General features: G+C 35.5%; 44 protein-coding genes and 2 pseudogenes. 18 read left to right on the top strand and 28 right to left on the bottom strand.

The features are described from left to right. Together HMPREF2937_RS09185 and HMPREF2937_RS09180 are read right to left on the bottom strand one after the other, a co-directional pair. Nucleotides 1–2,761, bottom strand: a 2,761-nt coding sequence (locus HMPREF2937_RS09185) for a YSIRK-type signal peptide-containing protein (RefSeq protein ID WP_142351432.1), incomplete at its 3' end; no start/stop codon positions are given. A gap of 398 nt (nt 2,762–3,159) precedes the next feature. Then, nucleotides 3,160–4,419, bottom strand: a complete 1,260-nt coding sequence (locus tag HMPREF2937_RS09180) for a putative glycoside hydrolase (protein ID WP_373879039.1) — start codon at nt 4,417–4,419, stop codon at nt 3,160–3,162. Between the two features lie 237 nt (nt 4,420–4,656). Here HMPREF2937_RS09180 and HMPREF2937_RS09175 point away from each other — a divergent pair, with 237 nt between their 5' ends. Continuing rightward, nucleotides 4,657–5,685 carry a DNA-3-methyladenine glycosylase family protein gene (locus tag HMPREF2937_RS09175; RefSeq protein WP_070864443.1) on the top strand — a complete coding sequence of 343 codons (1,029 nt, stop codon included), beginning with the start codon at nt 4,657–4,659 and terminating at the stop codon, nt 5,683–5,685. A gap of 62 nt (nt 5,686–5,747) precedes the next feature. Here the strand turns inward: HMPREF2937_RS09175 and HMPREF2937_RS09170 are convergent, their stop codons facing one another. Together HMPREF2937_RS09170 and HMPREF2937_RS09165 are read right to left on the bottom strand one after the other, a co-directional pair. Further along, on the bottom strand, nt 5,748–7,007 hold the full coding sequence (locus HMPREF2937_RS09170) for an anaerobic C4-dicarboxylate transporter family protein (RefSeq protein WP_373879074.1): 1,260 nt from the start codon (nt 7,005–7,007) through the stop codon (nt 5,748–5,750). Between the two features lie 241 nt (nt 7,008–7,248). Next, nucleotides 7,249–9,182 (bottom strand): annotated as a pseudogene (locus HMPREF2937_RS09165) (catalase). A gap of 251 nt (nt 9,183–9,433) precedes the next feature. Here HMPREF2937_RS09165 and HMPREF2937_RS09160 point away from each other — a divergent pair. After that, the gene (locus tag HMPREF2937_RS09160) at nt 9,434–10,972 is read left to right on the top strand and encodes a hypothetical protein (protein ID WP_070864441.1); all 1,539 of its coding nucleotides are present in this window, start codon (nt 9,434–9,436) and stop codon (nt 10,970–10,972) included. A gap of 127 nt (nt 10,973–11,099) precedes the next feature. Here the strand turns inward: HMPREF2937_RS09160 and HMPREF2937_RS09155 are convergent, their stop codons facing one another. The 8 genes from HMPREF2937_RS09155 to HMPREF2937_RS09125 all read right to left on the bottom strand — a co-directional run bounded on the left by HMPREF2937_RS09155 (nt 11,100) and on the right by HMPREF2937_RS09125 (nt 18,511). After that, nucleotides 11,100–12,422: an APC family permease gene (locus HMPREF2937_RS09155; RefSeq protein WP_070864440.1), complete on the bottom strand. Its 1,323-nt coding sequence runs from the start codon at nt 12,420–12,422 to the stop codon at nt 11,100–11,102. Between the two features lie 30 nt (nt 12,423–12,452). Next, nucleotides 12,453–13,493: a bifunctional threonine ammonia-lyase/L-serine ammonia-lyase TdcB gene (gene tdcB / locus HMPREF2937_RS09150; RefSeq protein WP_002480046.1), complete on the bottom strand. Its 1,041-nt coding sequence runs from the start codon at nt 13,491–13,493 to the stop codon at nt 12,453–12,455. A 42-nt stretch (nt 13,494–13,535) separates the two neighbouring features. Continuing rightward, complete coding sequence (gene ald / locus HMPREF2937_RS09145; RefSeq protein ID WP_070864439.1) at nt 13,536–14,654, bottom strand: alanine dehydrogenase; 1,119 nt, start codon at nt 14,652–14,654, stop codon at nt 13,536–13,538. A gap of 321 nt (nt 14,655–14,975) precedes the next feature. Beyond that, complete coding sequence (locus HMPREF2937_RS14050; RefSeq protein ID WP_325167824.1) at nt 14,976–15,116, bottom strand: DUF4411 family protein; 141 nt, start codon at nt 15,114–15,116, stop codon at nt 14,976–14,978. 149 nt (nt 15,117–15,265) lie between these two features. Beyond that, complete coding sequence (locus tag HMPREF2937_RS14045) at nt 15,266–15,484, bottom strand: DUF4411 family protein (protein WP_257245380.1); 219 nt, start codon at nt 15,482–15,484, stop codon at nt 15,266–15,268. 1 nt (nt 15,485) lies between these two features. After that, on the bottom strand, nt 15,486–15,782 hold the full coding sequence (locus HMPREF2937_RS09135) for a hypothetical protein (protein ID WP_070864438.1): 297 nt from the start codon (nt 15,780–15,782) through the stop codon (nt 15,486–15,488). An 85-nt stretch (nt 15,783–15,867) separates the two neighbouring features. Then, nucleotides 15,868–16,656 carry a putative hydro-lyase gene (locus HMPREF2937_RS09130; protein ID WP_070864437.1) on the bottom strand — a complete coding sequence of 263 codons (789 nt, stop codon included), beginning with the start codon at nt 16,654–16,656 and terminating at the stop codon, nt 15,868–15,870. 256 nt (nt 16,657–16,912) lie between these two features. Continuing rightward, nucleotides 16,913–18,511 (bottom strand): FMN-binding glutamate synthase family protein, encoded by a 1,599-nt coding sequence (locus HMPREF2937_RS09125; protein WP_070864436.1) that lies wholly within the window; start codon nt 18,509–18,511, stop codon nt 16,913–16,915. A 334-nt stretch (nt 18,512–18,845) separates the two neighbouring features. Between HMPREF2937_RS09125 and HMPREF2937_RS09120 the strand changes: the two genes are divergently transcribed. Beyond that, nucleotides 18,846–19,550 (top strand): SDR family oxidoreductase, encoded by a 705-nt coding sequence (locus HMPREF2937_RS09120; protein WP_002480053.1) that lies wholly within the window; start codon nt 18,846–18,848, stop codon nt 19,548–19,550. Between the two features lie 103 nt (nt 19,551–19,653). Here HMPREF2937_RS09120 and HMPREF2937_RS09115 read toward each other — a convergent pair whose 3' ends face one another. Then, a complete protein-coding gene (locus tag HMPREF2937_RS09115; RefSeq protein WP_002480054.1) occupies nt 19,654–19,845 on the bottom strand; it encodes a hypothetical protein in 192 nt (63 codons plus the stop codon). Between the two features lie 175 nt (nt 19,846–20,020). Between HMPREF2937_RS09115 and HMPREF2937_RS09110 the strand changes: the two genes are divergently transcribed. Then, the gene (locus HMPREF2937_RS09110) at nt 20,021–21,145 is read left to right on the top strand and encodes a hypothetical protein (protein WP_070864435.1); all 1,125 of its coding nucleotides are present in this window, start codon (nt 20,021–20,023) and stop codon (nt 21,143–21,145) included. Nucleotides 21,146–21,364: 219 nt separating this feature from the next. Beyond that, nucleotides 21,365–21,565: a hypothetical protein gene (locus HMPREF2937_RS09105; RefSeq protein WP_002480056.1), complete on the top strand. Its 201-nt coding sequence runs from the start codon at nt 21,365–21,367 to the stop codon at nt 21,563–21,565. A gap of 67 nt (nt 21,566–21,632) precedes the next feature. Here the strand turns inward: HMPREF2937_RS09105 and HMPREF2937_RS13510 are convergent, their stop codons facing one another. The 4 genes from HMPREF2937_RS13510 to HMPREF2937_RS09085 all read right to left on the bottom strand — a co-directional run bounded on the left by HMPREF2937_RS13510 (nt 21,633) and on the right by HMPREF2937_RS09085 (nt 24,589). Then, nucleotides 21,633–22,493, bottom strand: coding sequence for a hypothetical protein (locus tag HMPREF2937_RS13510; protein WP_142351431.1), 861 nt, complete (start codon nt 22,491–22,493; stop codon nt 21,633–21,635). A 155-nt stretch (nt 22,494–22,648) separates the two neighbouring features. Continuing rightward, nucleotides 22,649–23,389, bottom strand: coding sequence for an acetoacetate decarboxylase (locus tag HMPREF2937_RS09095; RefSeq protein ID WP_070864434.1), 741 nt, complete (start codon nt 23,387–23,389; stop codon nt 22,649–22,651). Nucleotides 23,390–23,456: 67 nt separating this feature from the next. Next, entirely contained in the window at nt 23,457–24,140 is a 684-nt protein-coding gene (tenA, locus tag HMPREF2937_RS09090; RefSeq protein ID WP_002480059.1) for a thiaminase II, read from the bottom strand. A 215-nt stretch (nt 24,141–24,355) separates the two neighbouring features. Continuing rightward, on the bottom strand, nt 24,356–24,589 hold the full coding sequence (locus HMPREF2937_RS09085; RefSeq protein WP_070864433.1) for a hypothetical protein: 234 nt from the start codon (nt 24,587–24,589) through the stop codon (nt 24,356–24,358). A gap of 243 nt (nt 24,590–24,832) precedes the next feature. On the opposite strand from HMPREF2937_RS09085, the gene HMPREF2937_RS09080 reads away from it, so the two are divergent. Then, the gene (locus HMPREF2937_RS09080) at nt 24,833–26,422 is read left to right on the top strand and encodes a BCCT family transporter (RefSeq protein ID WP_070864432.1); all 1,590 of its coding nucleotides are present in this window, start codon (nt 24,833–24,835) and stop codon (nt 26,420–26,422) included. A 249-nt stretch (nt 26,423–26,671) separates the two neighbouring features. Here HMPREF2937_RS09080 and HMPREF2937_RS09075 read toward each other — a convergent pair whose 3' ends face one another. Next, a complete protein-coding gene (locus HMPREF2937_RS09075; RefSeq protein ID WP_070864431.1) occupies nt 26,672–27,595 on the bottom strand; it encodes an osmoprotectant ABC transporter substrate-binding protein in 924 nt (307 codons plus the stop codon). Nucleotides 27,596–27,892: 297 nt separating this feature from the next. On the opposite strand from HMPREF2937_RS09075, the gene HMPREF2937_RS09070 reads away from it, so the two are divergent. Continuing rightward, entirely contained in the window at nt 27,893–28,462 is a 570-nt protein-coding gene (locus tag HMPREF2937_RS09070; RefSeq protein WP_070864430.1) for a hypothetical protein, read from the top strand. Nucleotides 28,463–28,688: 226 nt separating this feature from the next. Next, nucleotides 28,689–29,543 (top strand): membrane protein insertase YidC, encoded by an 855-nt coding sequence (yidC, locus tag HMPREF2937_RS09065; RefSeq protein WP_023016216.1) that lies wholly within the window; start codon nt 28,689–28,691, stop codon nt 29,541–29,543. Between the two features lie 98 nt (nt 29,544–29,641). On the opposite strand, the gene HMPREF2937_RS09060 is transcribed toward yidC, so the two are convergent. The 4 genes from HMPREF2937_RS09060 to HMPREF2937_RS09045 all read right to left on the bottom strand — a co-directional run bounded on the left by HMPREF2937_RS09060 (nt 29,642) and on the right by HMPREF2937_RS09045 (nt 32,543). Beyond that, complete coding sequence (locus HMPREF2937_RS09060; RefSeq protein WP_070864429.1) at nt 29,642–30,568, bottom strand: DMT family transporter; 927 nt, start codon at nt 30,566–30,568, stop codon at nt 29,642–29,644. A gap of 140 nt (nt 30,569–30,708) precedes the next feature. Then, nucleotides 30,709–30,870: a hypothetical protein gene (locus HMPREF2937_RS13745; RefSeq protein WP_002480067.1), complete on the bottom strand. Its 162-nt coding sequence runs from the start codon at nt 30,868–30,870 to the stop codon at nt 30,709–30,711. A 1,079-nt stretch (nt 30,871–31,949) separates the two neighbouring features. Then, complete coding sequence (locus HMPREF2937_RS09050) at nt 31,950–32,150, bottom strand: hypothetical protein (protein WP_023016213.1); 201 nt, start codon at nt 32,148–32,150, stop codon at nt 31,950–31,952. A gap of 138 nt (nt 32,151–32,288) precedes the next feature. Further along, on the bottom strand, nt 32,289–32,543 hold the full coding sequence (locus HMPREF2937_RS09045) for a hypothetical protein (RefSeq protein ID WP_070864428.1): 255 nt from the start codon (nt 32,541–32,543) through the stop codon (nt 32,289–32,291). A gap of 265 nt (nt 32,544–32,808) precedes the next feature. Here HMPREF2937_RS09045 and HMPREF2937_RS13505 point away from each other — a divergent pair, with 265 nt between their 5' ends. Continuing rightward, entirely contained in the window at nt 32,809–32,985 is a 177-nt protein-coding gene (locus HMPREF2937_RS13505) for a DUF2992 family protein (RefSeq protein ID WP_306807043.1), read from the top strand. Nucleotides 32,986–33,269: 284 nt separating this feature from the next. On the opposite strand, the pseudogene HMPREF2937_RS09040 reads toward HMPREF2937_RS13505, so the two are convergent. The 4 genes and pseudogenes from HMPREF2937_RS09040 to HMPREF2937_RS09025 all read right to left on the bottom strand — a co-directional run. Next, nucleotides 33,270–33,670 (bottom strand): annotated as a pseudogene (locus tag HMPREF2937_RS09040) (protein rep); the annotation flags it as partial. Nucleotides 33,671–33,673: 3 nt separating this feature from the next. Beyond that, nucleotides 33,674–34,024 (bottom strand): DUF4064 domain-containing protein, encoded by a 351-nt coding sequence (locus tag HMPREF2937_RS09035; protein WP_023016211.1) that lies wholly within the window; start codon nt 34,022–34,024, stop codon nt 33,674–33,676. A 38-nt stretch (nt 34,025–34,062) separates the two neighbouring features. Further along, nucleotides 34,063–35,100 (bottom strand): DUF4352 domain-containing protein, encoded by a 1,038-nt coding sequence (locus HMPREF2937_RS09030; protein WP_057510292.1) that lies wholly within the window; start codon nt 35,098–35,100, stop codon nt 34,063–34,065. 228 nt (nt 35,101–35,328) lie between these two features. Continuing rightward, nucleotides 35,329–36,354 carry a DUF4352 domain-containing protein gene (locus HMPREF2937_RS09025; protein WP_070864426.1) on the bottom strand — a complete coding sequence of 342 codons (1,026 nt, stop codon included), beginning with the start codon at nt 36,352–36,354 and terminating at the stop codon, nt 35,329–35,331. Between the two features lie 469 nt (nt 36,355–36,823). Here HMPREF2937_RS09025 and argF point away from each other — a divergent pair, with 469 nt between their 5' ends. The 4 genes from argF to HMPREF2937_RS09005 all read left to right on the top strand — a co-directional run bounded on the left by argF (nt 36,824) and on the right by HMPREF2937_RS09005 (nt 44,300). Continuing rightward, on the top strand, nt 36,824–37,828 hold the full coding sequence (gene argF, locus HMPREF2937_RS09020) for an ornithine carbamoyltransferase (RefSeq protein ID WP_070864425.1): 1,005 nt from the start codon (nt 36,824–36,826) through the stop codon (nt 37,826–37,828). A gap of 14 nt (nt 37,829–37,842) precedes the next feature. Continuing rightward, nucleotides 37,843–38,775 (top strand): carbamate kinase, encoded by a 933-nt coding sequence (arcC, locus tag HMPREF2937_RS09015; protein WP_002480072.1) that lies wholly within the window; start codon nt 37,843–37,845, stop codon nt 38,773–38,775. Nucleotides 38,776–39,265: 490 nt separating this feature from the next. Continuing rightward, nucleotides 39,266–40,834, top strand: coding sequence for a YfcC family protein (locus HMPREF2937_RS09010; protein ID WP_031262850.1), 1,569 nt, complete (start codon nt 39,266–39,268; stop codon nt 40,832–40,834). 2,236 nt (nt 40,835–43,070) lie between these two features. Next, nucleotides 43,071–44,300: a transposase gene (locus tag HMPREF2937_RS09005; RefSeq protein ID WP_070864424.1), complete on the top strand. Its 1,230-nt coding sequence runs from the start codon at nt 43,071–43,073 to the stop codon at nt 44,298–44,300. 35 nt (nt 44,301–44,335) lie between these two features. Here the strand turns inward: HMPREF2937_RS09005 and HMPREF2937_RS09000 are convergent, their stop codons facing one another. Together HMPREF2937_RS09000 and HMPREF2937_RS08995 are read right to left on the bottom strand one after the other, a co-directional pair. Next, nucleotides 44,336–44,674, bottom strand: a complete 339-nt coding sequence (locus HMPREF2937_RS09000; protein ID WP_070864423.1) for a nucleotide pyrophosphohydrolase — start codon at nt 44,672–44,674, stop codon at nt 44,336–44,338. Beyond that, a complete protein-coding gene (locus tag HMPREF2937_RS08995; RefSeq protein WP_070864422.1) occupies nt 44,667–46,415 on the bottom strand; it encodes a DUF2075 domain-containing protein in 1,749 nt (582 codons plus the stop codon). The genes HMPREF2937_RS09000 and HMPREF2937_RS08995 overlap by 8 nt, the downstream gene beginning before the upstream one ends. Nucleotides 46,416–46,846: 431 nt before the next feature. Here HMPREF2937_RS08995 and lpdA point away from each other — a divergent pair, with 431 nt between their 5' ends. The 5 genes from lpdA (at nt 46,847) to HMPREF2937_RS08970 (ending at nt 53,053) form a co-directional block, all read left to right on the top strand. Further along, nucleotides 46,847–48,199 carry a dihydrolipoyl dehydrogenase gene (gene lpdA / locus HMPREF2937_RS08990; RefSeq protein ID WP_070864421.1) on the top strand — a complete coding sequence of 451 codons (1,353 nt, stop codon included), beginning with the start codon at nt 46,847–46,849 and terminating at the stop codon, nt 48,197–48,199. Between the two features lie 23 nt (nt 48,200–48,222). Next, the gene (locus HMPREF2937_RS08985; protein WP_002480079.1) at nt 48,223–49,170 is read left to right on the top strand and encodes a thiamine pyrophosphate-dependent dehydrogenase E1 component subunit alpha; all 948 of its coding nucleotides are present in this window, start codon (nt 48,223–48,225) and stop codon (nt 49,168–49,170) included. 20 nt (nt 49,171–49,190) lie between these two features. Next, a complete protein-coding gene (locus tag HMPREF2937_RS08980) occupies nt 49,191–50,231 on the top strand; it encodes an alpha-ketoacid dehydrogenase subunit beta (RefSeq protein ID WP_070864420.1) in 1,041 nt (346 codons plus the stop codon). Nucleotides 50,232–50,249: 18 nt separating this feature from the next. Then, nucleotides 50,250–51,503, top strand: a complete 1,254-nt coding sequence (locus HMPREF2937_RS08975; protein ID WP_070864419.1) for a dihydrolipoamide acetyltransferase family protein — start codon at nt 50,250–50,252, stop codon at nt 51,501–51,503. Nucleotides 51,504–51,862: 359 nt separating this feature from the next. Next, nucleotides 51,863–53,053: a restriction endonuclease gene (locus HMPREF2937_RS08970; protein WP_070864418.1), complete on the top strand. Its 1,191-nt coding sequence runs from the start codon at nt 51,863–51,865 to the stop codon at nt 53,051–53,053. Nucleotides 53,054–53,091: the final 38 nt, after the last annotated feature.

Genomic DNA, 53,091 nt, shown 5'->3' with positions numbered 1-53,091 from the left:
TGTTACCAGCAGCGTCTTTTGTTTCATTGACAACAGTTAACGGCGCTGCATCTTCTCCTTTATCTCCCTTAGCACCTTTTGGTACTACGATGGATTTACCGTCACTGAAGTTGACTTTGATATCGCCGTTCGCTTGCGGTTCTGTTGATGTGATTGTGATAGATTTGCCATCTTCACCTTTCGCACCTTGTGCTCCAGTTGCACCTGTGGCACCCGTATCTCCTTTTGGCCCAGATGGAATTAGTGCTTCAAATCCATCACTAAACTTAACAATGGTTCCTTCAGGAGTTATTGTATAACTGTTTACTCTTAATGAATCACCTTTATCGCCTTTATCTCCCTTATCACCTTTTGGAAGAATAATAGATTTTCCATCGCTGAAAATGACTTCTTTAGTACCATCTGGTAATGTATTAATTTTGTCTATAGTTATACTAGTGCCTGGATCACCTTTTTCACCTTTTTCACCTTTTGGAATAGTTACTACTCTTCCATCACTAAAAGTAATAACTGTATCCCCGTTTGGATTTTGCACTGCCGTCCTAATATATACAGATTTTCCATCTTGACCATTTCTACCATCTAAACCATCTCTACCGTCTAATCCATCTAATCCTGGTTGACCCTGAAGACCTTTATCACCTTTGGCTCCTTTGTCCCCCTTGTCACCTTTGTCGCCTTTCTCACCTTTCGCACCATCTGGAACAAAGAATTCACCAAGTTTTTCACCAGTTGCTTTATTAGTAATTGTTACTAAAGTACCTGGTTGACCATTTTGTTCTGTTTTCAAGCTAGAATAAGCAAGTTCTGGTGTACGTCCATCTCTAGGAACGATGGTTTTCCCTGGTAAACTTGTTTTACCGTTTAATGTAGCAGTCGCTGAAATAACTTCTCCCTCTTTTAACGGTACATTTAATGTTTGTGTAAACTTACCGTTGCCATCAGCAGTTGTTTGATATTGAGTCAAACCAACTGTAATAGTTACATTAGCATTTGGTGTAGTTTCACCTGTTACTTGATTTGTACCTGACAATTTAGGATCTAAAATTGGTGGTAAAACCGTTGCATTTTGATTTGCATTCGGATCGAAAACCCCTAATCCTACAATTTCATCTACGGGTAGGCTTGCAATTCGAGTACCTGTGATATTAGTACCTAATTCAATATTTTTATACATCCAAGTTGTTTGAGTCTGCTCTTCTACACCTTTAATCCCTCTTTTAAGTGTAACTTTCTCTCCAAGCGGCACATCTTTAGTTAATACATATGTCGTACCGTAAGGTATAGAGGTCTCAATTGTTTGAACTTTTTGTTTGATGTTAAAGTCGATATTACCATCTAAAACAACTTCCATATTTTTATTAAAATAGTTTTGTGTTGAATATGGGTTTGGTGTTGAGTTGTAACTGCCCCCACTTGGATACATCATAAGATAACCGTTAATACTTAAGTCGCCGTTCCAGTTTTTTACTGGCAAACTAAATTTAATTTGGCCATATCCATTTTTTGCAAATACGTCACTATTAATCGATGGTCTGCCTTCTAAAGCGTAACCCGCTGGATAACCAGGTTTAATTGTCCCAAATTTTATTTCGGCTTTATTATTTAATGGTACCGTAGTGCCTACTACTGCCCACGTACCTATGATAGGTGCTTGATTTGCTGGTAATTGGAAACCTTCTCCAAAAGTAAAACCACCTAAATCAAATGTATGATATGGTCCAGTACCGACTGAATCTGTGAAGTATTTAACCTCAAAGTTCATTAAATTGTTTGCTCTATCTGGTTTAGCAATGAATTCATAGTGTGCATCTTTTTGACCAATATAAGTTTTACCGTAACCTGTAATGATGATTCCTCTATTTGGATCAATTGAAGCACTGGCTTTCAATGCACCAATTGCTTCAGGTGTTGAAGCATTTTTTGGAATATCTAAGTTTGATGTCGTATCTGGATCATTCACTGTGTCATCTGTAGAATCAAGTGCTGCACGTACTGCATACACTGTATATTTAGATGTTTGTTCATTGGCATACTCAATGCCTGCACGTAGGATATCTTGGAATAAATCTTCTGCTGATACTGCATTATAATCAACATTTAACTTACTTAAGATGCCTTCTACATCTTGTGCCTTATATGTTTCAGATAATAGATTACGGACTAATCCTTCTTTATCTGATGAGTGTAAATATTGTTCTACAAATTCAACAGGTGCTTTTGCGCCATCGTTTAAGCTTGAGTAATCTACTGTACTTTCAGGAACAGTGTTTACTTGTGCTGTTTCTGTAGTTTTTACTTCATTAGATGGTGCTGTTTCTTTTGTCGTTGTGTCAGCTTTAGGCGTCGATTCAGTTTGTGAAGTTGCCTCAGCTTTTTCTACTTTTTCTACTTGAACACTTTCTTTATTTGTAGGTGCTACTTGTGCTGTATTATCTGAAGGTTTTGCTTCTGATGTTGCAGCTGCTTGATTTGATTCGTTTGCTGGCTGTGCTGTTGAAACTTCTGGTGTTGTTTGTTGCGTTTGAGTTTCTTGGTTTACAACAGGTGCCTCAGCTGGAGCTGCTTGATCTGCTCCGTGTTCGGCAGGTTCCTCTGCTTGTTGTGCATCAGTTTCTGCTGCTTCTGCGTCACGGCTTGCGCCGAACAATAAAGTAGTTCCAAGTAAAATAGAAGCTGTACCGACTGTAAACTTACGAATTGAATATTTATTATGAATATTCGGTAAGAAGTCTAAACGCTTGTTGCCTGATTTTTTCATGATGTCCTCCGTTTAGTACTTTTGTACATAAAATAATAATGTTTCAAAATGTTTGTTTTTCTCTCACATTCGACTCATTATAGCAAAGTTTTGTACCATTTAGTATAGCAAAACTTAATTTTTAGTGAATTTGTTCGTGTTTGCACATCTAATTTCACTCAAATTTCTAATTAATCCATTTCCAGCCTCAATTTTTGACAATATTTTGTATCACAAATTAATATGTTCTTAAAATTTCTCTTTAATTCGTGTATACTATCTCGAAATAATCTATATGACTTTTCTACGCACATCTCATAGTTATTAATTTTATGTATAAGAAATATTCATCATCAGTTTCTTAAATTAGCTTAAAAAGAACTGAATCTTCCATTAAAAGAAAGTCCAGTTCTTTAATTTTATTGATGATCTTTTTTGTCTTGATTATCTTCTTTCTCTTGCTTATCTTCATTTTCTTTTTCTTTAGCTTTTTCACTTTTATCCGGTGAATAGTTCACACCTTGAGTATATTCATTTGAAGCATCCCAAAGTAAGAATTCATTGATACCGTGGTCACGTAATGCTTGAATTTGATCAGACACCGCTTCTGCATCATAACTCTTATAATTCCCTGCACCTAAATAACTCGCAGTAAAATCTTGCAGCCAAGGACGTGTTTTCGGTTTATGGTCTGCTTTCTTCAATACATCTGATTCTTTCTCTAAGTACTTGTCTACTGTGTTATAAGGTTCTAAGTCAGGATGCTCAATCCCAAAGTCACCAGGGCTCCAATGTGATGGATATATCATAGAAGAAATCACATCTACATTCTCCGCAATTTTAGGGAAACTTTGACCAATACCCGGTGCTTCTTCTACTGTCGCAGAGTAACCAAAGACGTCTGCAGAAATTTGCGCATCTAAAGGATGAATTTCTTTACGCGCTGATTTTAGGAACTGCGTAATACTATCAACACGTTGTTGTGTATTATCCATATCATCGCCTTTATATTTACCATTAGAATATACTAAATCTTTGTCCATATTTTCAAAGCCTTCTGGGAAGCGTACATAGTCGAATTGTACTTCTCTAAATCCAGCCTTTGCTGCTGCTTTTGCGACATCAATATTATAATCTCTGACTTCTTTTTTGAATGGATTTAAGAATTTATCACCGCCATCACTTTCCCAAACTTCGCCATTCTTCTCTTTAAATGACCAATCTGGATGTGCTTCTGCTGCACGTGCATCTTTAAACGTTACAACTCTGGCAATCGGATAGACATTATTCTTCTCTAACGTCTTCATTAATTTTTTAAGATTGACCATTTCCGTTGTATTCTTTTGAATCAGTTTATTATCTGAATTCAAGTCCATGGTAATATTACCTGTATCGTCTTTAACATCAATCACCATAGCGTTCAAATCTGTATCGTTAATCATTTTGATTAATTCATCAAAACGTTCACCTTGAAGGGTCCCAGGTGTCACATAAATTCCTTTAACCCCTTCTTTAGGGTATTTAATTTTATTTTTATTATCGTTATGCTTCTCTGATTGTTGATGTTCTGCGGACTTGTTGTCATTCTTTGAAGTTGAATCATTATTACCGCATGCTGTAAGGATCAAAGTACTCGCTGCAGCTATAGTCAGCACGCGTTTCATCAATTTTATCGTCATCCCTTCATCATAAATCAACAGTTATAATTATTTTATACATTTTATGAATAAAAATAATAAACTATCATCACTATTCTAGCTTAACGAAATCGTTGATAGTTGGCAATGAAATTCCTGTTTCTATTTAAAATCTAGTAAAAATTGATTTCATCACGCATTTATTGACGAAACAAAACACCTTTAACTCACTTGTTTATATGGGTATAGAAGAATAATACGTTATTTAGGAGAATGAGAATGCGACTAAAATTGACTACACTCACACATTTCTATTATCAATTACCAGAATATAATCTGACAGAAGTCGATGACAGTTGGTATCGTCAAACCTTACACCTTCACCTTTATTACCAGCCACCCTATGCATTTGAAACACTACTTCAATTCTTAGATCGACGGGCAATTCCAGGTGTGGAGTCTGTATGTGATGATACGTATTACCGTACAGCACTACTTCGATCTGCATCAGATACATTTAAAGGTTGGATTGCGGTTACACAAGATGATAAACAAAATGCTTTAGCACTCACCTTCAGTGCGAGCCTCTATCCTGTGTTATCTCAAATCATTACACGCATACGTCACCTCTTTGACATAGATTACCCACCTGAAGCATCAAGAGAAGTATTGAAGGCTTCATGGATGGATTCAAGTACCAGAATGCCAGGTGGCTTTGATGGTTTTGAGGTCAGTGTACGTACAGTATTAGGACAACAAATTACGGTACAAGCTGCGACGACGCTAGCCGGTCGTTTAGTTCATGCCTTAGGAACTCCCTTTGTCTTAGATTTACCTGGTTTATCTGCTTTCTTCCCACCTGCAGAGACACTCATTGCGGCAGGTAAAGCTAATAGTCTAGAAGGCGGTAAAGGTATCAGTGATGTTTTAGGACCACTTGGTATTACAGGCAGACGTGCTTCAACCATTGAAGCCATTGCTCGTGCATTAGTTAATGGAGAAATTCAACTCAAACCTTACCCAATATGGAAAGATAAACAGATAGATACAGAAATCATGACTCAAATTGAAGTTGAAATGAAACGTTTATTAGCTATCAAAGGAATCGGCCCTTGGACTGCACATGCGATTGGTATGCGTGCTTTAGGATATCCTGATGCTTTCTTAGAATCTGACATTGGTGTCATCAAAGCTATGAAAGCTTTATATCCTGAGTCAGAAGAAGCCGAAACTTCAAAAGGCCGGTTAGCTCTCGCTGAAGCTTGGCGTCCAATGCGCAGTTATGCGGTTATGAATTTATGGAAATAAATGATACAAAAACGTCCTCCACTTTGAAAAATACTCAAATTGGAGGACGTTTCTTTTATGAATTAATAACCAAGCAATGCTTTAATACTAAATCCGACAATCACAGAAACTGTAATCGCAAAGAAGCCAGGTAATATAAAGCTGGTTGGTTTCGTTTGTTTCGTTTCATCTAAATCTACCGCAAATAATAACGTTGGTTGTGCTGGAATGACGAAGTTAACATTTAAAGTTTGCGCCATCGCAATAAAGTACATCGGCGGCACACCCATACTCATCAGAATCGGCAACATAATAGATGCTGTCGCTGATTGTGAGATCACCACAATCGTAACGAGTGAGACTAATATAATCACAAGCCAAGGCACTTGTTGAATCACACCGCCGATTTGTTCTGTCATAATTTTTTTATTGCCTGGGGCTGTGAAAATCGTCGCACCAAGCCAACCAGGTCCAAGTACTGCGAATAATGCCCCAATCGCAGATTGTGTAATATGACTATCCAAAATATCTCTCGTATTTAATTTAACTAAGACTAAGTTGATTGCGGCACTCATATACATAAAGAACTGCACAATTTCAGTCGTTTCAAGTTTAACTGTTTCTCCATTGACTTTAAATGTCGGTACTAAATCTGAGAAAATACCGAACATTAAAATTAATCCAACTCCTAATAAGAAGACCAAAACACCTAATTTCACATGAGGTGAAAATTTCGTTTGTAGCGGCTGTGCTTCAATATCTTCCATAATATCTGTCGCAAATTGGCTAGGATTCATCTTACGACGTCTTCCGACTACTGTACAATAAACACTCAGTGCTAACATACTAATAATCGCTGTCGGCATAACGATAGATAGGTATTTGCCCATCGTGACACCTGTCACTGCCAATGTCGCAATAATATAAGCCGTCGCAGAAGCTGCTGGACTACATAATAATGCCAAGTTAGCCGTTAACACCGATGCTGTTAATGGACGTTTCGGTTGAATCCCCGCACGTGTCGCAGTTTTAGCGATAATCGGTTCTAGTGATAAGGCAATATTTGTTGTCCCGATACCGAAGACAAAGATAAAGACAATCATGGGTGCGATAAAGATGATAGATTTCGGATAGCGCTCAATCACTTTAGAAGCAAGGTAAACTAAGTAATCAATACCACCTGTGGCTTGTAAGGTTCCACCCGCAATCCCAATGGATAAAATAATCAATACCGCTGTAACAGGTGCTGAACCTGGCGGCAGACCAAAGATAAAAATCATGATCAGCTGTGCCACAATTGCGAAGATACCGCAACCCAGTGCACCTGCCAGCCGTAACCCCATCAGTATGGCCAGAATCATGATAATAATTTCTGTGATAAATAGAAACATTTTAACTCCTCACTTTAGTATCTCTATATTGTGAAAAAGATAACATAGTCCAGTTTATCACGATTGCGTCACAATTTGGTAAGTCAAAATTACTAAAATATGAAAGTTTAGTGAATACAATTTTCTAAAATAACAACTTATAAATATGTATAAAAAAGCCCTGGCACGTAGCCAAGGCTTTAAATATTGAATACTATGCTCTATCCCAATAACGTACTTGATCAAATGCTTTCACAATTGTTTGTGGATCATCTGATACAAAGATACCAGGCGCATCTAATTTCACTTTACCATCTTGTAAGTCTTTAGAAGCCGCTTCATTAAAGATAATTGGTTTCTTATGCTTATAAGATAACGCCGCAAACTCTTCAGCATCTGGAATTAAACCATTACCATCTGACAAGATGACTAAGCTGTCGAATAATGTCGCATGTGCTGTATCATACGTTTCATTGATTGAGATATCATCAGACAAGTCTTTTTGTTGCTTGCCGACAAACGCATAGTTTAAACCATGCTCTGCGAATGTTTTCGCATAATTTTTCAATGTTTCTGCGTCAATATCACCGTTCACTAATACTGCCACTGAATGACCTGGTAATGGACGGTCATATTTTTCCATAGTCAATTGACTGTCTTTCTTATCTGATTTTACTTCTTCATTTTCTTCTGGTACTTGTACACCCACATTGTCAGCGACACGTTCAGCTAATTCACGATCAATTTTATTTAATTGATTCACTGCACGTTGACGCACATCCATGCTTTTACATTTACCGATTTCAAATGAGAAGCCATCCACTGTATGGTCAAATTCAGGTTTTGTTAAACTGTTCAGATATAGTTTCGCTTGTGAATAGTAATCTTTGAAACTGTCACTGCGTTTACGGATTTTGTGTCCTTCTACTTTTTCAGGATAGTGTACATAACCGCCTTCTGCTTTTGAACTTGTGAATGGGCAGTTGCCTTCTAATGCATTCTTATGATAAGACGTTTGACCTTCATGAATGTTCATTTGATGCATCGCATCACGTTGGTTGTTACGCACTTTGTTCACAGGACGGTTGATTGGAATTTGGTTGAAGTTTGGTCCGCCTAAACGTGAGATTTGTGTATCTGTGTAAGAGAATAGACGTCCTTGTAGTAATGGGTCATTTGAGAAGTCGATACCTGGTACGACATGACCTGGGTGGAATGCGACTTGTTCGATTTCATCAAAGACATTATCTACATTTCGGTTCAATGTCATTTTACCAACGACTTTAACTGGCACTTCATCTTCTGGCCAAATTTTTGTCGGATCTAATAAGTCGAAATCAAAGTCGAATTCTTGGTCTTCTCTTAAGATTTGTAAACCAAGTTCCCAAGCTGGATAGTCACCTTTTCAATAGATTCATGTAAATCTTTACGGTGGAAGTCGATATCTTTACCTTGTAAGATTTGCGCTTCATCCCATACAAGAGATTCTAATCCGTGAACTGGTCTCCAATGGAATTTCACGAAGAATGCTTCGCCTTGTGCATTGACTAAACGGTACGTATGTACACCGAAGCCTTCGATTTGTCTAATATTCTTAGGAATACCACGGTCACTCATTGCCCATACTGCAGTATGTGAAGTTTCTGGATTTTCTGCGAAGAAGTCCCAGAATGTATCGTGTGCTGTACCACCTTGTGGTGTTTCTGTATCGGGTTCAGGTTTAACCGCATGAATTAAATCTGGGAATTTGATTGCGTCTTGAATAAAGAATACAGGAATATCGTTACCGACTAAGTCAAAGATACCTTCATCTGTATAGAATTTTGTCGCAAAGCCACGTACGTCTCTGACTGTATCTGGTGAACCTTTTGAACCTTGTACCGTTGAAATACGTACAAAGACAGGTGTCACTTTGTCAGGGTTTGTGAGGAAGTCTGCTGAAGTATACTCAGATAAATCTTCATAAACTTGGAATTCACCATGTGCACCAAAACCACGTGCGTGAACGACACGTTCAGGAATACGTTCATGGTCAAAATGCATAATTTTCTCACGGAAATGGAAATCTTCTAATAGACTCGGTCCTCTTTCACCTGCTGTGAGTGTTAATTCATCTTCACTGACTTTTGTTCCATTATTCGTCGTCATCGGCTCGCCTTCATGACTTTTTCTGAATTGGTCTAATTGTTCTTGCTTTTTGTTTTTAGCCACACAAATAACCTCCTATATATTAAATCCTAATTATGAGTTTCCCGTTTCATTTCAAACAAAACACTTTTTGTTTTTGGAGATAATTTTAATACAAAGTTTATGAAAATCTACAATCAAACAATTCTGTTCATCTCGGGTTGTTTTCAGTAAAATGAAACTATGCATAATTAATAGAAAAGGTGGAAGCTATGTCACTCCCAACTCATTTACGTATTGAAGGTTCGCTTTCAGAAATTATAGAAGTATTAATGAAGTATGAAGATGCTTCAACGTTATCTCATGATAACTTATTTAAAACCAAAAATGTTGAAGCGATGTTATATCAACTATTTGTTAAACATATGAGTCAAAAAGAACGTCAAATCATAGAACGCTCAATAAAAACGTCTGAATATATGACTTTTATTGAGGAAAAAGATGCGCAACATATGCAGCTTTTAGCACAAACACATTATTTATTGCCAATACAAAAAAACTTAAATTATATCGATAATGAATTTCTGAACAACTACAATTACTATATTTTAAATGGTTCTCCAACAAAATTCCCTGAGTTAGCACAAACAGCCAAAGATCAAAATAGTATTAAATACTGGGTGGAATCTGGCAGACGTGCAAAAGATAATATGACACTCTCAGAATTCTTAGATGTAAACTTTACAGTTAATCAATTAAAAGAGATTTGTCGTACTCATAAAATCAAAGGATTTTCTAAAGGACCGAAAAAGCATATCATTCATTTAGTAGAACAAGCGTTTTTTGAGTCGCCTGACAATTTTATTGTCGGGTATTCAAAAGAAGCTTATCAGCTGCTTGCTTATTTCATATTAGAAAATCGTAATAGTATTCCAAAAAGCATAGCCGAAGATTTAAATACTGATTTCTGGCTGATTGATACTGATCGCTTAAATACAATTTACTTTATTCCTGCAGATACAATGAAACAAATCAAGGATTTCTTTAACACTCATAAGATGAATCCTTTAGATTATGTTCGTCCTGAAGACCAAGTGTTATACCAAGATTCAACAAAGAGAACTGTAAAAGAAACAACTGAAGTGGATACATCACATTATACTGCCACAGATGAAGACGAAGCGATAAATTTAGAAGCGAAGCTAGAGCGATTACTTGCTCAAGAAGAACAGCTTTCACCTGAATGTGAATTTTTCGCGGTGTTATTAAACCTTTATGGCGTTGTGCCTTACCAATTTGCGACCACTTTATTCAACCGCTTCTTCAACGAAGCTAAAAGTGAAACAGAAATCAAAATAATGGCAGCAGATCATTTAAAAGATATTTTAGTCAGTGACAACGATTACTATATCCATCCTTTAATTGAAGAAGAATATCCAGATATCCTTGCACACTTTGAAGATATCAGTTATTTCGTTCCGACTAGCTATGAAGCACTGTTAACAGCTGGAGAACTTGATACATTAAACACAAATAAAAATATTCGTAACGCTCTCAAGTTCTTTTTAAAGCTTTTTAAAGATGATGACATGAAAGAATTTTTAATGGACATTATCGTTTTGCAACCGTTAAAAAGACACACAGACATAACACAACTGGATCAAATTATAGAGGAACTAGCACTAGAACCTGAAGTTCGCAGATTCAACAATTTAGAAGTCAAACGTCATTTGAAAAAGCTTGCATATTATTTACCGCTATGGAAGTTACGTGGTCATAGCCAAGCAGAACTTGATGCCACTGCACGATAGAACTCTTAAACAAAAACTCATATTAAACCAAAAAAGGAAGTCACTTCATGACGCTGACCATGAAAGACTTCCTTCTTTAATTTGAAAGGTATAAATATAGAGGGTGAATGAATTTTAGAATACTAACTTATAACTTTACTTGTGCTTTCTTATAATAATAAATTGGAATTCCTGCTAAGGTAACGACAATCCCGATGATTGCCAGTACAGGTTGTGTAATTAATGTATTAATTAATACGAATATACCTGCCGCTAAGGCAATGATTGGAATCACTGGGTACAACGGCACACGGTAAGGTCGTTGTAATTCAGGTTCTCGTTTACGTAAAAGTATGACCGCTAGGAAAGCCATACAATAGAATGTCCAAATAACGAAAATCAACATGTTTGTAATCGTATCAAACGCACCTAACAACATCATTATTGTAGCGATAACCAATTGAATGACACCGCCTAACCAAGGTGTATCTGATGGCGTTAAGCTTAAGAATGCGCGTTTAAATGGTAATTGATCGATTTGTGCCATCGCATAAGGAATTCTCATGCCTGTCATCGTATAACCGTTCATGGTACCGTACACAGAAATCAAAATACCGATAGTGATAATCTTGCCGCCGCTTGCGCCAAATAGAATAGATGAAGCATCACTTGCGGCATTTAAGTTACCTACGATATGTTCAATCGGCAAGGTCATTAAGAACGTTGCGTTGATTAATAAATACACAACCATAATCAAACCAATACCTAAAGCAATCGCGCCAGGTAAATCTTTCTTAGGATTTTTCATTTCCCCGGCAATATTACCGACATGAATCCATCCGTCGTATGCGAACATTGTCGCAAGCAAGCCGCTTCCAATCGCTTCAAACCAACCAGAACTTGTACCATTCACCACTGGGAATAAAGAGAATGATACTTCGCTGCTTTGGAAGAAGCCGAATAATACAATCATCGCAATTGGGATTAATTTAATTACCAACGTAATAGATTGGAGTAATCCGCCTGCCTTTGATCCTAATAAGTTGATTAATAACAATGTTAATGCACTAATAACAGCGATTGGCACTAAATAAATAATGTTAAGATGAAACAAGTTGATAATTTGCGTACCGAATATAATCGCCAGTGCGGCTACGTTTGCGGGAAAATAGATGAACCCTTGTGCCCATCCAGATAAGAATCCCCAGAAGTTGCCATACGTATATTCGATATATTTTGTCAGACCACCTGTTTCAGGAATGGCAGCTGCTAACTCAGCACCTGTCAAACCTGCACAAATGGTAATCAGTCCTCCAAGGAACCAAACTAACATTGCCATACTCGTTGAGCCGGTCACTTCAGTGACACTGGAAACTTTGAAGAAGACGCCAGCACCGATTACCGAACCCATAACGAGAGAAAGTGCAGCAAAGAAACCTATATTTTTCTTTAAGGCTTTATCACTACTCATCAGGTTTACCTCCGTTCTGTCTTATTTCGGTTAACCTACTACACCTTCACTAGTATCGGCAGGTTCGAGTAATGTATCAATAATATGTGACACGCGTGTTAAATCGACGTTTCCACCAGACACGAGTGCAACTGTTGTTTTGTTTTTCAACCATTTCGGGTCAATTTTACCGCTTAGAATTGCTGCTGTCGGTAACGCACCGGCTCCTTCTGTGATAATTTTTGCGCGTTGCATTAAGTGACGCATCGCATTCGAAATCTCATCTTCAGTCACTAAGATAAATTCATCAACCAACTTATCTGCGACCTCATACGTTTTTTCACCCGGAATTGCGACTTCTGTACCGTCCGCAATGGTATGTGCAGTAAATTGTGACGTAATCTTACCTTGTTTCACAGATTCTGCCATACCATGCACATTCTCTGCTTGTACACCAATGACATGGATAGACGGGTTGAATGATTTTAATGCGGTCGCAACACCTGAAATCAAACCGCCACCCCCAACAGGTACGATCACTGTGTTGACGTTCCAAATACTGTCTAAAATTTCAAGTCCGATTGTGCCTTGTCCAGCCATTACTTCATTGTCATCGTAAGGATGAACAATCGTTTTGCCCGTTTCTTTCGCAAGCTGCTCCATATAGAGGCGAGAATCATTGAATGTCTCTCCTTTCAATATGACTTCTGCACCATAACCTCTGGTAGCTTCTTGTTTAGCGATAGGTGCTTCTTCTGGCATAATCACAGTCGCTTTGATACCTAATAACTTACCGGTCAGCGCAAGTCCTTGTGCATGGTTCCCAGCTGACGCGGTAATGATACCTTTTTCTTTTTGTTCTTCTGTCAGATGTAAAATTTTATTCAAGGCACCACGATATTTGAATGAACCCGTGAACTGCATGTTTTCTAATTTCAAATAAACATCTCCGCCAGTGATATCATTACTTAAGAACATGGATTGGATTAGCGGTGTTTTGCGCACGTAATCACGAATCATCATTTTCGCTTCTTTAATGTCTTGAATATTACAATATTTCTCCGTTTGCATTACTGTACTGTTTACTGTCATTTCGCTCTCTCCATTTCTCTTTATATAGGGTAATTATTTCGCTTAATTCATTAATTTATTTAACTCCTCGTAGGATAAGTCATGAGATTGTGCAAGTCCTTCATTCGTCACATGACCTTTATAAATATTGACACCTGTCGCAAGTACAGGATTATCTTTAATCGCTTGTTCGATGCCTTTATTGCTGATTTCTTGTAAGTATTCGATATTGCCTAAAGCAAGTGCCATAGTAGAAGTACGTGGTACAGCACCGGGTTGGTTTGGTACTGCATAGAAGACAACACCGTCTTCAACATAAACTGGATTGTCAATCGTAGTTGGACGGATACCTTCAACTGTACCGCCTTGGTCAATCGCAATATCTACAACGACTGAACCTTCTTTCATAGATTGAATCATGTTACGTGTAACGAGTTTTGGTGGTTTAGAACCGGGGATAAGAATTGTTGAAATAAAGACATCCGCTGTCTTAATTTCTTTTGCGAGGTTTTCTTCATTAGATTTAATAACTGTAACGTCTTGACCTTTGAAGTGATCATTAAGCCATGCGATACGGTCATCATTTAATTCGATAATTGAAACTGATGCTTGTAAGCCTAGGCCAATTGTAGCCGCATTGACCGCAGCTGATCCGCCGCCGAAGATAACGACTTTACCAGAAGGAATACCGTCAATCGCATCAATACCTGAAATTAATATACCTTCACCTTGATGTTGCTTTTCTAAATAATATGCGCCCATCAACATAGAACGTCGTCCTGCAATGGCACTCATCGGCGCAAGTAAGGGTGCTTGTCCATCTTTCACAATCGTTTCGCCGCCGATTGCGGTAACACCCGCTTCTTGCATTGCCTCTACGGTTTCTTTAGATGATGCTAAATGTTGGAAGCCCCAGATGACTTGTCCTGGTTTGAAGAATTGGAATTCTTTCGCGTCCGGTTCTTTTACTTTGACAATCAAATTCGCTTGCCATGCTTCTTCATGATTCACAATAAAGCCGCCTGCTTTCTCATATTGTGCGTCATCAAATCCAGAGCCTGCACCTGCATTATGTTCAACAAGGACACGGTGCCCATCTAATACAAGTTTCTTCACATTTTCTGGGGTGCAAGCCACACGTCCTTCACCTGGTTTAAGTTCTTTAATGATACCGATTTCCATGTTCATCTCTCCTTGTGAATATTTTCACATTTAATTTAACACTTATATACAATAAAGGCAAACTAATTATTAGACGTTTTATAAATAATTCTATTTTTAAACATAATCAGAATATTTTAGTAATTTGCCATCCTTTTATAGTAAACGCTTACATATCATTTGTGACAAACATAATCTATAATGTTAAACCTAAAATGTCACAATTTGTATAATCACTTTTATATAGTAAAATAATTCTATTATTTTAAAATTTACTATGAGGGAAGCATGAAGTGAGTGTTAATGCAGGCATAAAAAAACCCTGGCTTTCGCCAAGGTAATTTATATACTCAAACTAATTTCTTTAAAAAATTGATTCATATCGATACATTCAATATTCAAGTCATCACATATATCTGGAATTTTTAGTGCTTTACTAGGTTGAGAAGTGGATAAGTTAACATTTCTATTTTCGTTAGTCACTATAGTATAGCCTTCTCTTTTAGCGATTGCGATTAACCAAGGGTCGGCAATACTTACATTTCCCCATCCTTTTCCATTCCAGAAATTGCGTCGTTTTTATAAAAGTCACTCTCTTGTATATGCGTTAAAATGAATTGCCGATCGTCAAATCAATCACTATGATTTAAAGTTTCACAACTATAATTGTTAGTTAGCCACTTTTTAAACCAAGGATCTTGATAGTTTTCTTTTAAAACAATATTAGGAATAATCACTTGTTTATTTAGGATTGAAGGTGAATTTTTCCAAAAGCTTGGAAAATAATCATACTTATAATAGCGGTCATAAAAGTTAATATAAATATTGGAGTCAAGAATATATTTTTTCATTTTATCTCTTGAATGGTTGCTTTAAGTTCTTCACTTTTAGCCCTATATCATTAGAGCTGATTACCCGAAATTCTAACTTCTCTTTTGGAAGGCTTATTTTTTCATTTAGCACTAATAAACCTGCTGGAACGTGAATTGTTTTTGCAATTGTAACGAGTTGGTTAAAAGTTGATTGTACCTCTCCGCACATGATGTTTTCTATCTTTTCAACTTTCTTTTGAATTGCAGAGAGAGGGACGCTAGATTCATTGATATAGGCGTTCAAAACTTTTGTATTTATTGAAACACGTTTAACCATCAGCGTTGCCTCCTCTATTAGATTTAATTATTTATATCACGTCTTTTTTAAATGAAGTTAACGTTTAGTGTGCAAAAATCACACCTCAATCACTTAGTTCACTATCCTTAACATCTGTAATAAACATATGTCCAGGCGCATGTGTGATGATCAATTCAGGCTTAGCGTCTAAAGCTACAGATTGCGGTGTCACACCACATCCCCAAAAGACCGGGACTTCATTTTCTTTTATTTGTACCGGCTCCCCAAAGTCTGTTTGATTTAAATCTTTGATACCGATTGCTGAAGGGTCTCCGATATGGATAGGCGTGCCGTGAACATTTTTAAAGTGTGTCGTAATCTCTGTCGCACGAATCGCATCTTTCATAGTCATCGGACGCATACTTACAGTAATATTTCCGTCAAAACGACCCGCAGGTTCAGCAGGTATATTTGTAATATACATCGGTACGTTATGTCCTTCTTCTAGATGACGTAATGGAATACCCGCTTCTAACAACGCATGTTCAAACGTAAAACTACATCCAATTAAAAAGCTGACCATATCGTCATTAAATCGATGCTTGATATCAGACGGTGTCTCTATTAATTCACCATTTTCATATACACGATAAGCCCCGACTTCTGTCGTAATATCCGCATTTTTACCATACTTTGAAAAGTTAACTTCCCCTACTTCAGATACATCTAATAGCGGACACGTTTTTGGGTTTTTAAAACAGAATTTCAAGAAATCATAAGCATATTTTGAAGGTAGAATAACCACATTCGCTTGAATGTACCCCTTAGCCATTCCACTTGTATGCCCCGTTACTTCTTTATTACGTATCATTTGTCTTAATGCTTCTGGTTCCACATTTTGTAAATTTGCCATGTATAAACATCCCCTTTGTTTAAAAAATGGTATTTTTACTAGTTTATCAAAAATACTTAATCATGTGTTAAATAACATTCAATTGTACACCTGTTACCCTCACTATCTTGACCATGTTTTTCAGCTGTTTTAAAAGAATTCAACAAAGTATAGATTTTTAACAACTGATTTTTAGTTTGTAAAAATTGGAAAGAGCGAAAGAAATTTAAAAACATAAAAAAGCTCTCACGCATCAAAGTGAGAGCTTGAATAACATTTATACAGATACTTTTTGATTTGTATCGACTAATTTTAACTTATAATCATAAATCGACTGTAAATTGCCGTTCGGATTTTTAAGGATTAAATGATCTTGTGTAATTTCTGTCGGACTTTCGACACCGACAGCCGCTGCTAAGTTGAATAGTCCTTCATGTAAACTTGTGATGTAGTTTGTGACACGATAGTTCTTTTCGTTCACAAACAAGCCACGTTCTAACTTAGGATTTGTCGTCGCCACACCGACTGGACATGTGTTTAAGTGACATTGTTGACTCATAATACAGCCGACACTGATCATCATACCACGTGCGACATTGACTAAGTCTGCACCGAGACCGAGCGCAATCGCAATTTTATCAGGTGTCACCAATTTACCTGATGCGAAGATTTTCATTTTATCGCGAATACCATACTTCTCTAACATGCCTGTCACAATTGGTAAGGCTGTGAATAATGGTAAGCCGACGCCATCTTGTAATTCTTGATACGTTGCACCTGTACCCCCTTCACCACCATCAATTGTGATGAAGCTTGGATATTGTTGACGTTGTTTCATCGTTCTGACTAAGGCTTCAATTTCATCGACATGACTCACCACAATCTTGAAGCCTACTGGTTTTTGTGCCGCTTCTTTCAAATCCATAATCCAATCTAATAAATCATCGTAATTATGAATGAATTCAAAGCGATTCGGTGAATTAATCGTTTTACCAGGTTCAACACTTCTGATTTTCGCAATTTCTTCTGTTACCTTCGCACCTTCCATATGACCGCCACGTGTTTTAGCCCCTTGCGCTAACTTCACTTCAAAGGCTTTCACTTGGTCGATAGCTGCCTTTTGTTTAAATTTCTCTAAGTCAAACTCACCATTGGCTTTACGTACACCGAATAAACCGGGTCCGATTTGGAAGATAATATCGCCGCCGCCTTTACGATGGTGGTCAGATAAGCCGCCTTCACCGGTATTCATCCATGTACCTGCACGTCCTAATCCCATAGATAATGCGGTAATCGCATTTTTACCTAGCGCACCGTAACTCATACCAGATTGTCCGACTAAACGTTTCACTTTATATGGATATTTTAAATCTTCTCCTAAAACAATCGCATCCTCATCTGACAGATAATAAGGGTCAACCTTTTCAGGGTCTCGATGTTCTTCTCGATCAAATAAGCGTTCGTTATCAACCTTATAGACAAACGTTGAAATTAATGTCGATTGATCAATACGCATTTCCGTTGCTTGTTTTGGAAACATCGTGTTTTGAATAAAGAAGCCTGTTTCATAATCTGTCTGTGTTCCGAAACTCGTCATGCGTGATTTGTATTTACCAGCTTTCACGATGTCTGTATATTGACTACGTGAAAATGGTTTCCCTTTCGTGTCCTCTGAGAATAAATATTGACGCAACTCTGGTCCGATCTTTTCGAAGAAATAACGTACACGCGCCAACACAGGATAGTTACGCAACACACTGTGTTGTTGTTGCCGTTTATCTCTAAATAACAATACTAATCCAGTCACCAACAGTCCTATTACGACAAGCGCAATTAAGATGTTGATAATGAATTGAAGAATCGTAAGCAATAACATTATAGTTCCCCTCTCTCTATTTCTCTGCTTATCATGTATTACTTCAATTCCCAGCAGCCCACTCTGCTGAAATTGCACTAAATTTTAAATGTAATCCCATTGTATACCAAATTCCGTCGTGTTTCATCAGTCATTTAGAAAACGTTTACATTTTTGATGCAATATTGCTGAAAGGATGAGAAAAGCCGTTAATATTCTATCATTTTGCTTCAATTTTCGCATTCATAAGTCGCCTTGTATATACTGAAGATGTCGGCTATTATCTTTACCTTAAGTAGAAAAAGGGAATAAAACAATATAAGTGTAAATAAGAGAGAGAAAGGCGGATTTACTTATGACAGAATTGAATAAGAAAGTGGCAGTCATTACAGGCGCAAGCAGCGGTATCGGGAAAGGCATTGCCTTAAAGCTTTCAAATGAAGGCGCAACTGTAGTGCTTGTTGCTCGTGATGAAAAGAAACTAGACCAAGTTTCAACTGAATTGCGTAAAGCAGGCGCAAAAAACTATGAAATTATCAGCGCTGATGTCACAAACCGTGAAGATATTGATCGTGCAGTACAACAAGCTGTAGAAGAATTCGGGAAAGTCGATATTTTAGTCAACAGCGCAGGTCAAATGAAATCGTCTGCGATTACAGAAGGTGAAGTACAAGCTTGGGACGATATGATTGATGTAAACCTTAAAGGTACATTATACGCAATCAATGCGGTCATGCCGCACTTCCAACAACAACAAAGCGGTCATATCGTTAACATCGCTTCAATTTCGGGCTTTGAAGTGACAAAATCAAGCGCGTTATACAGCGCCACAAAAGCAGCTGTACATGCGATTACACAAGGTTTAGAAAAAGAACTCGCAAAAACAGGCATTCGTTCTACCAGCATTTCACCAGGTATGGTCGACACAGCTATGACTAGTGATACAGATTGGGGTTCACGTAAAATGTTAGAACCTAAAGATATCGCAAATGCGGTAGTCTATGCGTTAACACAACCTAGTCATGTCAATGTGAATGAAATTACAGTACGCCCTGTTTAATATACAACTAAACAGCTTTAAACAATGAAAGTCAGGCAACATGCCTGACTTTTTACATATATAAACATATAAGTTGGATCTGTATTCAACGCATACCTTTACTTTAAATTTCCGGTTTGAACAAGATAAAATAAATACTAAATAAGACCAGATATACACCCATGAAAATACCGACACGTTTCAACAAGTATAAACCTGTATTGGAACGGTTTTTAATGAAGCGATTCGAAATCATGTTTGTGACGATAAAGCTGATAAAAATAATAATGACATAAATCAAAGCTGTCGTATCCATTGCGGTACTCCTTCACATTGTTATTTAGTTTAATGTATCACAACTTGGTGTTGAATCCTATGTAGAATTTCTATAATTAAAGATCAATCCATTTAATCTTTAAAATATTCGTTTTAAGGGAAAGATTGGTATAGAATAGATATAATACAATCTTACAATGCACGGGGTGACGCACATGAATTACTTGGAAGAGCAAAAACATAAATATATCGAATTAGCCGAAGCCATCGAATTCCATAATGCTGATTATAAAATAGATGATGCAGAAAAAATGTCTGTTCAAGAAATCTGTACGGATTATGGAAAGTATACGACGTTAAAAGAAAGACAAGTCTTAGAATCTATCTTGAAGTATCATCCTGAAGTCACAATCATTTCAGAAGACAAAGCCGATGAATTAAAAATATTAAGAAGAACAGATTTCGTTTATGAAATTGAGAAAAACTCTTATTTTGTAGAAACTGAGTTTTTAAACAACTTCAATAGCCACGTACTCAACCATAAATATGACTCTATTCCACCATTAGATGATGATGAAGAAGAAGCCATTCATGAAATGCGTGAAATAACACAAGCACGTAGAGATTATGAAGATTTCCAACTTGCTGACTTACTAGAGAGATACAATACTGAAGAATTAAAACAAATCTGTCGTGAATTTAAAATTACCGGCTTTTCTAAAGGAAGCAAAAGTGACATCGTTGATTTAATTCAAGATAAATTTACAAACAAAACTTCATTAATGTTCAAACGTCTCACGCAAAAAGAATTGAATTTAATTGCGTACTTCATCGCTGAAGAAAGCAACGTTATTCCTTACACGCATCTTGATGCCTTAAGTGTGAAAACTTTCTTCATTCAAGTGCAAGATGACTATGAAATACTTTATATGCCAATGGATATCTTTGAAGATTTAGAAGATTACTTCGAAGAGAATGACTTGAATCCATTAGACTTCCTTGATGAAGCAGATCGTGAGTTATTAGAAGAAATTGAAAAGTATCAAAAATTGAATAGCCTGCCGATTAATGAAGATGAAGATATCGATACTGCGATTTCTGCGTTTGTGGAAGCGGGCAAAGATGAAGACATGCGTGAAATGTTTAAAGAAATGTTCGACTTAAATCAAGATAGTGACGATGCGAAAGTTATGAATGCGATTATAGATGGTAAAGTCACATCTCAAGAAGAGTTGGATCAGCTCTTAGAAGAACTGCACAGTAAACCTCAAACAAAAACACAAGAACAAAATCATAAATCTTCTGGTAATGTCATTGATTTCAATCAATACCGAAGATAAAGCGATATAAGATAACACAATCATAAATACCTTATAAAGCCAATACTGAAAAGTACAAGCTTTATAAGGTATTTTTCAACTCAAACCTTAAACTTTATTCAACCTTTTACTTTATAATTTCAATTGGATAACGCATTATATCGTGATACACTGTCAGTGAAGTAAGTAGAATTACACTTACATTCAAAGCGCGACACAAAAAATAAAAGGAGCTTAACTATGACAGTCATCAAACAAATTAAAGAAGATATTGAAAAATTATTTGAAGCTGAAAGCGGCTATAAAATCTCAAAAGCTTCAGGTGTTCCCTATCAAACTGTTCAAGATTTAAGAAATAAGAAAACAAAGCTCGAAGATGCGAAATTCAAAACAATTATTAAACTTTATGACTATGCATCAAATAAACAAAGTGAAGCATAATATTAACGATAAAAGAACTTGATTCAACACATGAAAGCTGTCGAATCAAGTTCTTTTTCAATGTATCTTAAACTTCGTCGCCATGTTCATCATATTTTGTCACATCACCGTCTGAATCAATGATATATGAACCGACTAAATTACCTTGTTTGTCTAAAATTGAGAAGCCCCAACCCCCATCATCACGACGTTCTGGTTCTTTGAAAGTATAACGGCTTGTATCTAATTGATGACCTTCATATTCTTCAACTTTATCAATCACATTTTCACGTGTCACCGTTTCTTCTGACTCTTCATCATCCTCATCAATTCCAGGTGGTGTCGCACCAATATAACTTTCAACTAGACGCACCGCTTCTTCATTCCCATCATACAACGGTACCACTTCTCCGCTATTCATAATACGTTGAGATTCCTCGCGACTATAATCTTCTTCTTGCCAACGATGATCTTGGAAATGACTCGGTACGGGATAAATCGTAATCGTACCATCTCCGTTATTTTTATAAACAACATGCCCTGCCGCAGTGGGAGAACCTGATAGACTTTGAATACCTTGGCCAAATCTGATTGAGCCTGGTCCATACATAATCTTTCCTGACAAATCAATATGGCTAATAGAGATATCTGCTGGGTTTGCGCTTCGATAGCTTGGTAATGCGGCTAACCATACACGCGCAAGATATTCATCACTATTCGGATTCAAGTGACTAAATGCATTGTGTTTAGATTCAGATGCTTTTGAACCTAAATGTTTCTCGTTGTTTTCTTCACTTTTTTGATGATCATCATGTGTAGATTGTTCTTCTGATTGATGTTCTGTCTTTTCTTGGTCAGATGATGTTTGTTTTTCTTCTTTTTGCCCACAAGCAGTTAATAATAACGACACTGCTAAGAGTCCAGTACCTAAATATTTAATTTTGTTCATTATGTCCCTACTCTCTCTTTATAATGACTTTCATACTTAATATTTAGTATACCTGAGTGGAATACAACTGTATTCATTCTTTACAAAAAGACATATTCTGTCTATTTGTTTAAAAAAAGAGAAACAAACATCAAAGCTTGTTTCTCCTAAAATACTTATGATTCTTTTAAATAGTCATGAATGACTTCTGGTCGGCCGAGTCTTAAATCTGCCAAGATATGTTGTGCATCGACAATTTCTTTGACCGGGAAATCTGCCAGCGGCGCATTCACATGTTCAAATAATTGTAGACGTGCGTCACCACGGAATGCTTCTTTAATTTGAATATCTGTAATTTGAGAACGTGTCATTTCAAGTATTCTTGGTGTCCCATCGTAATTTGGTAATTGTTTCAACATGAAGCTTGGTTTCGTAATAAGTTGTTTCGCTTCTTCTGTTTCAATCGGATGGTATTTATAGGTCATTGTTGCTTGTGCGACGCGTAATGAATGATAATCTAATGTACCTACTAATGTATCGTTATCGACATATAATCTTGGTTCTCCGTATTTCTTAGGAAATGTTGAAAGCTCTCTGCCTAACGCAATCGCAGGTTGATTGTTTAAATACATGGATAAGTAGAACTCGCCTTCTTCTCCATTGTATTCTACTGGAATCACTTGTCCGCATTCTGTATATGAACCAAGGCCTGTACTATCAGGCATATCAATGACTTCAAATTTGATTAAGTCACTTGTCACTTTTAGCGGTTCAGGTACGATTTTCTTTAGTTTCTCAATATCCGTGCGATACACAATGTTTAAAAATTCTCTATTTCTGAAATGAACATCCACTCTTGAATATGTCGGTGCATTCACAGGTGTTGAAGCTAAGTTCATGAGTTCTTTTTTATTCAATTCTTTGCCTCCTCAATATACTTTGCTTACCTAAGCTTAAAGGCAACAACTTGAATCTTCAATCATTCTATTTTACCGGCACATCCCAAGTACTTAAATTTTCTGCCATATCCCAGAATTTATATTCATAATAACTTGTGCGTACGACAATATCTTCTAGTCGTTTTAAGTCCGCTTCTGAGCGTCCTTCTGTCACTTTATTCATCAGTTCAACACAGTCTTTCTTAAATTGCGTAAACTCCTCAGATGAATACATATCTACCCATTTTCGATATAATGGATGGTCTTTCGCAGCATCTTGTTCTGCCAATTTCAAACCAATATAGTTGTAACTCCATGTACAAGTTAAAATTGCGGCAATCACATTTTCTACGCCGCCGATTTGCGCCATATTCAACATATAACTTGTATAAGCGGTTGTCGTTTCTGCAGGTTCAGTAGCTTCTAATTCCGCTTCACTAATACCAAATTCCTTCGCATAACCACGATGCAAGTTCATTTCTGTATTCATTGTGCCATCTAATAATTGCGCATACGTCGACATCATATCTAAATCAATGGCTTTCGCGGCACCAATCGCAAATAAACGAGAATACTCAATTAAATAAATGTAATCTTGTTTCAACCAATGTTTGAATTTCTCTTCATCCAAAGAGCCGTCAGCCAACCCTTTAATAAATGGATGTTCCATGTAAGATGCCCAAATTGGCTCAACGCGTTCATATAAACGATCTGTAAATAATTGTGTCACTACAAGTTCCTCCTAATTAGATTTGATTCAATATTTTTACTGCTTATCTTTAATCTAACCTATATCGACACAATATACAAAAATACGCCGGCTTGTTTCTAAACACAAGTCGACGCATTCAATTATCACACTGAATAAAGCATGACTATTTAACATCTTGTTTGCCGCCTGAAATAAATTGCGCAATCATTTGTTTAACCAATGCAACCACAACATCAAACATCACTATCACCTCCATTGTGTGATAGTTTTAATATTTTATTTAAATTTAAAAGAACACCTTCCATTTTATGTGCTAAAGCTTTGCTCATACAAATAAACAATGAATAGCTTACAGTCTGACATTGTTTTTGGTCTCTAATGGGATGAATTTCAATATTTGTTAAAAAAGTTGTAAATGCTTCTTGTCGATTTTGATATTCATTTTCTAAATTTTGTTCCCCAAGCATGTAAAATATTTTTTCAAATTTTTATAATACACCTTCACCCTTTTTTTCTTATATATCAGTTTTTTTATTTTACCCCACCCTAAGTTGGATATAAATTCAAAAAATACCCCTTTTTTGAATTTACAATGATTTTTTCACTTTTTAAGCTACGATTTTCAAGAAGTTGAATTATTTCCTAGGTATGATAGCATAAATACCGTCTTTGCTTTTTTCAATACTCAAATCAGAAAGGATGTTGCAGTTTTGAAGACGACTCATAAAGAGACAAACAAAACGTTTTCACCCGTATTTACTTATGCGTCTATACTTGTAGGTTTATTAGTATTAATCGGCGCAATTTTCCCTAACCAATTCGGAAAGGTTTCTGGTGCACTTGGGGCGTGGATTACAGAAACTTTCGGTTGGTATTATATGCTCGTCTTTTCTTTCATATTGGTTTTCTGTATTTTCTTAGTTTTTAGTCCAATCGGCAAATTAAAGCTAGGTAAACCTACAGACAAACCTGAGTTCCACACTATCTCTTGGCTGACAATGTTATTTAGTGCTGGTATGGGGATTGGCTTAGTATTCTATGGGGCTTCTGAGCCTGTATCACATTATTTAACTCCTCCTACAGCTTCTGCAGAAACGAAAGCAGCACTTGCAGATTCGTTACGTGCGAGTTTCTTACACTATGGCTTTCACCCTTGGGCTGTTTACGGCATCGTAGCGTTATCACTCGCTTATTTCCAATTCAGAAAAGGCGAAGTCGGTCTTATTTCTAAAACATTACGACCACTTTTAGGTAAACGTGTGGATGGTTTACCAGGTACCATTGTCGATGTTTTAGCAGTATTTGCGACAATTATCGGTGTAGCGGTATCACTTGGTGTTGGCGCGATGCAGATCAATGGTGGCTTGAATTATTTATTTGGTATTCCAAATAATAAGTTAGTTCAAGGTATTATTATCGCAGTCGTAACTGTACTTTTCTTATACAGTGCATGGAGTGGTTTAAGCAAAGGAATTCAATATTTAAGTAACTTGAATATGATTTTAGCTGCAATTCTCTTTGCGATTTTATTACTCGTTGGTCCAACTCTACTCATCTTAGATATGATGACTTCTGCAACTGGTGATTACTTAAACACTTTAATCTTTAACAGTTTAGACACCGCACCATTAAACCAACAAAAACATGACTGGATGCAGACATGGACAGTTTATTATTGGGGCTGGTGGATGAGTTGGAGTCCGTTCGTCGGTATCTTTATCGCCCGTATCTCTAAAGGACGCTCTATCAGGGAATTCGTTATGGCAGTCTTACTAGTGCCGACAATCGTCAGTATTTTCTGGTTCAGCGTATTCGGTTTAACAGGTATCAGTGTTGGACAAGAACATACTGAAATCTTTAAAATGCCACCTGAAACACAATTATTCGGTATCTTTAATGAATTGCCGATAGGCAGTGTCTTATCCATTATCGCACTCGCATTAATTGGATCATTCTTTATTACTTCTGCCGATTCAGCAACATTCGTTTTAGGTATGCAGACGGCATTTGGTACATTACGTCCAGCAGGATTCGTAAAAATTGTATGGGGACTTGCGCTTTCTGCGATTGCGTATGTATTACTGCTTGCCGGAGGCGAAACAGGATTAGACGCCCTACAATCTGCGGCGATTATCTCAGCCTTACCATTCAGTGTGGTCGTTATCTTAATGACGCTTTCATTCTATAAAGATGCGAATAGAGAGCGTAAAGCGTTAGGATTAACACTCTCACCTAATGAAGAACATACTAAGATTTTACATGCCGCATCTAAGAGACACTCATCAGAAGATCGCACATAAATTTAACTACATGCGTATCCCTACGCTTCAATTTAAGGATAAACAAAAGCAGCACCTTCTCTTCTAATTTGAGAAAGTGCTGCTTCTTTATATTAATAACGTTTATTATTTCTAGAACGCATGATCTGACGTACAATACGTGTGACTAAACGCACAATTTGTCTCACTTGTCTTTGGTTAATTTTAGCCATAATCTACCTCCAATTTTTTGTAAGTATAACATGGTCCTAACACAAGACAAATTGATAACTATTTATTTTCGAAATAGTTGTGTTTTTTGAGGAACCTTTCTGCGACTACGGCCGGCTCTTGTTGTTTGCCGTCTGATTGATAATTTAACTCTTGCATTGTTTTCGTAGAGACCTTGCCTTGAAGTTTTTCTAATGAATGTTTAATTTTAGGGTTCTTTCTTAAGAAATCATTCGTCGCAAGTGGACTTGCGTCATATGGTGGGAAGAATTTACGGTCATCTTTTAATACTTTCAAGTTATAAGCTGAAATACGACCATCTGTAGTATAACCTAGAGCCACATCTAATTTATTGTTTTTTAAAGCATCATATACTAAGCCGATTTGCATAGGTCGGATACTTTTAAATTTGAATCCATAGGCTTTAGTGAAAGCCGGGTAACCATCGCCAGCACGTTTAATCCAAGTAGAATCTGTACCTAAACGCAACTCGTCTTTATGTTTCTTTAAATCCGAAACTGTTTCAAGATGATACTTGTCAGCCACTTCTTGTGTGACCATGAATGCGAATGTATTTTCAAAACCATACGTATCAAAGAACGTTTGATCATATTGCTTTGTAAAGCCTTTTTGAACAATGTCCATAGCCTTCTTAGTATCAGTAATAGGCTGTTGATTTAACGCCCCTACTAAATCTGTACCTGTATAACGCGTAGAAGAAATTTGCGCATCTCCATTCAATAAGGCGTTATGTTTAATAGTAGCTGAGCCTAAGTTGTTAATAATGGTTGGTTTTACTTTCCCTTTCGTATCGTGTTCAATTTGCAGGCGAATCATATGTGCCATAATTTGCGATTCACTTGTTGCGAGTGCAGTAATCTTAACGTTTTTACCTGGACCGCCATCTAAGCCAGGTAACCCACATCCAGCAAGTATAAGGACACTTGTTAAAACTATCCCCATTAAATATTTAAACTTTTTCATTACAACCCCCACATTAATTTCTTTTATAATCATTTTATTTTCACAATTAACCACTACACATTATAACACATACATTTTTTGTGCATGGCATACCGTTTTCACCCTAACTTCAGTCTAACCTCACACAAACGTTAGACTAACCCAGGAACTTCATCTCTTGTCCTCACAACATTCTTCATCATTTAACCAATCTAGACATACCCTCTTTTTTAATTTAAAAGTTATAAAATGACAGTTGATTTTTATTGTATTTTATCTATATACTCATTACATAAAGAGAAAGAGGAGCTTAAAATCATGAAAGTTTATTGGGATTTAGGTGTAGAATTCTTAAGTCAGTTATTTACAGGTAAACTTCCGACTGTCTTTATTATCTTGGTTGTTGTTTCGATACTAATGAATTTTGTCATTGAATATATTTATGAGCGCTTTGAGAAACCAGAAAGGAATATTGTCAGCTCATTTTTGGCACTACTTATTGGAGAAGTAATTGGCTTCATTATTTTTATCTTTGCGTTTATCGCTGCGATAAAATTTTTAGATTCAGTTACACTTTCAAATTTAACTGATACGTCTGCGATAGCTTTAGGAGAAATAACACTCGTTAGTTATGTTGTTTTTAGTGTGTTATCTTTGCCCTCTTTATTACTTCAATTTGTTGAATCTAATATTGGAAAGCTCTTAAACATTGTGGGGCAGGTCATTATTGGCGGGTTAGTTTATTATGTGTTGTTTGAAACCTTGCCGATGCCTATAACTTTTGATCTTCTATATACAGTTGTCGCATTATTTATTGTGATGATCTTAAATATCGTTTTATGGTCTATTTCTATCAATACGTTGAAAAATGAAAAAGCAACAGATTAGTTAATTATTCACTTTGTTTTGCCATTGTTTATCGTATTGTTTTTAGCTATGTTGTTTTATCTTTTCTCTTCTTTAATCGATACAGGTTCTATGTTAGGATTGTATCTTGTAAGTGTATAAGCAATTGTTGTCCTTTTTTTGCAACCCTTGTTAAGCGGTTGCTTTTTCAATGACTTCGATACGATGCTTAATTATTTTCAATAAAAAAAGAGAAAGGCAGAGAAAGATGAAAATAAAATACATACTGTTATTGACGTTATCTACAGTACTGCTCGCAGGTTGCGATTATTCAAAGAGTGAAAACCGCAATGGTTTCTTCTTCAATACTTTCGCAAAACCAATGGACAATTTACTACATTGGCTTGGTCATAATTTAAACGATAACTATGGTCTCGCAATTATCGTTATTGTATTAGCCATTCGCTTAGTTATGTTGCCGTTTATGTTAAGCCAAACTAAGAACGGTCAAATCATGCGTAAGGTTATGGATATTGCGAAACCTGAGATGAAAGAAGTACAAGAAAAAGTTAAACGTGCACGTACACAAGAAGAAAAAATGGAAGCACAACAAGAATTAATGGCTGTTTATAAAAAGTATGATATGAATCCAATGAAGAGTATGCTTGGCTGTCTGCCAATCTTAATTCAAATGCCTGTACTCTTTGGTTTATATGTCTCATTAAAATGGCCTTCACATGGCGGCATCACAGATCATCCTCACTTCTTATGGTTCAAACTGACAGAACCTGATGTTTGGATTACAATCATCGCCGGTGCCCTTTACTTCTTACAATCACTTGTCAGCATTGAAAATATGCCGAAAGAACAACGTCAAATGGGTTACATGATGATGATTATCTCACCTATCTTCATCATTTATATCTCATTCACTTCAGCTGCGGCATTAGGTCTTTATTGGTCAGTCAGTGCCATCTTTATGATTGTTCAAATGTTCTTTGCGAACAGATACTACAGTAAAGTTGCAGATGAAGAAGTAGCACGTATTAAACGCGAACAAGAGAAAAAAGAAGATAAACCTAAAAACACGAAAGTCGTTTCTAAGAAGAATAAGAAAAAATAAATATGATGAATTGGCCCGGGAAGTTATTTCCTGGGCTATATTTATATAACAAAAAGAACGTTTCTACCTGTCGTAAAAACGTTCTTTTTAATATGAATTTAGAAGAATCTTAGTAAGACGATGCCTATGAAGATACATATGATTCCTAAAATCTTACGTACATTAATCTTGTTTTTCTTCGCACCTAAAATGCCGAAGTGATCAATTATGACACCCATTAACATTTGGCCCAGCATTCCGACAATAGTCGTCAATGCAGCACCTAAATGTGGCATTAAAACGATATTCACTGTGACAAATACCACACCAAGTACCCCGCCAATAAAATAAACTGGTTTGATTTTACCTACTTCTGGTTCATAAGTTGATAATTTAAATGAACGATTTACAAACGCTGTAATGATAATTAATGCGATTGCCCCTACAGAGAATGAAATTAATGACGCAAATAACGAACTATGTACTTGTTGTCCCAACTGACTATTGATTGCAGTTTGAATCGGTGGTGCAAACCCAAAGATAAATCCTATGGCTAACCACGGTAAGACTTTATTAGCTTTTTCTTCTTTAGGTTGATGTTTAACAAAATTCATCACAATGATGCCAATAAATAACAATAAGACACCAATCAACTTTAAGAATGTGAATGGTTCTATTTTAGCTCCTAACCAACCAAAGGTATCAATCATCACACCCATAATAATTTGTCCAGCAATGGTTATAATGACTGTCAATGACGCACCTAGCCTTGGAAACAGTAATAGATTTCCTGTTAAGAATAAGACACCTAATAGTCCTCCAACGAACCACGTATAATTAAACGATTGACCAGAAAAGAAACTTAATGTGAAGTGACCAGGTGCAATAATCAAGTTTACAATGAATAAAAATAGAGCGCCGACTGAAAATGAGATTGTTGAAGAATAAAATGATGAGTGTGTATAGCGTATTAGTTTTGTATTAATAGAAGTTTGTACAGGAACCACCATTCCTGCAACTAAACCCAGTAAAAATAAAAACAGCATGCGCGCCCTTCTTTCCTACAATGATTAAAATAGTATAGCATAACTCAAACCTATTAGAAATCTCTGTTGTGAAATCTCCTAATCTCTATTTTTTCAACAATTAAAAAAGCTGCCAATGCGGCAGCTCCCAATTATTCTTCTTATTTACGTACTAATGCTAAAATACCTGCAACAAGTATTAAAATACCAGATAAAATTCCGAATAAACCAATGAAAATAAAGTTTAGTACGCCTCCTATAACAAGTAAAACACCCATTAAGACACGTTTTTTATTACTTAATTCCAATTGCTTTATTGACAACGAGCCTCTAAATCCTTAACAAACCCAACACTTGTCGAAGGTCGGCTTAATAGCTCACGCTATGCCGACATTCGTCTTCAAGTTTAGTTAAGGGTTCTTCTCATTGATCAATAAATTTTCTCGGCATAAATGCGTGTTCTACTTTTTGTTTTTCAATCTTTTCAACACAACAAAAAACGGCGTCATAAGTAATGTAAAAAATAATGCGGAAATCAAATTTGCATACAAGTTAAACTCAATCGGCAATATTAAATCTAATAAAGATGTCAAAACAAAAAATGAGATAAAAAAATACATAAAAGATAAAAAGACTTTCAAAAATAAAACTCCTTTCCAGCAAATCTTATCACAATAGTTTTTGCTTTACAGGTCTACATTTCGCCGTTATAATCTATTTAAATCCTGTGAGGGCGCACTTATACGTTCTGTCCGAACGTGTGCTGAAATCGCAATCGCTCTCCGTCAATTTTTTTATTTTAAATTCAAAGAAACGGCTTGAGATATTCCGAGCAGTTACAAAAATTAATTTGTGTTGAATATTGCTACTGCATTTTTTAAAAAGTGATGTAGATTTATAGCCCATAACTTTTTTGAATTTCATCGACGATACGGCGTCGAAGGAAAAATAAATAGACCGTACGAAAGAAAAAAGCCAATCCAATTTTATCTGGGATGGCTTTTATTTTTTTAATGCCCTTATTTTTAATTTTAAGGGGGCATTCTGAAGTTCCGTAAGATATTTACAGAGCTTTTTATCCGAAATTATTTATCAGCTCTTAAAACGCAAATGAGAGCTAAATAAATATATCATGATTCTAAAAAGCAAAAGATTAATCAAAATCAGTGTCTGATTTTTAGACACTGCCCATTTACATGCAAACTAAAATATTACATAAAATTACTCAAAAATCAACTCGATTTTTAGTTCCAACAGGAGCAAGATTCTGTAAAAAATATCAAAATTTCGATTTGGGGCTAATTTTCTTGTAAGAGCATAAGGAAAATATGCATACATTTTTAAATTATTACTAATATGTATAAAGACAAGAAGAAACTCGTTTTCAACTCGTTTCTAAAACTTAAAAAACACTAGCTATAATAATCAAAGCTATTGCACAAATAATCGCCATTCCAGCAAAATAAAGACTCTTTTTATAATCACCTTTTTTCTTACTTTTACTTATAACTTTATAAACTTCAGACCCGCAAATCACTAACGCTGAAATTCCAAATACAATAAAACCTATCCCAAATACATAACCTAAAATATCTAAAACCATAACTTCTAACCTCCATAAACCTTATTTACACTAAGGTTAACAAATAAAAGCAGGGTCAAAACTAACAATATTGTTATACTCAGGATTGCTTTATTGACAACGAGCCTCTGAACCCTTAACAATCACATACCAAAACACTTATTGTTTTTTATCTTTTTCAGGAAAAAACAAAGCTAAAACAAACACAACAAAACCAATTAGAAAACCTAAAACAATAAAACCATTTAAAGCATTATCATTAAAAATTTTAACTATACTGAAGTTCCCTAAATACTCCCAAAGCTTATGATGTCCATAATTTAAGTTTGAAAAATTTAGAATTAAAGCAACTATAACCGTTAAAACAAATACATATAAACCTTCTTTAATACCTTTAATAACTCTCTTTTGCATACAAACCACCTTTACTACTATTTTTAAATCAATTTATATGATACACTATCGATTAATTTTCTTAAAGTCGTTTCCAAATCTCATTATTTTGTTAGTATCAAACTATGGAATGTAAAAACACAATTGGGTTGTTAGTCCCAATGCAAAATATAAATTTTTGTTAATAACCTTCCTTCTCAGGTCATCCATCATTTCATGAAAAAACAGAGGAGGGACAACATGAAACTTACATTTTTTCATGACAGTCAATTTTTTATTGGATTAATTGAATATACGGAGAATAAAAAAATCGGTTTTGGCTAAATATAAATTTGGCACAAATCCTGATAAAGAAACTATTTTAAAATTCATAAACAAAAAGCTTTTAACCTTAATAAATAAAAGCAAAGCAAAAAGTAAGTCATCTAAGAAAATTAATCCGAAAAGATTACAACACAAGTAGCAAAAGAACAAAAGAAAAAAGTAAGCAAAATCAGTGTCTGATTTTTAGATACTGCCCATTTACACGCAAACTAAAATTTTAGATAAAATCACTCAAAAAGTAACTCGATTTTTAGTTCCGGCAAAGGAAGACTTCTGTAAAAAATATCAAATTTTCGATTTGAGACTAATTTTCTTGTAAGAGCATATGGGAAATATACACGCATTTAAAAATGTATGATCTGGCGAAGCCAGACATTTCTAGCGGTATAGCGCTTTTCAAAATAAAAAGCACTAACTTTGTCGCTAGTGCTGTAAATTTTTTAAGAAGTAATTTTGCTTTTCGAAATTCCTAATTGCAGTAATTGAATAAGCTTTTTCTTCAAGAGACCCTCATAACTCAACATACGTTTTCTGTACAAACCTTGTTCTAAATCACTCACAATTTCCATATCTTTTTCTTTGTTTCCTGTTAAATAATCTGATGACTTCACTGAGTATTTTGATGTCTCTTTGATTGCTGCTTGTATATCTGAATCACCTTTTTTATTTGGCTTGATCGCTTTAATATTTGCTACAAGTTTGTAATTAACCTTAAGTGCTTTTTGCCATAACTTAACCCATTCTGCTTGAGAAATATAATTATCTTTATTCTTAAAGTAACTGTTTTCAACACATAACAACACATGCATATGCTGATTATAACTGCATTATTTACGTAATAACGCTAAGACACCCGCAGCTAAGATTAGAATACCTGCGATGATTCCATAGATACCAATTAAGAAAAAATCTAGTACACCTGCGATAATGAGCAAGATACTCATTAATACACGCTTTCTCTTAATTAAACAACTAATTATGAATGTCGCTATACTCATCAATATAACGATAATACCTAACGTATAGATATCACTGCTTCCAGCATTTCCGACAGCTTCATTCGCACTTGCGACCATTAATGTGGAAATCCCACCAATAATCCCAAATATACTGCCGACAATGCCTAATACAATTTCTGCGATACGGTTTCTAGGTTTTTCATATCTTAATTCATCCATTTTTATAACTCACCTTTAAAACTAAAATTTATTTCTATCTACTCTTCTAACATCGCTTGATCTGCTGCTTCTTCTTGTTTTTGAAGTTCTGCATCTAATTTCGCTTGTTCTTGTGCTTCACGTGCTGCTTGTTCGTCTTGACGTTTCATTTCTGCTTCATAGGCACGTTGATCAGCTTCTTCTTGTTTTTGTCTCTGTGCTTCTTCTCGTGCATCTATTTCATCTTGGCGCTTCATCTCTGCTTCGAACTCTTTATCGATACGATCTTGGTTTTTTTGCCATTCTGCATCTTCACGTTCAAGTTGCTTTTGATATTCTTTATCCCATTCTGCTTCTAATTCATCATAAAGTTTATCAATACGTGCTGCTAAATCGTTGTATTCTTTATTTGTGACACCACGTGTAACGTGGTTCATTCTTTCTCCATCTGTTAATGCGTTATATTCATCTACTAACGCATTGTATTCTTCTGCTGTGTATGGATAATCCTCGCTATCGTCTTCAGCTTTTGTTTTATCTTTCTTCGTATCCGATTGGCTGTCAGCTTCATTATAACTGCCATCTTTAATCATTGCTTGATGAAGGTTCCATTTCGCTTTAACATTTGCAGTTTTAAAATACGTGTCCATTTCTAAGGTATAGACTTTGGCTTCTGGAACATCAAATGTTAAAGTGCCTGTCGCAGTTTTACCTTGGTTTAATTGATGAGAGAAAATACCATCTGTACCATCTCCGCCAATCCAATCTGGATACGTTTCTCCTCTGACGTTCATTGTAAATGCGCTAGAATCTACAAGTACTTGATCGCTGTTATTGTTTTTAAATTTTAATGTCACTTTTAATACTTTACCGTTATTAGGTGCTTCGTAATCTTCATAATCATTTACATACTCTGCTTTAACTACTCGAACATCTACACCGTCAGCATCAACGATTTGCCCTACTCTGAATGTTTTCATTTCTTCTGTTGCTTTACCTCTTGCCTCTGTACCTTCTGTCTTTTCTTCAGACTTTGCGCCACTGCAGGCAACTAATAAAAATAATACACTAATCATCAAAAACCAAAGTCTTTTCATCTTTCTCTCTCCGCTCTGTATTTAGTTGTGAAACGATGACATTTCAATGCATTTATCATCAAATTGTCTTTATAGGAATATTTTATAATACTTTTAAGTAAAAGCAATCTTTTTTCGAATATTTATGAAGATTTAGTGAATATTTTTTAATTAATACTTTAGAGTATAGGTAATTCAAATTAATACTATGTATAAATATAAAAAAGCCGCCATAGGCAGCTTTTTCAATTATTGTGAATCATCTTGAGATTGATTGTTCGTATTTTGTTGTTTTTGCGCTTCAGCTTCACGTGCAGCTTGTTCATTTTGACGTTGTACTTGAGCTTCATAAGCACGTTGTTCCGCCTCTTCTTGTTTGCGTCGTTGTGCTTCTTCACGCGCATTGACTTCATCTTGGCGTTTCATTTCTGCTTCAAACTCTTTATTGATACGGTCTTGATTTTTTTGCCATTCAGCCTCTTCTTCTTTTACTGCTTTTTGATATGCAGTATCAAGCTCTTCTCCATAATCTTCTAGCAATTTATCTACACGATCAGCTAAATCATTGTATTCTTTGTTCGTAACTCCACGTGTGACATGGTTCATACGCTCACCTTTTGTGAAGGCATTGTATAAATCAACTAACGCATTATATTCATCGGCAGAATAAGGATAGTCTTTTTCTTTAGATGACTTTTTAGAACCTTTCTCTTTAGTATCAGATGCTGCTGCTTTATTTGTATCGTTTTGACTGTCACCTTTTTTAATCATTGCTTGGTGGATGTTCCATTTACCTTTAACATTTTTCTTTTTAAACTGCGCATCCATTTCTAATGTATAGACTTTAGCGTCTGGTACATCGAACGTCAAAGATTCTACTGCAGTTTTTCCATGACTGAGTTGATGCGTGAAACTTCCTTCTGAATGATTACCGCCAACCCAGTCTGGATACGTTTCTCCTCTAATCGTCATTGCGAATGCGCTAGAATCCACAACCACTTTTGGTTTATTATTATTTTTAAATTTCAAAGTTACTTGTAATGCTTTCCCGTTCTTTGGTGCATCAATATCACTGTAGTTATTAATGTATTCTGCTTTGATAACTTGAACATCCACACCATCGGCATCTACTATTTGTCTAATTTTGAATGTCTGCATTTGATCAGTGGCTTTACCTTTTTTAATTGTTTCGTCTGATTGATCATGTGATTTCAAACCGAAACAGCCCGCTAATAAAAATAATGCACTGATTACAATTAACCAAAGTTTTTTCATTGATATCTCTCCGCTCTGTCTTAGTTGTAAGTATCATAGATGTCTAATGGAGACATTTATTTTCTTATATAACACTATCTTATATTACTTTTAACCAAAATCAATCTATTTTTAAGTTTTTGTTAAGCTCATGTGAAATATTTTTTATTTCCACGTTTAAAATGCTGAAAGTATAGGAATTCAGCGATTTTCTTTCTATTAATTTTTGTTGATTTTGAACAAAAAAGGGTTAACTTACACGGAATAGGTAATACAAATAAAAGCGAGTCATATATTCATACAAATAAATGAATATTTTTCTTTTTGTTATCGCTAAAAATGCACCTTTAAAGACACCTTATGCATAACGTTAACTTCTCAGACAAATTTAAAGTTATAACTAAATAATTGTGCAAAATTTCATTGACGAAACCAATAGAAAGCGTTTACAATTAATGTGAAATCAATCACATAGAGGAGTTGTATTAGAATGCAAAACTTAAGAAATAGACATTTCCTAACATTATTAGATTTTTCACAGAAAGAGATGGAGTTCCTACTGAACTTATCAGAAGATTTAAAACGTGCAAAATACGCAGGTATTGAGCGACAAACACTTAAAGGAAAAAACATTGCATTAATTTTCGAAAAAGACTCAACTCGTACTCGTTGCGCATTTGAAGTTGCGGCAGCTGACCAAGGTGCAAGTACTACTTATCTTGGACCAACTGGTTCTCAAATGGGCAAAAAAGAAACAGCAGCAGATACAGCTCGCGTTTTAGGCGGCATGTATGACGGCATCGAATATCGCGGATTCTCACAACGTACTGTTGAAACATTAGCTGAAGAATCAGGCGTGCCGGTATGGAATGGTTTAACTGACGAAGATCACCCAACACAAGTATTAGCTGACTTCTTAACAGCTAAAGAAGTATTGAAAAAACCTTATCACGAAATCAACTTCACTTACGTAGGCGACGGCCGCAACAACGTTGCGAATGCGTTGATGCAAGGTGCAGCAATCATGGGTATGCGTTTCAACCTTGTTTGCCCTAAAGAATTGAATCCTACGGATGAATTATTGAACCGTTGTAAAGAAATCGCTGAAGAAAACGGTGGCGAAATCTTAGTAACAGACGACATCGATAAAGGTGTTAAAGGTTCAGACGTACTTTACACAGACGTTTGGGTATCTATGGGTGAACCAGACGAAGTTTGGGAAGAACGTATCAAATTATTGAAACCTTACCAAGTAAACCAAGACATGATCGAAAAAACAGGTAACCCACGTGTTATCTTCGAACACTGCTTACCTTCTTTCCACAACACTGACACAACAATCGGTAAACAAATCTTTGATAAACACGGCTTAAAAGAAATGGAAGTTACAGATGAAGTCTTCGAAGGCAAACACTCTGTTGTATTCCAAGAAGCTGAAAACCGTATGCACACTATCAAAGCTGTGATGGTTGCGACTCTAGGAGATATTGGATAAGGAGGACATAAAGTATGGCTAAAATCGTAGTAGCATTAGGAGGAAATGCCTTAGGCAATTCCCCACAAGAACAATTAAAGCTAGTGGAAAACACATCAAAATCACTTGTAGCATTGATTCAAAAAGGCCACGAAGTAGTCATCAGTCACGGCAACGGTCCGCAAGTCGGCAGTATCAACCTAGGATTAAACTTTGCGGCAGAACATGATCAAGGTCCAGCCTTCCCTTTCCCAGAATGTGGTGCAATGAGTCAGGCGTACATTGGTTATCAGCTACAACAAAGTTTACAAAACGAACTACACAATTTAGATATTAAGAAACCTGTTGTGACTTTAGTCACACAAACAGTGGTTTCTAAAGAAGACCCAGCATTTGAAAATCCAACAAAACCAATTGGTAAATTCTATGACAAAGATTTAGCAGATACAATTGCTAAAGAACGTAAATACACATTCGTAGAAGATTCTGGCCGTGGCTACCGTCGTGTAGTCCCTTCTCCACAGCCAATTGAAATTGTTGAGCTACCAAGTATTGAAGATTTAATCAATAACGGATCACTCGTTATTGCTGGTGGTGGCGGCGGTATCCCTGTTGTTAAAGACGACCGCGGCGACTTACACGGTGTAGACGCAGTAATCGACAAAGATAAATCAAGTGCGATTCTTGCGGCACACATCAAATCTGATAAGTTAATCATTTTAACTGCAGTCGATTATATCTTCATCAACTTCGGTAAAGAAAACGAAGAAAAATTAACTAAAGTCACTACTGCTGATATGGAAAAATATATTGAAGAAGGTCAATTCGCTAAAGGTAGTATGTTACCTAAAGTTGAAGCATCTCTTCAATTCATTGAAAAGAACCCAGAAGGCGAAGTACTCATTACTTCTCTAGAAAATCTAGATGCTGCATTAGAAGGTAAAGTGGGTACAGTGATTACAAAATAATTCGCTATTGATGGTAGGTAATGCTCAATAGATAGTGAATCATGACAGATATATTGATTATAAAAAGTGCCTGAACATGCTTGAACAATCTCACATTTGTTACAACTTGTTCAGGCCTTTTATAAATATTTTGTTACATAATTTATATTCAAGTCCTATCATACACAGAATTTTGAATGAGCGGATCTCGCTGATTCAAAAAAATTTTACGCAAAAATAAAGAGTATTCTTACACTTTAATCTTTGATAACTTTTTTAAGTCCTGCGTTGGATAGCTTTTGAATATAAATTTAACAGCCGAAGAATGTCAAAGTCTATATATCTATCGATAGTCTCTATGACATTTGAAGCTGGAACTAATATATAAATAAAGCGTATGGGCTGAATAAAATGTATCTTGTCTTTTTTATCTGACATTCGAATATGATAACTGCATTTTTGAGATTCCCTTGCTTATAAGGAGATGATTATAATGGATCATGCAAATCAAATGGATGCTGCTAAAGAATCAACAGAGCCCCCTAAAAAGAAGAAAAAATTTAAACTTCGTATGCCTGGTGCCTTTGCCATTTTGTTCATTTTAACAATCGTTGCTGTTATTGCGACATGGCTGATTCCAGCGGGTGCGTATTCTAAATTATCTTATGAACCAGGGTCTGATCAATTAAAAATTGAAAACCCTCATAAAGAAATTAAGAAAGTGCCGGGAACCCAAGAAGAATTAGATAAAATGGGCGTCAAAATCAACATAGAACAGTTTGAATCCGGTGCAATTAATAAACCTATTTCTATCCCAGATACTTACGAAAGATTAAAACAAAATCCAGCAGGACCTGACCAAATTACAAGCGCAATGGTTCACGGAACAATTGAAGCCGTTGATATTATGGTATTCATCTTTGTACTCGGTGGACTAATTGGTGTTGTAAGTGCCAGTGGTTCATTTGAATCTGGATTACTTGCGTTAACGAAAAAGACTAAAGGTCATGAGTTTATGCTCATCTTCATGGTTTCTATCCTGATGGTACTCGGAGGAACCTTGTGTGGTATTGAGGAAGAGGCCGTCGCCTTCTATCCAATACTGGTGCCAATATTCATAGCAATGGGTTATGACTCAATTGTCTGTGTAGGGGCCATATTCTTGGCCAGTTCCGTCGGAACAACCTTCTCAACAATTAATCCATTCTCAGTAGTTATCGCCTCTAACGCTGCAGGTATTGCCTTCACTGAAGGGCTATACTGGCGTATCGCAGGTTGTATCATTGGTGCAATCTTTGTTATTGGTTATTTATATTGGTATACACAAAAAATCAAAAAGAATCCAAAAGCTTCTTACTCTTATGAAGACCGTGAGAAATTCAATGAACAATGGTCTGTTATGGGTAAAGATGCACATGCGGATCAATTCACTTGGCGTAAGAAAATCATTTTAATCTTGTTCGTTATCCCATTCCCACTTATGGTTTGGGGTGTAATGACTCAAGGTTGGTGGTTCCCAGTCATGGCCGCAATGTTCTTATCTGTAACGATTATTATCATGTTCATTGCAGGTATGGGTAAACAAGGATTAGGAGAAAAAGGAACAGTCGATGCCTTTATTAATGGTGCTTCTAGTTTAGTAGGTGTATCATTAATCATCGGTTTAGCGCGTGGTATTAACTTAGTTATGAATGAAGGGTTAATTTCAGATACAATCTTGAAATTCTCATCTGACATCGTATCTCATGTGAGTGGTCCGATATTCATTATTATCTTATTGATTATCTTCTTCTTCCTAGGATTTATCGTACCATCATCTTCTGGTCTAGCAGTACTATCTATGCCGATTTTTGCACCGCTAGCAGATACTGTTGGTATTCCAAGATTTGTTATTGTAACTGCTTATCAATTCGGACAATACGCAATGTTATTCTTAGCACCTACAGGACTTGTAATGGCAACATTACAAATGTTGGATATGAGATACTCACACTGGTTCCGATTCGTATGGCCGGTTGTAGTATTCGTACTTGTATTCGGTGGTGCAATGTTAGTAACACAAGTATTAATCTACTCATAATTAAAACAAAATTAAATAGGTATTCTGAAGCAGAGATCTGAATAGGTCTCTGCTTTTACAATTATAATAGGAAGAAACTCATGATTTTTTAGCAAAACAGTAAAATTAGTGTACCTATCCAGTAAAAAAAGTGATAGTAAATGGATCGCTGAACAAGTAATATTTTATTACATTGACGAATAACAAATTTATGTATAAATAAAAGAGGCTCATCGTAAACAATTACGATAAGCCTCCACACTTATGAATGATAAAAAGTTATTAAATCTAATGATTTTTACGATACGCATCCAACATATCTTAAAAAATTCTACTTGATTTTAAAGCTGTGGTTTAAACCGCTGCAGTAATTCTCTTTTTCTCATACTGCATCAATTTAAACCCACCTATATGGTGTTTAATAATAATAGGGACACTAACTTTTTTACGCATCCTATTTGTGACGATTTCTCTCTCTATGTCTCAAATAAAAATTCATTTTCTTTTTCTCTCGAATTTTGTATTACAAATTTTCTATATCTCATTGTGATACGAACTTGTAAATAATAGTTGTATCCTTAAAGAAGGAGTGAATTTCTAATACCGATGTTTGTCTAACTGGATTTCTAACCAGAAATAATATAACCGTTATGCGAAAGATTGCCTTTCGTTAGTTATTTTTTTACCAGCTACAAACCTAATCGGTCAGGTCAATTGAATTACTGTGCTGTTAAACCTTCATGAAGTTCGATCTCTATTTATAAACTCAGCAATTCAATCTTGCACAGTACGCGCACCTTTCACAGCTGCAAATACAAATTGGACTTTGGCCTGTTTTTCTCTCAATTTGTATCAAAGTTGGATTCCTTTTTTGAGAGGTGTTTGTCTTGTGCATGGCTAAATATTAGCATCATGTTTTTTGATAGTCAAGAAAAATCTTAAAATTTTTATAGATTTTTTTACAATCATTACGGTTTCATACAATTTCTTGGTGGTTATCACTATCATAAAGTAAAAAATGTTATTTTTCTAAAACCGCACCACAACAACGATTAAAGTAATTTAGCAATATCAAAAAAATCTTGAATTTGTGTTTTTCGAGTTTTAGTGTTGAAAAAACCTTTGTGGTTTACGATAATTTTTTCGCTATATATGAAGTAAAATATTATCGTGATTTTTTTAATAAAAGTTCTTTACTTATCAAAAGTTATCCTATATACTTTTTCTTGTCTTCAAAGCAAGACAAAGATGCTGTCATTTTCTTTTTTGTTTTGAAGCGCAACTTTTAAATTCACAACTTGATGACCCGCCCTTTTGGGCGGTTTTTTGTTTCTAACAAAGCAAAAAGGCCAGACCATAAAGATAACTTTATGATCCAGCCCAATCAGAATAGAATGTCTAGTCTCATGCTAGAAACGGTTATGTAGCTTCTTGGAAAGACTACATGCTAAAATCTTAGCACTCCCCTATTTCTATTGTCAATCTAATATTTTAAATTTTAAATGAATGTAACCACGCTTTAATTTCTGATAAAAACATACATCTTCTTATCGTTTGCAATATATTCAATTAATCAAAAGAATGGTTAGCTTTTCATTGAATACATCAAACGTTTTAAAATCATATTAAGCAGCTATTTAAAGGCATTCAAACATTCTCTCTGTTTATATTCTAAGTCCTTTTTCATTGTTTGAAATTCAGTATTATCAAACTGTTTTATTATTTTATCGAAAAAGGTGTTTACAAAAATTAAAAAGCACTTTATAATTCAACTATCTCATTACCTCTCTTTGAGGTACATCACTTAAATATAACGCTATATCCAACTCACTTTATTTCATAGCGTTCAATACCATTTCCTCTTACGTTAATATCACATTATTTTCCCTTTAGTCGACAGTCGACATTGTAATTTTATTTTCAGGTAATACTCTAATTGATTCACAAACTAACTGAACAACTTAGAAACACGTAATTGATACATAATATAACTCAGTCTTGTTTAAGATTATCGCAGTTATTTCCAAATCATATTAATTTTAGACATCAGAGAAAGGAAATTTTAATATGCCATATTTTATCCAATACATACTCCCTATACATGAATTTACGAGTATCACAATTCATAACTTCAATCTTTACTTCCAACTGACAGGTGCGCGCTTATGAATAAGCTCTACATGACTATAAATTAATTTATTTTCAATTTAGCTTACACATTATTAATTCAATGACATCCAGACAGGAGAATATTTTCATGACTCAATTTCATAAAGAACCGCACATGACCTACCCTATTTCAAACTTAGTTTCTGAAATCAAAGAAAGCAACATGGATATTGATTCAAAGAAAGAGTTGATTTCTTTAACACAACATCTTCATCACGAATATCCACTCAACGTAGTAAAAATATTACGTGACAATTATATCCCTATCTCAAACTTAACTACTGAAGCTTACCAACAAGGTTATCGTCTTAAAATGGGGCAACTGGATATCAACTTTCCTAAACGTCTGTTCACTGAATTCGAACCTTCTGTTGTCTTAAGTTATGCATTACCTGAAGCAGCGATGTGTATTTCATTGCTGGAAAATCATGTTCATGGTTTAACACAAGGTTCAATTCATAATGCGCTCTATTATTTTTGGGGACACTCCATCACTGAATCTCACATCTCTCAGTTAAAAAGTGTATTGAGTCTTAAAACAAATACATGGCGCAAACGTTTGCTTGATTGTACTCACTATCACTTTATCCATGCGCATGCCCTTCAACTCCCTGTATTTGACGGTGCACATATTGACTTTGCGAAACTCTATACAATCACTGGCATCAATGAATATGGATATAGAGATATTTTAACTTTGACTGTTTCTTTTGAAGAAGAAAATGTGGTTTGGACACAACTCTTCAATGAATTGAAAAATCGTGGGATGAATCCGCCTTTAATGATTTCAGCTGACTTATCACCTGCTTTAATGAAAATATGTTCAGAACATCTTCCAACGATGAAATATCAAGTATGTTCTAGATCTATAAGAATTGCGTTGAATGAAGCTTTTGAACGTGTCTTAAATACTGATGACTATGCTGAACCGCCAAAAGATGTTGCGAAACAAGCACGTCAACTGGTAGCTGCATTATTCGAGCCTAATACTGAATACCAAGTCAATGTCGAAATCAAAAAAGAATTAGAAAAAATAACGAAAGACTATCCAAATTTTAAGGAAGGTATAAATTTATTAAATCAATACTTTGAAAGCTGCTTTACATATCTGACGATACCTGTAGCACCTAACTACAACTATGTACTGACAAGTAATAGCGCAGAACGTATCAATAAAGAAGTTAAGAAAATGAGTGAATGCCCTTATGTTTATGCGAGCCCAGAATCAGCAGAACTGGCGATTTCTTGTTTTATGAAACACTTGGAGTTCAACAACTTCTTTAAGCGCATTAAGCTTAAAAACAGAGAGCTCTATTAAATAATTAAAGGACTGCGCTAAGCAGTCCTCACATGTTATAACTCTGTAAATTTTTTATTTGAATCTTTAGCTTTCTCTACTGGATACTTAATCGCATTTTTCTTCAACTTTTCGCGGATAATATCATCAATATTCATCTCTAAGTTATCCGCAATCATGTAGCTGTATATCAAGACATCTGCCAACTCTTCAGCGATACGCTCACGCTTTGTCTCGTTGACTTCTTCAGACTGTTTCCACTGATACAGTTCTAAAAGTTCAGATGCTTCAAGCGATAAAGAAATTGCGAGATCTTTTTCATTATGATAAGGTCTCCAGTTTCTCGCATTACGAAAATCATTAATTTCTTGGATGAGTTGTTCTGTATTATTCATGGTCTATACCTCCATTAGCGGCACGTTTAAGTTCATTTTGCAAAGCTTCATCTACTGCGTAAATATATAAGCCGTTGACGCCGCGTGTTAATAAGACGTTTAATTCATTCTTAAGCAATTCCTCTGTGAATTTAGCTTTAGTGTTATCTGAGAGCGTTCTATTTCTAGTTGCTTTTTGATTATAACTCTCTGAACCGTCAAAAATAATTTTACCATCTCTAAATTTAACAGATGGACCAATAATCACACCTGCATAATTTAAATCGAAGCCTTGTACGGTAAATGTTGAACCTACTTCATCAATAGTTTGACTTTGTTCAGGCCAAGATAAAGATTTTTCTCGTTTACTAACTTTGAGTTGACTGTTCCAAGGCATGCTCCATTCACCAATACGTACACGCCAATAATCCGCGTCTTCAGGTGCTTTACTATTATACTTCCAGTCATACGTTGCGAGTAAACGTGAAATACCAGAGTCTTGAGATTGAGCTTTATTTCGTATTGCTTGTTCTAGCTGCTTAGGTTGATCAAATATTTTAATATCATACTTATCATCTTCAGGAATATTATCAATGGTTTGTTTATCTATGAGGCGACGAATCCAATCTACAGTATCTTCATTACTATTGATGCGCATTTGATTATTAAGATGTATGTGATTGTTATTTGCTTTAGTTTCTGACACCAATTTTTCTAACTGGTCTGCTTCTATCACTTGTTCAGTACTTAAGATTTGGTTTCTATCAAATACCGCAATAACTACTTTTGCTCGGGCAATTAAATCTTTCAGTTGGTTTTGTCCACGGTAAGATTGCTTACCTTGTGTCCATAATAAGTGCGCTTCATCTACAATGATTACATCTACTTTATCCTCAGTACTGCGCTGATTAATAAAGCTGGTAGGTTTGTTTACTATCGCTTGTTTTTTATTCTTTGGATCATACAACCCTAATTTCTTCGCAATTTCTTGATAAACTTTTAATTGTTCATCATGATCGACTAACAAATACACACTTAAAGGTTGGTTATCATTTTCTTCTAACAACATACGTTTTAAATCAAAGAATAAGCTGCTCATTAATACAGTTTTACCTGAACCCGCTTCACCTTCTACCAACACCAGCTGTTCTTCTAAGTTATTATGTAACGCTACTTTAATCTTACCCGTTATCGCTTCTTTAGCTTTATTTTGTTCCTGAGTCAATTTATGAAACGGGGAAGCTTTGAATATCGCTGAATCTCTAATAATACTTTCTACTGGGAACAAAATATTATTCTCTTTATTCAACTTCTTCCAAATATCCGTAAAGATATCATCTAATTGATCAGCTGTATAATAATCGTTTTGTTGGTTTGCTCTCTTATTATAGATGTATTCAATGCTATCAACACTTGATAAATACTGCATCAAACGATTCTCCACATCTAACGTTAGAGATTTATTGAAATAGCGATGACCAATCACATACATAGTCGACGTTAACGACAACGAAAAATCTGCCCAATAAGGTACTGTCTTCGCATCCGTCAATAAATGCTGAGAAGTACGCTCCTTAATATCAGCTGTCTCCCCTACATACACCTTAAAACCCTTTTGCTTATCATCATTAATGATATAAACCGTAGGATACTTCAACAGATACTTCGAATCCTCAGAGCCTTCCCATACGTCCACAAAATGATTTAAATCCTCCATTGAATACTTTATTTGTTTAATTATCGGCTTTCTTTTCCTATTCATTTTAATCACCTAATACACCATTAATATTGTAGTAATTAAATACTACACACCTGTTTAAGATAATTATAAGTGTCAGTGAATAGGAAAACAATAAAACCACCATACGATTCAGCTTCCAAAATACATTTATACACAATGTATTGTTCTTTCATGTTCTTTTGTCTTGGTTTTAAGTTTTATTTATTGATTCTTATTTAGTAAACCACAATTACATATCCGCCATTTTTTTAAAATCAAAATTTCCTTCTATCTTTAATATCAATAATTGGATTCTTCATGAATTGTTATTCACCCTTTTCGTAATTTTTCAGAAACGACATATATTTATTTGAATATTTAGAAAATATTAAGTAGAATAGAAATAAACTAAGTAAGCGCTTACATAGTGAATGTTTACTTGTTTCCATCTTTTATATTAAGGGGGCGATAATTTGAAACAATATGACTTAGTTGTTATTGGCGCTGGCCCTGGTGGTTATGTTTCTGCTATTCGAGCAGCACAATTAGGTTTAAAAGTAGCTATCGTTGAAAAACAGTATTTTGGGGGAACCTGTTTAAACGTTGGCTGTATACCATCCAAATTATTATTAGAATATGGTAAAAAAGTTCAAAACATTAACATTGCTGACTCTTGGGGAATACACACTGAAAATTTAGACATAGATTATTCTAAATTGCTCTCTAGATCGAAGACAGTAATTTCTCAATTAACTGGCGGTGTTGAGCATTTACTTAAACAAAACAAAGTTGATCAGATTAAAGGTGAAGCAATTGTAAACGAAGACTTAACCATTAAAGTTGATCAGCAAACCATCAAGGCTAAAGACATTATTCTTGCAACTGGCAGTACTCCATTCGTTCCTCCTATCCCTGGACTAAAAGAAACAAACTATCACACTACAGACACTATCTTCAAAATCGAAAAACTACCAAAGCAATTAGCAGTAATTGGTGGTGGCGTTATTGCTACAGAAATTGCATCATCAATGGCTGACTTAGGTGTTAAAGTGACAATTATTGAAGTCGCTGATGATATCTTACTCACTGAAACTAAAGAAATCCGCTCCGTATTAAAAGAACATTTAGATTCTCAAGACATTACAATTTTAACGCAATGCACAATTGATAAAGTTACCCAAGATCATATCCAATTAAAAGATCAAAAAGATATTAACTTTGATACCCTGCTTGTTGCTACTGGCAGAAAACCGAACCTTCAAGTCATTAATGAGCTCAATATCGAAAAAGATGAAAAATCATTTTTAAAGGTTGATACAAATTATCAAACTAGTATCCCACACATTTATGCCGTTGGAGATTTAGTAAATAGTTATCAGCTTGCTCATGCTGCGAGTGCTGAAGGAATCGTGGCAACAGAAAGTATTGCTGGTTTAAAACCTAAAGCAATTCAAAATGAAATGATTCCACGTTGTATCTATACGCGTGTGGAAGCCGCTTCAGTAGGATTATCTCAAGAACAAGCAGAAGAACAAGGTTATAAAGTTAAAACAGTCGAAGCTCAATTCCAAAGTAATGCTAAAGCCTTGATTGAGGGAGAGACTGACGGTTTTATTCAACTCGTTATCGATACTCAATATAGTGAAATATTAGGTGGTTTTATTACCGGGCCTAATGCTACTGAGTTAATTGGTGAACTGCTAGGTGTAAAAGTATCTGAAGGAACAATAGAAGAATTATCGCAAGTGATTCAACCTCACCCTTCTCTTTTAGAAGTAATGGGAGAATCTGCAGATAGTTATCTAAATAAAGCAATTCATAAATAGCTATTTTTAAGGGGGAATTAGTTATGAATAAAGAAGAAGCACGCTGGATCTATAAAACAATGAATGAAATCCGTGAATTTGAAGACAAAGTACATGAGATATTTGGTAAAGGAGAAATCCCTGGATTCGTGCATCTATACGTTGGCGAAGAAGGTGTCGCAACGGGTGTAATGGCTTTATTAGAAGATGATGACTATATCACGAGTACACACCGAGGACACGGACATGCTATTGCTAAAGGTTGCGACTTAAACGGTATGATGGCTGAAATCATGGGTAAACGAGACGGCTTAGGCCATGGTAAAGGTGGCTCAATGCACGTGGCAGAAATAGATAAAGGTATGCTCGGTGCCAATGGTATTGTAAGTGGCGGTTTCGGCTTAGCAACTGGTGCTGGTATTTCTTTAAGAAACCAAGGCAAAAATAATGTTGCTGTATGCTTCTTTGGAGATGGTGCAGCAAACGAAGGAAACTTCCATGAAGGCTTAAACTTCGCTTCGATTTTAAACCTGCCTGTTATCTTCGTTTGTGAAAACAACCAATTTGGTGAAGGTACTACACATAAATATGCAAGTGCATCAGAAACAATTGCTGAGAGAGCTTCAGCTTATAACATGCCTGGTGTTTATGTAGATGGAATGAATGTAGTAGAAGTATATGATGCAGCAAAAGAAGCTATTGAACGTGCTAAAAACGGCGAAGGTCCTACGCTTATAGAGTGCGATACTTATCGTAAATATGGACACTTTGAAGGCGATGAACAAAAAGTAAAATCAAAAGAAGACAGAAATGCTGATCGTAATCCAACTGAAGAATTCCGAAAGTATGCTATCGAAAATGACTTATTAACTGAAGATGAAGCAAATGAGATTGAAACAGCTGCGAAGAAAGCTGTGGAAGATGCAGTAGAATTTGGTGAAAATAGTGAATTACCGGATTTAGATTCTTTATATAAAGATGTATTTGCATAAGCTTAAAGGGGGAACTGACAATGGGAGAAGAACGTAAAATCACATTTATGAAAGCCGTAAACGAAGCAATGGATATTGCGATGGAACAAGACGAAAACGTTATATTAATTGGAACGGATGTAGCCGGCGGTGCAGATGTAGATCACTTACAAGATGATGATTCATTCGGTGGTGTATTCGGTGTAACTAAAGGGTTAGTAAAAAAGTATGGACGTAATCGGGTAATCGATACACCTATCGCTGAACATATTACTTTAAGTTCCGCAGTCGGTGCTGCTGCAACAGGCTTAAGACCAGTGGCAGAATTAATGTTCAATGATTTTATCGGATTTGGACTTGATCCTATTTTAAACCAAGGTGCAAAAATGAGATACATGTTTGGTGGTAAAGCCAAGATTCCAATGGTAGTTAGAACTGTTCATGGTGCTGGCGCTGGTGCCGCTGCGCAACACTCACAAACACTATATAATATCTTCGCTAGTATTCCTGGTGTTAAAGTAGTAGTCCCTTCTAATCCATATGATGCTAAAGGATTACTTTTAGCAGCGATTAAAGACGATAATTTAGTTGTTTACTCAGAAGACAAGACATTACTAAGTATGAAAGGTAACGTCCCTGAAGGAGACTATATTGTTGAGATTGGAAAAGCTAATGTTGTACAAGAAGGCGATGACTTAACAATTGTAGCAATAGGAAAAATGGTACAGACAGCTTTAGACACTGCTGAAAAGTTATCTGAAGATAATATTTCAACTGAAGTCATCGACTTACGCTCAATTTCTCCATGGGATGAAGAAGCGGTATTAGAATCAGTAAAGAAAACAGGTCGTTTGATTGTGATAGATGAATCTAATCCTCAATGTAATATAGCTGGAGATGTCGCTTCAGTAATTGGTGATATTGGATTCGATTACTTAGATGGACCTATTAAAAAAGTTACTGCTCCAGATACACCTGTACCATTCGCTCAAAACTTAGAACAAGCATACATTCCAAGTGTAGAAAAAGTATTAGATGTAGCTGATGAACTAATTGCTGATTTAAAGAAAGTAAAATCTTAAGTTAAGGGGGTGGATAAAATGAGCACAAATATTATGATGCCTAAACTAGGCATGACAATGAAAGAAGGAACTGTTGAAGAATGGCATGTACAAGAAGGTGATTCAGTAAATAAAGGTGACATCATCGTTTCAATCAGTTCAGAAAAACTAACACAAGATGTTGAAGCCCCTGCTGACGGAACTATTATAAAAATCACTACTCAAGCTGGTGAAGAAGCGAAAGTCAAAACACCTATTGGGGTTATAGGAGAAAGCGGAGAGACTGTTGAAGAAAGTGAGCAAGAAAACAGTTCAGAAAAAGATGAAACTTCTGAAGAAAAAGATGTGAATTCAAATGATACTAACGAGTCTCCATCTCCTAAAGAAGTTAGTGCTACTCAAAATAAAGGCGAACGTATATTCATTTCTCCTCTGGCACGCAATATGGCAGATAAAAACAATTTAGATATCTCTCGTATCGAAGGCACAGGCGGAAATGGAAGAATTACTAAACTTGATATACAGCGCGTTCTTGAAAATGGATTAGATAAAGAGAGCCAAGAAACAACTGATACACCTTCTGCTGCTTCTGTTTCATCTTCTACTGCAGGAGAAGGATTAAATCCAATACGTAAGCGTATTGCTCAAAATATGCGTCAGAGTCTCGAACAAACAGCACAACTTACTCTGCACCGTAAAGTTAATGCTGATCCGTTATTTTCATTTAAAGAAAAATTAGCTACAGAGTTAAGTAATGCTGGACAAGATGTGAAGTTATCTATCACAGCATTGCTCGCTAAGGCTGTAGTATTATCACTAAAAGAGTATAAAAAAATTAATGTCCGCTATGAAAATGGTGAGCTTCAAGAATTTGATGAAGTACATTTAGGTATTGCGACATCATTAGATGATGGACTGATGGTGCCTGTGATTAAAGAAGCGGATAGTAAAAGCATCGGTGCATTAGCAAATGAAATTAAAGATGCTGCAGAAAAAGTACGCAATGGTGAAACTAATGATGTTGTCTTATCTGGTGCTACATTTACGATCACGAATATGGGTACAAGTGAGATTGAGTACTTTACTCCAATTTTAAATGTGGGGGAAGCGGGCATCCTAGGTGTTGGTGCTATGCAATCAGAAGTTGTTATACAGGATGGCAATGTAAAGCAAATTCAACGTTTACCACTCAGTCTAACATTTGATCACCAGTTATTAGATGGTGCTGATGCTGCAGAGTACTTAAAAGTGCTTGCGAAGTATATCGAAAATCCATATTTGTTAATTTTATAGAACATGAATAAAATCGGAATTATCATAAGTACTTACGATAATTCCGATGCTTTTTTATTTAATTTTCGTCTTTCTTTTCCCATCCATTTTACCCACCTAGCTCACCATTAATATCGTAGTAATTAAATACTATGCGCACGTTTGAGGTAATTATTAATTTCATAAGAGATATCTTCAACATTCTGTATTACTTATTTAGAATGGTCATTAATATTAAATTTTAAAAGACACAAAATTCATTAATAAATAACTTTTAAGAAATAAAGAAATGACAAACAGTGGAGTTTATTAGTATCATTATAGTAAGGGAAATATAGAACGCAATATACACAAATAACAGTTCAATTGATGGTGATACTATGAGTAATACGATTATACCTTTTGATAGGGTTAAAAATTCCGATTTAATTATTGATGCAATATATGAAGGTGGAAACACCGGGAATGTTTCCGATGAAGTAATAGGAAAAATAACAAATACAGGTAATAGCGGTGGATTTCGTCTAAGGTTAAATAAAAATAGAACCCCTGCATATTTAGTGCTGTATACTTCTGGAGAAGATATAAACTGGCCAGATGAAATTAATAAAGAAACTGGTACTGTTACTTATTTCGGTGATAATAGAACTGCAGGGACAGAGCTTAAAAATACAAAGAAAAAAGGAAATCAACAACTGGAGTATATCTGGGGGCTAGACGAAACTAACGACTGGACCCACCTTCCTATTTTTATGTTTAAGAAATCTCCAACTCTTAATAGTACTCGCAGTGTACAATTTATTGGTCTTCTAGTACCTCATATCATAGGAGAAAGCAGTGAAGCTTTACTTACAGCAATTTGGCGAACTGATGACAATGGCAATAGATTTCAAAATTATGAAGCTCGCTTTTCTATTTTAAATACAGGTGAAGAAATTATTCATCATGAATGGTTAGATGCATTAATCAATTCTCCTGATGACAGTGATAAATTTGCGCCAAAAGTTTGGCTTAAATATAAAAAGAAAAATGCTATTACTAAAAAAATGGTTTTAGAAGCTCCTAATGAGATTTATGTTCGAAGTAAAGAATCACAAATTTCATTTGATTCCAAAACAGAAGAAAAAATGATGGAAATAATAATTGATCATTTTTCTGATAATCCTTATCGATTTGAATCTCTAGCTGTGGAATTAGTATCCACTATGGATAATAATTTCCATTTTGAAAAAACGAGAAAAGTAAGAGATGGAGGTAGAGATGCAATTGGTTATTATTCAATAGGCATCAATAGTAATAAAGTGAACCTACCTTGTATTTTAGAAGCCAAATGTTATAAAACTACAAATTCAGTAGGGGTAAAAGAGACTTCAAGATTTATATCACGCCTGAAATATGATGAATTCGGTGTGTTTATAACAACTAGCTTTTTAGGAGCACAAGCTTATAAAGAGATTGTAGAGGACAAAAAACGTATTCTTATCTTAACAGCAACAGATATTATAAAAATTCTCAAAAAAAGTTATATCACTTCTGAGAAAAAGCTTCTATCGTATCTTACAAACTTTTAGTCAAAAAAGGGGTCGGGACATAAATGTTCTGACTTCTA

The sequence above is a fragment of the Staphylococcus sp. HMSC061G12 genome (genome assembly GCF_001838465.1).
GTDB lineage: Bacteria > Bacillota > Bacilli > Staphylococcales > Staphylococcaceae > Staphylococcus > Staphylococcus simulans.
The sequence above is the reverse complement of the archived record's forward strand: the minus strand, read 5'-3'. Positions and strand labels throughout refer to the sequence as shown.

Excerpts from the sequence above, each read along its gene's own strand:
- HMPREF2937_RS09120 (WP_002480053.1), top strand. The coding sequence starts at position 18,846 with ATGACAGAATTGAATAAGAAAGTGGCAGTCATTACAGGCGCAAGCAGC.
- argF (WP_070864425.1), top strand. The coding sequence starts at position 36,824 with ATGCAAAACTTAAGAAATAGACATTTCCTAACATTATTAGATTTTTCA.
- HMPREF2937_RS09045 (WP_070864428.1), bottom strand. The coding sequence starts at position 32,543 with ATGCAAAAGAGAGTTATTAAAGGTATTAAAGAAGGTTTATATGTATTT.
- HMPREF2937_RS09160 (WP_070864441.1), top strand. The coding sequence starts at position 9,434 with ATGTCACTCCCAACTCATTTACGTATTGAAGGTTCGCTTTCAGAAATT.
- HMPREF2937_RS09105 (WP_002480056.1), top strand. The coding sequence starts at position 21,365 with ATGACAGTCATCAAACAAATTAAAGAAGATATTGAAAAATTATTTGAA.
- HMPREF2937_RS09070 (WP_070864430.1), top strand. The coding sequence starts at position 27,893 with ATGAAAGTTTATTGGGATTTAGGTGTAGAATTCTTAAGTCAGTTATTT.
- arcC (WP_002480072.1), top strand. The coding sequence starts at position 37,843 with ATGGCTAAAATCGTAGTAGCATTAGGAGGAAATGCCTTAGGCAATTCC.
- HMPREF2937_RS09060 (WP_070864429.1), bottom strand. The coding sequence starts at position 30,568 with ATGCTGTTTTTATTTTTACTGGGTTTAGTTGCAGGAATGGTGGTTCCT.
- HMPREF2937_RS09005 (WP_070864424.1), top strand. The coding sequence starts at position 43,071 with ATGACTCAATTTCATAAAGAACCGCACATGACCTACCCTATTTCAAAC.
- HMPREF2937_RS09085 (WP_070864433.1), bottom strand. The coding sequence starts at position 24,589 with ATGCTTGGGGAACAAAATTTAGAAAATGAATATCAAAATCGACAAGAA.
- HMPREF2937_RS08980 (WP_070864420.1), top strand. The coding sequence starts at position 49,191 with ATGGGAGAAGAACGTAAAATCACATTTATGAAAGCCGTAAACGAAGCA.
- HMPREF2937_RS09035 (WP_023016211.1), bottom strand. The coding sequence starts at position 34,024 with ATGGATGAATTAAGATATGAAAAACCTAGAAACCGTATCGCAGAAATT.
- HMPREF2937_RS09025 (WP_070864426.1), bottom strand. The coding sequence starts at position 36,354 with ATGAAAAAACTTTGGTTAATTGTAATCAGTGCATTATTTTTATTAGCG.
- HMPREF2937_RS09175 (WP_070864443.1), top strand. The coding sequence starts at position 4,657 with ATGCGACTAAAATTGACTACACTCACACATTTCTATTATCAATTACCA.
- ald (WP_070864439.1), bottom strand. The coding sequence starts at position 14,654 with ATGGAAATCGGTATCATTAAAGAACTTAAACCAGGTGAAGGACGTGTG.
- HMPREF2937_RS09000 (WP_070864423.1), bottom strand. The coding sequence starts at position 44,674 with ATGAATAATACAGAACAACTCATCCAAGAAATTAATGATTTTCGTAAT.
- HMPREF2937_RS09115 (WP_002480054.1), bottom strand. The coding sequence starts at position 19,845 with ATGGATACGACAGCTTTGATTTATGTCATTATTATTTTTATCAGCTTT.
- HMPREF2937_RS08970 (WP_070864418.1), top strand. The coding sequence starts at position 51,863 with ATGAGTAATACGATTATACCTTTTGATAGGGTTAAAAATTCCGATTTA.
- HMPREF2937_RS08975 (WP_070864419.1), top strand. The coding sequence starts at position 50,250 with ATGAGCACAAATATTATGATGCCTAAACTAGGCATGACAATGAAAGAA.
- HMPREF2937_RS14045 (WP_257245380.1), bottom strand. The coding sequence starts at position 15,484 with ATGAAAAAATATATTCTTGACTCCAATATTTATATTAACTTTTATGAC.
- HMPREF2937_RS09135 (WP_070864438.1), bottom strand. The coding sequence starts at position 15,782 with ATGGTTAAACGTGTTTCAATAAATACAAAAGTTTTGAACGCCTATATC.
- HMPREF2937_RS13510 (WP_142351431.1), bottom strand. The coding sequence starts at position 22,493 with ATGAACAAAATTAAATATTTAGGTACTGGACTCTTAGCAGTGTCGTTA.
- HMPREF2937_RS09030 (WP_057510292.1), bottom strand. The coding sequence starts at position 35,100 with ATGAAAAGACTTTGGTTTTTGATGATTAGTGTATTATTTTTATTAGTT.
- HMPREF2937_RS09075 (WP_070864431.1), bottom strand. The coding sequence starts at position 27,595 with ATGAAAAAGTTTAAATATTTAATGGGGATAGTTTTAACAAGTGTCCTT.
- HMPREF2937_RS09130 (WP_070864437.1), bottom strand. The coding sequence starts at position 16,656 with ATGGCAAATTTACAAAATGTGGAACCAGAAGCATTAAGACAAATGATA.
- HMPREF2937_RS09155 (WP_070864440.1), bottom strand. The coding sequence starts at position 12,422 with ATGAGTAGTGATAAAGCCTTAAAGAAAAATATAGGTTTCTTTGCTGCA.
- HMPREF2937_RS09180 (WP_373879039.1), bottom strand. The coding sequence starts at position 4,419 with ATGACGATAAAATTGATGAAACGCGTGCTGACTATAGCTGCAGCGAGT.
- HMPREF2937_RS09125 (WP_070864436.1), bottom strand. The coding sequence starts at position 18,511 with ATGTTATTGCTTACGATTCTTCAATTCATTATCAACATCTTAATTGCG.
- HMPREF2937_RS09010 (WP_031262850.1), top strand. The coding sequence starts at position 39,266 with ATGGATGCTGCTAAAGAATCAACAGAGCCCCCTAAAAAGAAGAAAAAA.
- HMPREF2937_RS08985 (WP_002480079.1), top strand. The coding sequence starts at position 48,223 with ATGAATAAAGAAGAAGCACGCTGGATCTATAAAACAATGAATGAAATC.
- HMPREF2937_RS08995 (WP_070864422.1), bottom strand. The coding sequence starts at position 46,415 with ATGAATAGGAAAAGAAAGCCGATAATTAAACAAATAAAGTATTCAATG.
- HMPREF2937_RS09110 (WP_070864435.1), top strand. The coding sequence starts at position 20,021 with ATGAATTACTTGGAAGAGCAAAAACATAAATATATCGAATTAGCCGAA.
- HMPREF2937_RS09050 (WP_023016213.1), bottom strand. The coding sequence starts at position 32,150 with ATGGTTTTAGATATTTTAGGTTATGTATTTGGGATAGGTTTTATTGTA.
- yidC (WP_023016216.1), top strand. The coding sequence starts at position 28,689 with ATGAAAATAAAATACATACTGTTATTGACGTTATCTACAGTACTGCTC.
- tdcB (WP_002480046.1), bottom strand. The coding sequence starts at position 13,493 with ATGACAGTAAACAGTACAGTAATGCAAACGGAGAAATATTGTAATATT.
- HMPREF2937_RS09170 (WP_373879074.1), bottom strand. The coding sequence starts at position 7,007 with ATGGGGTTACGGCTGGCAGGTGCACTGGGTTGCGGTATCTTCGCAATT.